59 protein-coding genes (1 of these 59 only partly in view) are annotated in these 53,502 nt (G+C 64.0%); 30 read left to right on the top strand and 29 right to left on the bottom strand.

Translation table 11 applies throughout. The annotated features are described in order from the left end of the window. From VGO04_RS30890 to VGO04_RS30905, 4 genes are all read left to right on the top strand, one after another. On the top strand, nucleotides 1–1,321 hold a 1,321-nt coding region (locus VGO04_RS30890), incomplete at its 5' end, for a thiamine pyrophosphate-dependent enzyme (protein WP_327499803.1). Between the two features lie 23 nt (nucleotides 1,322–1,344). Then, a complete protein-coding gene (ilvN, locus tag VGO04_RS30895) occupies nucleotides 1,345–1,917 on the top strand; it encodes an acetolactate synthase small subunit (RefSeq protein ID WP_327499804.1) in 573 nt (190 codons plus the stop codon). Between the two features lie 417 nt (nucleotides 1,918–2,334). Further along, nucleotides 2,335–3,366: an NADP-dependent oxidoreductase gene (locus VGO04_RS30900; protein ID WP_327499806.1), complete on the top strand. Its 1,032-nt coding sequence runs from the start codon at nucleotides 2,335–2,337 to the stop codon at nucleotides 3,364–3,366. A gap of 219 nt (nucleotides 3,367–3,585) precedes the next feature. Continuing rightward, the gene (locus VGO04_RS30905) at nucleotides 3,586–4,644 is read left to right on the top strand and encodes an SAM-dependent methyltransferase (protein ID WP_327499807.1); all 1,059 of its coding nucleotides are present in this window, start codon (nucleotides 3,586–3,588) and stop codon (nucleotides 4,642–4,644) included. 98 nt (nucleotides 4,645–4,742) lie between these two features. Here the strand turns inward: VGO04_RS30905 and VGO04_RS30910 are convergent, their stop codons facing one another. Further along, the gene (locus VGO04_RS30910; RefSeq protein WP_327499808.1) at nucleotides 4,743–5,081 is read right to left on the bottom strand and encodes a metalloregulator ArsR/SmtB family transcription factor; all 339 of its coding nucleotides are present in this window, start codon (nucleotides 5,079–5,081) and stop codon (nucleotides 4,743–4,745) included. A 183-nt stretch (nucleotides 5,082–5,264) separates the two neighbouring features. Between VGO04_RS30910 and VGO04_RS30915 the strand changes: the two genes are divergently transcribed. Beyond that, complete coding sequence (locus VGO04_RS30915) at nucleotides 5,265–6,227, top strand: acyl-CoA desaturase (protein ID WP_327499809.1); 963 nt, start codon at nucleotides 5,265–5,267, stop codon at nucleotides 6,225–6,227. Nucleotides 6,228–6,266: 39 nt separating this feature from the next. Here the strand turns inward: VGO04_RS30915 and VGO04_RS30920 are convergent, their stop codons facing one another. Next, nucleotides 6,267–7,163, bottom strand: coding sequence for a LysR family transcriptional regulator (locus tag VGO04_RS30920; RefSeq protein ID WP_327499810.1), 897 nt, complete (start codon nucleotides 7,161–7,163; stop codon nucleotides 6,267–6,269). Nucleotides 7,164–7,257: 94 nt separating this feature from the next. Here VGO04_RS30920 and VGO04_RS30925 point away from each other — a divergent pair, with 94 nt between their 5' ends. Continuing rightward, a complete protein-coding gene (locus tag VGO04_RS30925; RefSeq protein ID WP_327499811.1) occupies nucleotides 7,258–8,007 on the top strand; it encodes a glucose 1-dehydrogenase in 750 nt (249 codons plus the stop codon). Nucleotides 8,008–8,133: 126 nt separating this feature from the next. Here VGO04_RS30925 and VGO04_RS30930 read toward each other — a convergent pair whose 3' ends face one another. Next, entirely contained in the window at nucleotides 8,134–8,979 is an 846-nt protein-coding gene (locus VGO04_RS30930) for an aldo/keto reductase (RefSeq protein WP_327499812.1), read from the bottom strand. 176 nt (nucleotides 8,980–9,155) lie between these two features. Further along, complete coding sequence (locus VGO04_RS30935) at nucleotides 9,156–10,070, bottom strand: LysR family transcriptional regulator (protein ID WP_327499813.1); 915 nt, start codon at nucleotides 10,068–10,070, stop codon at nucleotides 9,156–9,158. A 115-nt stretch (nucleotides 10,071–10,185) separates the two neighbouring features. Here VGO04_RS30935 and VGO04_RS30940 point away from each other — a divergent pair, with 115 nt between their 5' ends. Further along, nucleotides 10,186–11,097, top strand: coding sequence for an MBL fold metallo-hydrolase (locus tag VGO04_RS30940; protein WP_327499814.1), 912 nt, complete (start codon nucleotides 10,186–10,188; stop codon nucleotides 11,095–11,097). 173 nt (nucleotides 11,098–11,270) lie between these two features. Continuing rightward, on the top strand, nucleotides 11,271–11,864 hold the full coding sequence (locus VGO04_RS30945) for a LysE family translocator (protein ID WP_327499815.1): 594 nt from the start codon (nucleotides 11,271–11,273) through the stop codon (nucleotides 11,862–11,864). Here VGO04_RS30945 and VGO04_RS30950 read toward each other — a convergent pair. Continuing rightward, complete coding sequence (locus VGO04_RS30950) at nucleotides 11,856–12,335, bottom strand: DUF2269 domain-containing protein (RefSeq protein ID WP_327499816.1); 480 nt, start codon at nucleotides 12,333–12,335, stop codon at nucleotides 11,856–11,858. The genes VGO04_RS30945 and VGO04_RS30950 overlap by 9 nt on opposite strands. Beyond that, on the bottom strand, nucleotides 12,335–13,615 hold the full coding sequence (locus tag VGO04_RS30955; RefSeq protein WP_327499817.1) for an SDR family oxidoreductase: 1,281 nt from the start codon (nucleotides 13,613–13,615) through the stop codon (nucleotides 12,335–12,337). Before VGO04_RS30955 ends, VGO04_RS30950 begins: the two co-directional genes overlap by 1 nt. A gap of 262 nt (nucleotides 13,616–13,877) precedes the next feature. Between VGO04_RS30955 and nthA the strand changes: the two genes are divergently transcribed. Genes nthA through VGO04_RS30970 form a run of 3 tightly spaced genes read left to right on the top strand, consistent with a single transcriptional unit; the run spans nucleotide 13,878 to nucleotide 15,545 of the window. After that, complete coding sequence (gene nthA / locus VGO04_RS30960) at nucleotides 13,878–14,531, top strand: nitrile hydratase subunit alpha (RefSeq protein WP_327499818.1); 654 nt, start codon at nucleotides 13,878–13,880, stop codon at nucleotides 14,529–14,531. Continuing rightward, complete coding sequence (gene nthB / locus VGO04_RS30965) at nucleotides 14,528–15,187, top strand: nitrile hydratase subunit beta (protein ID WP_327499819.1); 660 nt, start codon at nucleotides 14,528–14,530, stop codon at nucleotides 15,185–15,187. Before nthA ends, nthB begins: the two co-directional genes overlap by 4 nt. Next, a complete protein-coding gene (locus tag VGO04_RS30970) occupies nucleotides 15,156–15,545 on the top strand; it encodes a nitrile hydratase accessory protein (RefSeq protein ID WP_327499820.1) in 390 nt (129 codons plus the stop codon). The genes nthB and VGO04_RS30970 overlap by 32 nt, the downstream gene beginning before the upstream one ends. A 413-nt stretch (nucleotides 15,546–15,958) precedes the next feature. Here VGO04_RS30970 and VGO04_RS30975 read toward each other — a convergent pair whose 3' ends face one another. Next, a complete protein-coding gene (locus VGO04_RS30975) occupies nucleotides 15,959–16,849 on the bottom strand; it encodes an SDR family oxidoreductase (RefSeq protein ID WP_327499821.1) in 891 nt (296 codons plus the stop codon). Nucleotides 16,850–16,919: 70 nt separating this feature from the next. Then, nucleotides 16,920–17,573, bottom strand: a complete 654-nt coding sequence (locus VGO04_RS30980) for an O-methyltransferase (protein WP_327499822.1) — start codon at nucleotides 17,571–17,573, stop codon at nucleotides 16,920–16,922. 106 nt (nucleotides 17,574–17,679) lie between these two features. On the opposite strand from VGO04_RS30980, the gene VGO04_RS30985 reads away from it, so the two are divergent. Next, nucleotides 17,680–18,339, top strand: coding sequence for a TetR family transcriptional regulator (locus VGO04_RS30985; RefSeq protein WP_327499823.1), 660 nt, complete (start codon nucleotides 17,680–17,682; stop codon nucleotides 18,337–18,339). Nucleotides 18,340–18,422: 83 nt separating this feature from the next. Here the strand turns inward: VGO04_RS30985 and VGO04_RS30990 are convergent, their stop codons facing one another. From VGO04_RS30990 to VGO04_RS31010, 5 genes are all read right to left on the bottom strand, one after another. Beyond that, nucleotides 18,423–19,259 (bottom strand): anti-sigma factor, encoded by an 837-nt coding sequence (locus VGO04_RS30990; protein ID WP_327499824.1) that lies wholly within the window; start codon nucleotides 19,257–19,259, stop codon nucleotides 18,423–18,425. Then, on the bottom strand, nucleotides 19,256–19,810 hold the full coding sequence (locus VGO04_RS30995; RefSeq protein ID WP_327499825.1) for an RNA polymerase sigma factor: 555 nt from the start codon (nucleotides 19,808–19,810) through the stop codon (nucleotides 19,256–19,258). The genes VGO04_RS30990 and VGO04_RS30995 overlap by 4 nt, the downstream gene beginning before the upstream one ends. Then, the gene (locus tag VGO04_RS31000) at nucleotides 19,794–20,171 is read right to left on the bottom strand and encodes a hypothetical protein (protein ID WP_327499826.1); all 378 of its coding nucleotides are present in this window, start codon (nucleotides 20,169–20,171) and stop codon (nucleotides 19,794–19,796) included. The genes VGO04_RS30995 and VGO04_RS31000 overlap by 17 nt, the downstream gene beginning before the upstream one ends. 251 nt (nucleotides 20,172–20,422) lie before the next feature. Further along, on the bottom strand, nucleotides 20,423–20,695 hold the full coding sequence (locus VGO04_RS31005; protein WP_327499827.1) for a hypothetical protein: 273 nt from the start codon (nucleotides 20,693–20,695) through the stop codon (nucleotides 20,423–20,425). A 218-nt stretch (nucleotides 20,696–20,913) separates the two neighbouring features. After that, nucleotides 20,914–22,008 (bottom strand): AbrB family transcriptional regulator, encoded by a 1,095-nt coding sequence (locus VGO04_RS31010; RefSeq protein WP_327499828.1) that lies wholly within the window; start codon nucleotides 22,006–22,008, stop codon nucleotides 20,914–20,916. A gap of 450 nt (nucleotides 22,009–22,458) precedes the next feature. Between VGO04_RS31010 and VGO04_RS31015 the strand changes: the two genes are divergently transcribed. Together VGO04_RS31015 and VGO04_RS31020 are read left to right on the top strand one after the other, a co-directional pair. Continuing rightward, nucleotides 22,459–23,586, top strand: a complete 1,128-nt coding sequence (locus VGO04_RS31015) for an ATP-dependent RecD-like DNA helicase (RefSeq protein WP_327499829.1) — start codon at nucleotides 22,459–22,461, stop codon at nucleotides 23,584–23,586. Nucleotides 23,587–23,621: 35 nt separating this feature from the next. Beyond that, nucleotides 23,622–23,981, top strand: coding sequence for a VOC family protein (locus VGO04_RS31020; protein ID WP_327499830.1), 360 nt, complete (start codon nucleotides 23,622–23,624; stop codon nucleotides 23,979–23,981). A gap of 45 nt (nucleotides 23,982–24,026) precedes the next feature. Here the strand turns inward: VGO04_RS31020 and VGO04_RS31025 are convergent, their stop codons facing one another. The 3 genes from VGO04_RS31025 to VGO04_RS31035 all read right to left on the bottom strand — a co-directional run bounded on the left by VGO04_RS31025 (nucleotide 24,027) and on the right by VGO04_RS31035 (nucleotide 27,216). After that, nucleotides 24,027–24,701: a hypothetical protein gene (locus VGO04_RS31025; RefSeq protein ID WP_327499831.1), complete on the bottom strand. Its 675-nt coding sequence runs from the start codon at nucleotides 24,699–24,701 to the stop codon at nucleotides 24,027–24,029. Nucleotides 24,702–24,913: 212 nt separating this feature from the next. Then, entirely contained in the window at nucleotides 24,914–25,591 is a 678-nt protein-coding gene (locus VGO04_RS31030; protein ID WP_327499832.1) for a MerR family transcriptional regulator, read from the bottom strand. 512 nt (nucleotides 25,592–26,103) lie between these two features. Beyond that, nucleotides 26,104–27,216, bottom strand: a complete 1,113-nt coding sequence (locus tag VGO04_RS31035) for a hypothetical protein (RefSeq protein WP_327499833.1) — start codon at nucleotides 27,214–27,216, stop codon at nucleotides 26,104–26,106. Nucleotides 27,217–27,691: 475 nt separating this feature from the next. Between VGO04_RS31035 and VGO04_RS31040 the strand changes: the two genes are divergently transcribed. From VGO04_RS31040 to VGO04_RS31050, 3 genes are all read left to right on the top strand, one after another. Then, a complete protein-coding gene (locus tag VGO04_RS31040; RefSeq protein ID WP_327499834.1) occupies nucleotides 27,692–28,444 on the top strand; it encodes a pyridoxine 5'-phosphate synthase in 753 nt (250 codons plus the stop codon). A 13-nt stretch (nucleotides 28,445–28,457) separates the two neighbouring features. Beyond that, nucleotides 28,458–29,081: a histidine phosphatase family protein gene (locus tag VGO04_RS31045; RefSeq protein WP_327499835.1), complete on the top strand. Its 624-nt coding sequence runs from the start codon at nucleotides 28,458–28,460 to the stop codon at nucleotides 29,079–29,081. Between the two features lie 148 nt (nucleotides 29,082–29,229). Beyond that, the gene (locus VGO04_RS31050; RefSeq protein ID WP_327499836.1) at nucleotides 29,230–30,444 is read left to right on the top strand and encodes a multidrug effflux MFS transporter; all 1,215 of its coding nucleotides are present in this window, start codon (nucleotides 29,230–29,232) and stop codon (nucleotides 30,442–30,444) included. A 194-nt stretch (nucleotides 30,445–30,638) separates the two neighbouring features. On the opposite strand, the gene VGO04_RS31055 is transcribed toward VGO04_RS31050, so the two are convergent. Beyond that, nucleotides 30,639–31,022 (bottom strand): VOC family protein, encoded by a 384-nt coding sequence (locus VGO04_RS31055; RefSeq protein WP_327499837.1) that lies wholly within the window; start codon nucleotides 31,020–31,022, stop codon nucleotides 30,639–30,641. A gap of 244 nt (nucleotides 31,023–31,266) precedes the next feature. Continuing rightward, nucleotides 31,267–32,151 (bottom strand): SDR family oxidoreductase, encoded by an 885-nt coding sequence (locus VGO04_RS31060; protein ID WP_327499838.1) that lies wholly within the window; start codon nucleotides 32,149–32,151, stop codon nucleotides 31,267–31,269. A gap of 201 nt (nucleotides 32,152–32,352) precedes the next feature. Here VGO04_RS31060 and VGO04_RS31065 point away from each other — a divergent pair, with 201 nt between their 5' ends. Further along, nucleotides 32,353–32,757 carry a helix-turn-helix domain-containing protein gene (locus tag VGO04_RS31065; protein ID WP_327499839.1) on the top strand — a complete coding sequence of 135 codons (405 nt, stop codon included), beginning with the start codon at nucleotides 32,353–32,355 and terminating at the stop codon, nucleotides 32,755–32,757. A 389-nt stretch (nucleotides 32,758–33,146) separates the two neighbouring features. Then, entirely contained in the window at nucleotides 33,147–34,436 is a 1,290-nt protein-coding gene (locus VGO04_RS31070) for an NAD(P)/FAD-dependent oxidoreductase (RefSeq protein ID WP_327499840.1), read from the top strand. A gap of 31 nt (nucleotides 34,437–34,467) precedes the next feature. Here VGO04_RS31070 and VGO04_RS31075 read toward each other — a convergent pair whose 3' ends face one another. After that, a complete protein-coding gene (locus VGO04_RS31075; protein WP_327499841.1) occupies nucleotides 34,468–34,932 on the bottom strand; it encodes a hypothetical protein in 465 nt (154 codons plus the stop codon). A 206-nt stretch (nucleotides 34,933–35,138) separates the two neighbouring features. On the opposite strand from VGO04_RS31075, the gene VGO04_RS31080 reads away from it, so the two are divergent. The 3 genes from VGO04_RS31080 to VGO04_RS31090 are packed head-to-tail and all read left to right on the top strand — an operon-like array spanning nucleotide 35,139 to nucleotide 36,431. Further along, nucleotides 35,139–35,522 carry a VOC family protein gene (locus VGO04_RS31080; protein WP_327499842.1) on the top strand — a complete coding sequence of 128 codons (384 nt, stop codon included), beginning with the start codon at nucleotides 35,139–35,141 and terminating at the stop codon, nucleotides 35,520–35,522. Next, nucleotides 35,523–36,056 carry a GrpB family protein gene (locus tag VGO04_RS31085; protein WP_327499843.1) on the top strand — a complete coding sequence of 178 codons (534 nt, stop codon included), beginning with the start codon at nucleotides 35,523–35,525 and terminating at the stop codon, nucleotides 36,054–36,056. 6 nt (nucleotides 36,057–36,062) lie between these two features. After that, nucleotides 36,063–36,431, top strand: coding sequence for an NIPSNAP family protein (locus tag VGO04_RS31090; protein ID WP_327499844.1), 369 nt, complete (start codon nucleotides 36,063–36,065; stop codon nucleotides 36,429–36,431). A gap of 122 nt (nucleotides 36,432–36,553) precedes the next feature. On the opposite strand, the gene VGO04_RS31095 is transcribed toward VGO04_RS31090, so the two are convergent. After that, nucleotides 36,554–37,927 (bottom strand): HD-GYP domain-containing protein, encoded by a 1,374-nt coding sequence (locus VGO04_RS31095; protein ID WP_327499845.1) that lies wholly within the window; start codon nucleotides 37,925–37,927, stop codon nucleotides 36,554–36,556. A 174-nt stretch (nucleotides 37,928–38,101) separates the two neighbouring features. Beyond that, a complete protein-coding gene (locus VGO04_RS31100; protein ID WP_327499846.1) occupies nucleotides 38,102–38,821 on the bottom strand; it encodes an aspartate/glutamate racemase family protein in 720 nt (239 codons plus the stop codon). A 188-nt stretch (nucleotides 38,822–39,009) separates the two neighbouring features. Between VGO04_RS31100 and VGO04_RS31105 the strand changes: the two genes are divergently transcribed. Then, complete coding sequence (locus VGO04_RS31105; RefSeq protein WP_327499847.1) at nucleotides 39,010–39,474, top strand: Lrp/AsnC family transcriptional regulator; 465 nt, start codon at nucleotides 39,010–39,012, stop codon at nucleotides 39,472–39,474. 28 nt (nucleotides 39,475–39,502) lie between these two features. Here VGO04_RS31105 and VGO04_RS31110 read toward each other — a convergent pair whose 3' ends face one another. Beyond that, nucleotides 39,503–40,510: a GlxA family transcriptional regulator gene (locus tag VGO04_RS31110; protein ID WP_327499848.1), complete on the bottom strand. Its 1,008-nt coding sequence runs from the start codon at nucleotides 40,508–40,510 to the stop codon at nucleotides 39,503–39,505. Between the two features lie 71 nt (nucleotides 40,511–40,581). On the opposite strand from VGO04_RS31110, the gene VGO04_RS31115 reads away from it, so the two are divergent. From VGO04_RS31115 to VGO04_RS31125, 3 genes are all read left to right on the top strand, one after another. Beyond that, the gene (locus VGO04_RS31115) at nucleotides 40,582–40,896 is read left to right on the top strand and encodes a DUF1272 domain-containing protein (protein ID WP_327499849.1); all 315 of its coding nucleotides are present in this window, start codon (nucleotides 40,582–40,584) and stop codon (nucleotides 40,894–40,896) included. A 165-nt stretch (nucleotides 40,897–41,061) separates the two neighbouring features. Then, a complete protein-coding gene (locus VGO04_RS31120; RefSeq protein ID WP_327499850.1) occupies nucleotides 41,062–42,330 on the top strand; it encodes an NAD(P)/FAD-dependent oxidoreductase in 1,269 nt (422 codons plus the stop codon). Nucleotides 42,331–42,408: 78 nt separating this feature from the next. Continuing rightward, nucleotides 42,409–42,861, top strand: coding sequence for a hypothetical protein (locus VGO04_RS31125; protein WP_327499851.1), 453 nt, complete (start codon nucleotides 42,409–42,411; stop codon nucleotides 42,859–42,861). 17 nt (nucleotides 42,862–42,878) lie between these two features. On the opposite strand, the gene VGO04_RS31130 is transcribed toward VGO04_RS31125, so the two are convergent. Further along, nucleotides 42,879–43,613: a class I SAM-dependent methyltransferase gene (locus tag VGO04_RS31130; RefSeq protein WP_327499852.1), complete on the bottom strand. Its 735-nt coding sequence runs from the start codon at nucleotides 43,611–43,613 to the stop codon at nucleotides 42,879–42,881. Nucleotides 43,614–43,881: 268 nt separating this feature from the next. Between VGO04_RS31130 and VGO04_RS31135 the strand changes: the two genes are divergently transcribed. Both VGO04_RS31135 and VGO04_RS31140 read left to right on the top strand, forming a co-directional pair. After that, nucleotides 43,882–44,343, top strand: coding sequence for a hypothetical protein (locus VGO04_RS31135; RefSeq protein ID WP_327499853.1), 462 nt, complete (start codon nucleotides 43,882–43,884; stop codon nucleotides 44,341–44,343). A 3-nt stretch (nucleotides 44,344–44,346) separates the two neighbouring features. Continuing rightward, nucleotides 44,347–45,579 (top strand): HlyD family secretion protein, encoded by a 1,233-nt coding sequence (locus tag VGO04_RS31140; protein ID WP_327499854.1) that lies wholly within the window; start codon nucleotides 44,347–44,349, stop codon nucleotides 45,577–45,579. Nucleotides 45,580–46,343: 764 nt separating this feature from the next. Here VGO04_RS31140 and VGO04_RS31145 read toward each other — a convergent pair. Both VGO04_RS31145 and VGO04_RS31150 read right to left on the bottom strand, forming a co-directional pair. Continuing rightward, nucleotides 46,344–46,841, bottom strand: a complete 498-nt coding sequence (locus tag VGO04_RS31145) for a GNAT family N-acetyltransferase (RefSeq protein ID WP_327499855.1) — start codon at nucleotides 46,839–46,841, stop codon at nucleotides 46,344–46,346. A 188-nt stretch (nucleotides 46,842–47,029) separates the two neighbouring features. After that, nucleotides 47,030–47,461 carry a rhodanese-like domain-containing protein gene (locus VGO04_RS31150; protein ID WP_327499856.1) on the bottom strand — a complete coding sequence of 144 codons (432 nt, stop codon included), beginning with the start codon at nucleotides 47,459–47,461 and terminating at the stop codon, nucleotides 47,030–47,032. A gap of 89 nt (nucleotides 47,462–47,550) precedes the next feature. Here VGO04_RS31150 and ftrA point away from each other — a divergent pair, with 89 nt between their 5' ends. Continuing rightward, nucleotides 47,551–48,582, top strand: a complete 1,032-nt coding sequence (gene ftrA, locus VGO04_RS31155) for a transcriptional regulator FtrA (RefSeq protein WP_414650637.1) — start codon at nucleotides 47,551–47,553, stop codon at nucleotides 48,580–48,582. Nucleotides 48,583–48,749: 167 nt separating this feature from the next. Here the strand turns inward: ftrA and VGO04_RS31160 are convergent, their stop codons facing one another. Beyond that, complete coding sequence (locus VGO04_RS31160; RefSeq protein WP_327499857.1) at nucleotides 48,750–49,733, bottom strand: nucleoside recognition domain-containing protein; 984 nt, start codon at nucleotides 49,731–49,733, stop codon at nucleotides 48,750–48,752. A 114-nt stretch (nucleotides 49,734–49,847) separates the two neighbouring features. Here VGO04_RS31160 and VGO04_RS31165 point away from each other — a divergent pair, with 114 nt between their 5' ends. Next, entirely contained in the window at nucleotides 49,848–50,300 is a 453-nt protein-coding gene (locus VGO04_RS31165) for an Lrp/AsnC family transcriptional regulator (protein ID WP_327499858.1), read from the top strand. Between the two features lie 178 nt (nucleotides 50,301–50,478). Here VGO04_RS31165 and VGO04_RS31170 read toward each other — a convergent pair whose 3' ends face one another. From VGO04_RS31170 to VGO04_RS31180, 3 genes are all read right to left on the bottom strand, one after another. Next, nucleotides 50,479–50,898, bottom strand: a complete 420-nt coding sequence (locus VGO04_RS31170) for an NUDIX hydrolase (protein WP_327499859.1) — start codon at nucleotides 50,896–50,898, stop codon at nucleotides 50,479–50,481. 174 nt (nucleotides 50,899–51,072) lie between these two features. Next, complete coding sequence (locus VGO04_RS31175; protein WP_327499860.1) at nucleotides 51,073–51,822, bottom strand: SDR family oxidoreductase; 750 nt, start codon at nucleotides 51,820–51,822, stop codon at nucleotides 51,073–51,075. Between the two features lie 796 nt (nucleotides 51,823–52,618). Next, a protein-coding gene (locus tag VGO04_RS31180; protein ID WP_327499861.1) for a LysR family transcriptional regulator crosses the window boundary here: on the bottom strand, nucleotides 52,619–53,502 show its 3' portion. It continues 10 nt past the right edge of the window; the window shows 884 of its 894 coding nt (coding positions 11–894); the start codon falls outside the window, past its right edge; it ends in the stop codon at nucleotides 52,619–52,621.

Genomic DNA, 53,502 nt, shown 5'->3' on the forward strand with positions numbered 1-53,502 from the left:
GACCACGGGCCGTCCCGGTCCGGTCGTCGTCGACGTGCCGAAGGACGTGCAGTTCGCCACTGGCACCTATCACCCGCCGCGCAAGTCCGACGTGCACGTGTCGTATTCGCCGCGCGTGAAGGGCGACGCAACGCAAATCCGCAAAGCGGTGGCGCTGCTGGCCGGCGCCAAGCGCCCGGTGATCTATTCCGGCGGCGGCGTGATCAATTCCGGACCCGAAGCCTCCAAGCTGTTGCGCGAGCTGGTGTCGGTGACGGGCTTCCCGATCACCTCCACGCTGATGGGGCTCGGCGCGTATCCCGCATCCGGCACCAACTGGCTCGGCATGCTCGGCATGCACGGCACTTACGAAGCCAACATGGCGATGCACGATTGCGACGTGATGCTGTGCGTCGGCGCGCGCTTCGACGACCGCATCACCGGGCGCACCGATGCGTTTTCGCCGGGCTCGAAGAAGATCCACATCGACATCGATCCGTCGTCGATCAACAAGAACGTACGCGTCGACGTGCCGATCCTCCGCGATGTCGGCACGGTTCTGGAAGACATGGTCCGCCTGTGGCGCGCCGCCTCCAAGTCGGTCGACAAGGCACGCCTGTCGAACTGGTGGGAGACGATCGCCAAATGGCGCGCCCGCAATTCGCTCGCCTATGCGCCGAACGACGACGTCATCATGCCGCAATACGCGATCCAGCGCCTCTATGAGCTCAGCAAGGACCGCGACACCTACATCACCACCGAAGTCGGCCAGCACCAGATGTGGGCTGCCCAGTTCTTCGGCTTCGAGCAGCCGAACCGCTGGATGACCTCGGGCGGCCTCGGCACCATGGGTTACGGCTTCCCGGCGGCGATCGGCGTCCAGGTCGCGCATCCGAACAGCCTCGTCGTCGATATCGCCGGCGACGCCTCGATCCAGATGTGCATCCAGGAAATGTCCTGCGCCGTCCAGTACGGCCTGCCGGTCAAGATCTTCATCCTCAACAACCAGTACATGGGCATGGTGCGCCAATGGCAGCAGCTGCTGCACGGCAACCGCCTGTCGCATTCCTACACGGAAGCCATGCCTGACTTCGTCAAGCTAGCGGAAGCCTATGGCGGCGTCGGCATCCGCTGCGACAAGCCTGGTGAACTCGACGCTGCGATCCGCCAGATGATCGACACGCCGGCGCCTGTCATCTTCGACTGCCGCGTCGCCAACCTTGCCAACTGCTTCCCGATGATCCCCTCGGGCAAGGCCCATAACGAGATGCTGTTGCCCGACGAAGCCACGGACGAAGCGGTCGCCAACGCGATCGACGCCAAGGGCCGTCAGCTGGTCTGAGACAGGTAGAGGAATCAATCGAAATGAACGCACACCTTCAACCGACCGGCTCCGCCTACTTCATCGCCAAGGAGACCGAAGTCGCCGAAACCCACACGCTTTCGGTTCTCGTCGACAACGAGCCGGGCGTCCTTGCCCGCGTCATCGGCCTGTTCTCGGGCCGCGGCTACAACATCGAGAGCCTCACGGTTTCGGAAACCGAACACGAGGCGCACCTGTCGCGCATCACCATTGTGACGCGCGGCACGCCGCACGTGCTCGACCAGATCAAGAACCAGCTCGAACGGCTGGTTCCGGTTCATCGCGTCGTCGACCTCACGGTGCGCGCCGGCTCGCTCGGCCATGATCGTCCGGTCGAGCGCGAACTGGCGCTCGTCAAGGTACACGGCTCGGGCGACCACCGGGTCGAGGCGCTCCGCCTTGCCGATGCCTTCCGAGCCTCGGTCATCGACGCCAACATCGACCACTTCGTCTTCGAGATCACCGGCAAGCCGTCGAAGATCGAACAGTTCATCGCCATCATGAAGCCGCTCGGTCTCATCGAAGTCTGCCGCACCGGGATTGCGGCCATGAACCGCGGCCCGCAGGGCATGTGATTTTTGAGGGGCGGCTCATAAGGCCGCCCCTTTCGCTTCGTGCCTTCACCTCACGACGGGCTTGCGCTGGGTTTGCCCCTCTCCTCGGGTTTAACCCGAGGACTAACCCTCTCCCCGCAGGCGCGGAGAGGGGACTGCGCCGAGCTTGCTGCGCCTCCAGCGATCGCCAAAAGCCAAAACTGCTGGCAACGCCGGTGCTTTGTGTCAGGCAGCCGCCGCGCGTTTCCTTCTCCCCGCAAGCGGCGAGAAGGTGGCCGGCAGGCCGGATGAGGCACAGGCCTCACCGGGTGATGCGGGGCACATTACGCAGACGAGGGGCAGGCCTACGCAAGAGTTGCCGGGCGCCGAGCTGTTGACTTCGTCACCACTTCTCGCCGACTAATTCCGCAAGGAATTGTGCAAGATAGCAGGTGCCGGATGAGTTCGACGACGATGCAGGCATTTGTCCTCACGCGATACGGCGGAACCGACGCTGCCGAGCTGCGCGAGGTGCCGCGCCCGCGGCCTGCGCGAGGCGAGGTGCTGGTGCGCGTGCATGCCGCCGGCCTCAATCCGGTCGACTACAAGACGCGGGAGGGCATGCTCAAGGTCGTGCAGCGCTATCCGCTGCCGGCCGTCATGGGCAACGAGCTTGCAGGCGTCGTCGAGGCGCCAGGCGACGGCGTTGCCGCCTTCAAGTCGGGAGACCGGGTCTTTGCCCGCATGCCGAAGGGCGCCATGGGCGCTCTTGCCGAATATGCCGTCGTGCCTGAAAAATTCCTGGCAAGGATGCCCGCATCGACCGACTTCAACACCGCTGCCGGAGTGCCGCTTGCGGGTCTCACCGCATTGCAGGCGCTGCGCGACGAGCTTCGCGTGGGCCAGGGCAGCCGGATCTTCATACCCGGAGGTGCCGGCGGTGTCGGCACCTTTGCCATCCAGCTGGCGAAGTGGCTGGGCGCGGAGGTGACGACCACAGCATCGCCGCGCGGCCGTGCGCTGGTCGAGGACCTCGGCGCGGACGTGGTGATCGACTATACGACGCAAAAGTTCGAGGAGCAGTTGCGCGGCATGGACGGCGCGTTCGACCTGCTGGGCGGCGAAACGCTTCTGAAGTCGTTCAGCGTGGTCAAGCGCGGCGGAAAGGTGGTTTCCATTGCCGGCATGCCGGAACCGGAAACGGCGCGCAAGGACCTCGGCCGCGGCCTGTTCTTAAGCACGCTGTTCTGGTTTGCGTCCTACCGGATCCGCTCCGTCGCCCGCAAGCACGGTGTCGCCTACCGTTATCTCTTCATGCATCCGAGCGGACCCGAGCTTGCCGAACTCGCCGATCTGATCGACGCAGGAACGATCAGGCTTGTCATTGACCGGACGTTTCCTTTTCGGGATGTCGCCGCGGCCTTTGACTACCTGGAAACTGGCCGCGCCAAGGGCAAGGTGGTGGTGGAGATCGCGGGCGGTTCTGGCTGATCGGCGCCGCGACACCGGCATTCGCCGGGTTGAAGCGAGGCCGGGGTGAAGCGGGGTTGGGGTAAAGCGGTCGCGACGGAAGTCGGGCACGAAGAAGACGCGATTTTCTGGTGCAAGCGGGGCGTCCATCGGGGGGCGTGCCTCGCGCGACACCCGGGCGTTGCTCGCCAAAAAGCGCACGCTTTGATAAGCTTGCGCCATGCCGTGCGAGGCGATGCCATGCCAAGCGATCAAGAGCCAACCCATCTGGCAGCAATGAAGGGAGACGGCTTCTACAACCGTCATTCGGCGATGCAGACGACCGGCATTGCCGCGCTGCTTCCGTTGTGGGAAGCCGCCTGCCGGACCGTTGTGGTTGGCGAAGGTCCAATGACCATCGTCGATTATGGATGCTCGCAGGGCCGCAACTCGATGATCCCCATGCGCGTCGCAATCGAGGCGCTGCGGCTACGATCAGGCGTGCCGATCGAGGTGGTCCACACCGACCTTCCGTCGAACGATTTTTCGGCCCTGTTCGAGGTGCTCGCCTCAGATCTGAACAGCTACATGAACGACGCTTCCGAGGTTTTTCCGTCGGCGATCGGCAGGTCCTATTTCGAAGCGCTGTTTCCGCCCCAACGCGTCGGTCTGGCCTGGACGACCTGGGCACTGCAGTGGATGAGCGTCAGCACGATCGAGGCGCCTGACCATATTCTGGCCGGGATGAGCAGCGAGGCGTCGGTGGTTGCGGCGGTAAGGGAACAACAGGCGAAGGATTGGGAGCTGTTTCTGACGCTCCGGTCAAGGGAGATGCGTCCCGGCGCAAAACTCCTGGCAGGATTTACCGCCCGCACAGCAAACGCCACCGGCTGGGAATGGCTGCTCGGCGAGCTGTGGGCGGCTGTCTGCGACATGGCGACGGAGGGCTGGCTTTCCGAGCCCGAGCGCAAGCGCCTGACGATACCGATCGGCCTTCGAACCCTGGCAGAAATTGAGCGGCCATTTGCAGAGGCTGGAGTGTTTGCAGGCCTTGCGCTCGATCATCTCGAGCTCGTCAAGCTCGCTGATCCGTGCTGGGAGGATTTCGAGCGGAGTGGCGATGCGTCGGCCTTCGCCAAACGTTATGCGGATATGACGCAGGCCTGGTGTGCGCCGATGATTGCAAGCCTGGTTGCGCCGTTTCGCGAACCGACCGCATTTCTAGCGGAACTGTTTGCCCGCTTCGAGCAACGGCTGTCTGAGCGCCCCAGACGTCACGAGCCCTATATGGCGGCCGTTGTTTTGTCCAAACGCGCATAGCCGGAGAGCACCAAGGCAGGCAGTCGCGATGGTCGCAACGGGCGCCTTGCGCCGCCCGCGTTGCATGCTCGCCGCCCTGAGGAGAGATGCAATGGGCGCTAGCTGCCCTTCGCCTTGGCTTCGCTTTCCCGCTTGAGCGGGCGGCTGACGGGGCAGACCTCCTGGGCAAAACCGTTGAGCGTGTTGATCAGGTTGTTGGTCACGATCGTGTAGTGCACGAACTGGCCGCGCTTTTCCTTGGCGATCAGGCCGGCGTTTTCCAGCACCGTCAGGTGTTGCGACACCGATGGCTTGCTCATGTTGAATTTTTCGGCGATCTCGCCCGCCGTCAGGCTCGAGGCCGAGAGGTAGGCGAGAATCTTGCGCCGATGCAGCGAGGACAGCGCGTTGAAGATCCGCTGGGCCGATCCGCCTGTTTCGCCTGTCTCTTCGTTCACCAACCGTCTCCCTGGTCTTCGCGCCGTCGAAGCAGCAGATAGATAATTAGGATATTGCCTAAATACTTATCTGCAGGTAAATATGTAATTAGTTTATTTCCTAATTAACGTCTGCGCCGGTGATTTTCAACCGGGTCCTTCAGTGTTGCCTGAAATCTGACCGGTTTCAGAGGGGAGGGTGTCATGGATGTCGTTTCGACTGACAGGATGATTGCGGGGCCGGGCAGCGATCCGGTGCGTGGCAAGGTCGTCTGGATCCCGGGGAAATCGCTCTGGATCACTGGCATGACACTGGTGGCCATCATCGGCGCGCCATTGACCTTTTCACTCGACGCTTTCGTGGTCTTCATCATTCTGACGGCTTTGACCATCTGCCTTGGCCATTCGGTCGGGATGCACCGCCTGCTGATCCACCGCTCGTTCGCGGCGCCGCTCTGGCTTGAACGGACGCTCGTCTATCTCGGCGTGCTCGTCGGCATGGCCGGGCCGTTCGGCATGGTCCATGCCCATGACATTCGCGACTGGGCGCAGCGCCAGGAGGCGTGCCACGATCTCTATGCGCATCGCCGCCCGTTCCTCACCGATGCCTTCTGGCAGATGCATTGCGCCGTTCACCTCGATCACCCGCCGCGCTTCGTCATCGAGGATCGGGTTGCGCGCGACCGGTTCTATCGCTTTCTTGAAGCGACGTGGATGCTGCAGCAGGTGCCGTTGGCCTTGTTGCTCTTTGCTCTTGGAGGGATCGCCTATGTGGTCTGGGGCGTGGCGGTGCGCGTTGCCGTTTCGCTGACAGGTCACTGGCTGGTCGGTCACTTCGCCCACCGCGGCGGCGAGCAGGGATGGCGGGTCGATGGCGTCGCCGTGCAGGGCTACAACCTGCCGCGCTTCGGGCTCGTCACCTTCGGCGAGGCCTATCACGGCAATCACCACGCCTTTCCGGGCTCCGCCCGGCTTGGCATCGAGCCCGGGCAGGTGGACCTCGGATGGTGGTTCATTCGTCTGCTATCGCGCCTTGGCCTAGCCTCAGAGATCAAGCTGCCCGCCAATACGCAACGGCGCGCCGGTCTCAGGCGTGTCGCCGCAGTGGTAGCGCGCCCCGGTCCTCGGCGAAGGGCCTGTCCGGTCCTGCGCACGCTTCTGCGTTAGGGGCGCGGATGACCCGACTGGGTATTCCGCCCGATGCCCTCAAAGACCCGGAATGCTCCCGGTTTGCTGGGCAACGAAGTCGCAGAATCGTCGAACGCGAAGCGGCATCATCGGGCCGAAGGCGTGCACGATGTTGAGAGGCTGCGGCGGCAAATCCAGCTCGGTTGAAATGTCGATCAGTTGCCCGTTGTTCAATTCGTCCGCGACCACGCACCGCATCAGCAATGCCGCGCCCAGCCCGTGGAGCGCTGCGGCGCGCAGCGCTTGCCCGGTGTCGCAGTCCACGCGGCCTTGAGGCGTGAAGTGCTTGCCGCCTGCAAGGACGACGGGGCTTGGATGGCCATGGACGGTGTAGCGGGCGAAGGGAAGGGCCACAGCGTCGTCCGTCGTGCGCGGCCTGCCGTGTTTTTCGACGTAGGCCGGGGACGCAACGATCACCATCTTGACGTCCGCGAGCTTTCGCACCCGCAGTTCGCCTTGCCCGCCGGTGCCCACGCGAAAAGCCACGTCATAGTCCTCGCGGATCAAATCGACCTGCCGGTCCGTCAGTCCCACCTCCAGCTTGATGGCCGGGAAGGACGGTGCGAAATCTCGAAATATCGGGGTCATGAAGAAGCGGGCAAGTTCGCTTGGCATGCTGAACCGAATTCGTCCGGCGAGCGCTTCCTCATCGCCGGCGATCTCGTCCGACGTATCGAGCTGGCGCAGGAGTGGAGAAACCTTGTCGAACAAGGATTGCCCTTCGACGGTCAGAACCAGCGCGCGCGTCGATCTCAAGAACAGGCGGGCCCTGACCAGGACCTCCAATCGTCCGACGCTCTTCGACACGGCAGACGGCGATGTCCTCAGGACCTTGGCTGCAGCGCTGAACGAACCGGTCTCCACGGTCCTCACGAACGCGATCAAGCCGGGCGTCTCGTTCAGCAGATTGGGCATCTACACCTCGCAGGCACATGTCATGTGCTCGTGAACCCGCTAATGCGCCGTCCAAAGCACCCCTATCTCCATGACACCTAACATGGAGACGAAAATGAAAACACTTCAAGGAAAGGTTGCCGTCATCACCGGCGGCAACAGCGGCATCGGCAAGGCGACTGCCAAGCGCTTTGCCGAAGAGGGTGCCCAGGTCATCGTCACGGCCCGACGCCAGGACCTTCTCGATCAAGCCGTCGAGGAAATCGGTTTCGGCGCGATCGGCATCCAGGGCGACGTGGCGGATCTTGCGCATCACCGGGTAGTCGCGCGCACGGTGGCAGAACGCTTTGGCGCGGTCGATATCTACCTTGCCAATGCAGGCGTGATCGACCTGAAGCCGACCGACGCCATCACCGAAGAAGCCTATGACCGGCATTTTTCCATCAACACGAAGGGCGTGTTCTTCGGCGTTCAAGCCATTGCTCCCATCATGAACGAGGGCGGGAGCATCATCATCACCAGTTCGCTGGCGGCAACCAAGGTTCTGCCGAACCATGCCGCCTATGCCGGTTCCAAAGCTGCAGCTGCGGCATTCGCCAGAAACTGGGCGATCGAATTCAAGTCGCGTCGCATTCGCGTGAACGTTCTCAGTCCGGGACCGACGGACACGGAAATCCTCGGGAAGCTCGGAATCTCCGAGGCCGAACGCGGGCCATTTCTTGAGCACATGGCCGAGACGATCCCGGCGGGACGGCTGGGCACGTCTGACGAGCTTGCCAGTGCCGCACTGTTCCTCGCGTCAGATGCCGGTCGCTTCGTCAACGGTATCGAGCTCCACGTCGACGGCGGGATGTTGCTGGTCTAGCGGTGCGGCGATGCCATCGCTGCGAGGCGCTCGGGCGAATACCTTGCCGATACTGCACCGATTGCGCGTTTGGCGCGCAATCGGGCCGGGCGGCTGAGGCGCGGTCATGCTATCGGCAATCCGCTCTCAGATCATCTCCAGCGACCGCTTGCGCCTCGGCGGCGGGAAGGCGCGGTCGAGGTCGGCGAGATTTTCGGCCGTCAGGTGCAGGTCCATTGCGTCGCGGTTTTCGCGGGCGCGGTCGGCCGAGCCGGTTTTCGGGATGGAGATGACGCCGGGCTGCGTTTTCAGGAAGGCAAGCGCGATCTGCGATGGCGTTGCCTGGTGTGCCTTGGCGATGTGGATGAGGTCCGGATGGCGCAACAGCCGGCCCTCGTCGAGCGGCGAATAGGCCATGACGGCGATGCCCTGGCTCTGGCACCAGGGCAAGAGGTCGAACTCGATGCCGCGGCGCGAGAGATTGTAGAGCACCTGGTTGACCGCGACGTTTTTTCCGTCCGGCACCGAGAACAGCTCCTCCATGTCGTCGACATCGAAATTGGAAACGCCCCAGGCGCCGATCTTGCCGGCCTTCTTCAAGGCTTCAAAGGCTGCAACCGTTTCGGAAAGCGGATAACCGCCGCGCCAGTGCAGGAGGTAGAGATCGATATGGTCGACGCCGAGGTGGCGCAGGCTGCGTTCGCAGGCGGCCTCGGTGCCGACGCGACTGGCGTTCGACGGTAGCACCTTGCTGACGATGAAGGCCTCGTCGCGCCGGCCGCGCACGGCCTGGCCGACCACGCGCTCGGAGGCGCCGTTGCCGTACATCTCCGCCGTATCGATCAGCGTCATGCCGAGGTCGAGGCCGAGCTGCAGGCTTTTGACCTCGTCGGCGGCACGCGACGGTGCATCGCCCATGCGCCAGGTGCCTTGCCCAAGCACCGGGATTGCGCGGCCGTCGGGGAGCGTGGTCGTCGGGATCGGGTCGTGCATGCTGTTCTCCTTCGGACCGTGTCTGTCTGCGGCATGCGCAGCCTTCAAGATGTGCCAAGACGGCTATAACACCTTGGCGTGCCGCATGTTCCTATCCCTAAACCGGAAACGCTTTCAGGAAAGCCGCGGTACCGGTCCATCTAGCGCATCCGCTCAGGCTTTCGAGCCTTGGGCGATCAGCCGGCAAGCCGGCTGCGCTCCTTTTCCTTGCGCTGCAGGATTTCGACGAAAGCGCGGACCCGCGCCGGGCGGAAATGCGACGGTGGATAGACGACGTGGATGCCGCCCGAGGGCAGCGACCATTGGGAAAGCAGCCGCACCAGGCGACCCTCGGCAATGTCGGCGCGCACCTGATAGTCCGGCAGCACCGCCAGGCCGATGCCGGCGAGCGCGCAGCAATGGGCGGCATCGGTGCTGTCGGCCGTCACCAGGGCGGTGCCGGTGATCGTCCTGTCTTCGCCGGCCCTGTTGGTGAACCGCCATTCGAGCGGCGCTTTCAGCGCGCCGTTGGCAATCCAGTCTGCCTTCGCCAGATCATCGAGAGCGAGCGTGTCACCAAGCTTTGCGGCATAGGCTGGCGCTGCGACGAGCAGCTGTTCGAAGGTGCCGACGCGTTTTGCCCGCTCGCTGGAATCGACGAGCCAGCCGGCTCGAATGGCAAGGTCGAGCCGCTTTTCGATCATGTCGTAGACGGTGTCGTTGAAGCGCAGGTCGACCTCCATCCCCGGATAGGCGGCGAGATACGTGGCGACAGCGTCGGTCACCACCTTGGCGCCGTAGTCGAGCGGGGCGGTCAGCGTCAGGGTGCCACTCGGAATGTCGGTTTCGGCCGAGACGGCGCCGACCGCCTCTTCGGCGTCACGCAGGATCAGGGCTGCGCGCTCGTAGAAACGCTGGCCGGTGGCGGTCGGACTGAGGCGCCGCGTGGTGCGCGCGAGCAAGGTGGTGCCCAGTTCCTTCTCCAGCTGGGCGACCTGATGGCTGACGGCGGCCTTGGCGAGGCCGAGCCGGTCGGCGGCCGCGGTAAAGGATCCACTTTCGACCACGGCGACGAAGTATGAGAGGCGATTTAGGTTTACGGTCACGCGCATCTTCCGGTGATTGTCTGATAGTATCGAACAATTTGTTCGCGTCGCGACGCTTTTTCAAGGGGCCGCTGACCGTCATCCTTCCTGGCCTGTTCCATAGACAGCCCAAGGAGAGTTCATGCAGATCCAGTTGACCCGGCGCACCGCACTCAAGACGATGGCGGCAGCCGGCGCCGCCGCCCTTATCCAGCCGATGGGCAGCCTGCGTGTCATGGCTGCCTCAACGCTGCAATGGCGCTATTTCCAAGCCGACGAGGCAGGCTTTGACCGCACGCCAGTGCTGCTTTCCGGTGAGAGCGAGGCGATCCTGATCGATGGCGGCTTCACGCTGTCGGATGGTCGCGCCGTTGCCGAGGCGATCAAGGCGACGGGCAAGCGGCTGACGACCATCTATGTCAGCTGCAACGACCCGGACTTCTATTTCAGCCTCAAACCCGTCGTCGAAGCCTTCCCGGATGCCAAGGTCATCGCGGCTTCTGCGACCGTCGCGGCCATCAAGGCCAACGTCCAGGGCAAGCTTGAAACCTGGGGGCCGCAGCTGAAGGACAATGGCCCGCAGACGCTTGCCGACGTGGTGATGCCGGAGGCCGACGATCGGACCTCGCTGACGCTCGAAGGGACTGATATCGAGATCGTGACGATTGAGGGCATGCAGGACCGGCGCTATCTCTTCGTGCCGGATCTGAACGCGATCTTCGGCGGCGTGCTGGTCTATTCCGGTTCGCATGTCTGGGTCGCCGACGAGGCGACCGCCGAGGGACGTGAACGGTGGATCGCAGCGCTCGACGCCATGGCGGCGCGCAAGCCCCAAATCGTCGTGCCGGCGCACAAGACACCGAGCGGTCCCGAGGGCATCGAGGCCATCCGCTTTACCCGCGACTATCTGGTCGCCTTCAACGAGGCGGCAGCTTCTGCCAAGGACAGCGCCGAGCTGATCGCCGCGATGACCAAGCGCTACCCGGATCTGCCCGGCGTCTCGTCGCTGGAGCTTGGCGCCAAGGTTGCCAAGGGCGAGATGAAGTGGGGCTGAGGCCTTCAGCCATCGATTGACAAGTGGGGCGGCGCGGCCTTTGCTGCGCCGCCTTGTCGGTTTCGTGTGACTTGCGAGCGCGCGGGACGGTTGACAATTGTCACCATGACAAGTTCGTGGCTGGTCCCGGATATTAGGTCAGTTATGCTGACCTAATTGCGAGGGAGGAAGTCATGCAGGTCGATACGCTTCTGGCGTTGTTTTTGTTTGCATTCACGACATCGATCACGCCGGGACCCAACAACATGATGCTGTTCGCATCGGGTGTGAATTTTGGTTTCGTGCGGACCATTCCGCACATGCTCGGCATCGGCGTCGGCTTCTTCGTTCTTCTGATCGCCGTCGGCTTCGGGCTCGGCGCGCTGCTTCACTCCGTGCCGCTCATCTACACCGCGCTGAAATTTGCCGGCGGTGCCTATCTCATCTGGATCGCCTGGAAGATCGGCACCTCGCGCTCGCTCGGCGAGGGCAAGGCCGGCGCCAAGCCGATGAGCTTCGTGGCCGCTGCCGCCTTCCAGTGGGTCAATCCCAAGGCCTGGGTCATGGCGGTTTCGGCCATGGCCACCTATACCAGCAGCGAGAGCTACCTGATGAGCGTGCTCGTCGTCGGCCTCGTCTTTGCGCTCGTCAATGTGCCGAGCGTGTCCACCTGGGCCGGCTTCGGCTCGGCGCTTCGGCAATGGCTGTCGGAGCCGGTGCGCCTCAAATGGTTCAACATCACCATGGCGGTGCTGCTCGTCGTCAGCCTCTGGCCGATGCTAAAATAACGTGAACTGCGGCTTCACCAGCATCAGCCAGAAGATGCCGGTCACAGCAAAAAAGGCGGGGAAGCCGCAGGCAAACCAGATGGCGTAGAGCCGATCGAATTCCTGGGACAGCGGCTTGCCTTCGACCGTCGCGAGGCGGGCGAGGTTGCGCAGCCGCAACTGGATCCACACGACCGGCAGCCAGAACAGTCCCGTCACCACGTAGAGGATCAGCGACAGCGCGATCCAGCCTTCGCTCAGCGACCAGCCGATGCTTGTGGCCAGCAGATAGCCGGTGATCGGCTGGATCACCACCGCGGTGGCGGTAAAGACCGTATCGGCGACGACCACCGTGCCGGCGACATGGGCGATCAGCCGCGTGTCACGCGTACGCCTGGCCATCACCATGAAGAAGGCGATGCCGGCGCCGGTGCCGAAGAGCACGGCGGCGCCGATCACATGGGCAAGGCGCAGCAGGTCTTCGGGAAGCATCAGCGTTCATCCAGTATGGCTAACGTCGCAAGCGTGGCGAGCAGCGACGGCAACACCTTGACGAGTGGTCCGAGCGGATCGGCCCAGAGCTCGGGTTCAAAGACCGTGGCGGAGGCGAGATAGGCGACGGTCAGAGCGAGCATGCCGAGAAGCGCGCGCCGGGCAAGGGGGCGGACGAGCACGGCGATGCCAAGCACGACATCGGCAAGGCAGGCAAGCATCATCAAGACCGTCGCCGGGCCGGGTGTGAGGAAGCGCAGGAAATGCTGACGCGCCTCGTCGAAGGCAAAGAGCGGGATCAGCCCCGATAGCAGCCAGAAGACCGAAAGCCCGGCGATCAGCAGCGGCTTCAACAGGTAAAGGCGGGCAAACCAGAGATCCTGGACGCCGGATGGATGGGCAGAGAGGCTCTGGCGGGCAGAGAGGAACGGCCCCGGGGCCTGGGTGCCGCCGGCTGCGGAAACACCGCCGGCCATGACCGAAAGCGCCGTCGAGCGCAGTGGCGAGCGCCAGCCGAGCCTTCCGGCGACGTCGGCAAGAAGCCCAACGGGCGCGGCGAGCAAGGCCGGCAGAGAGACGATCCGGACTGGCGGCAGGCCGAGCCACTGGCGGTGCGCTGCTACGAGTTCGGCAAGGGTCGACGGTTGCGGGTGGCCGAGCACGAGATCGCTACCCTCGGGCATCAGGCCGGCAACGGCTGCGCTGACGGCCTCGGCGACATCGCTCATGGCGACCGTCTCGACGCGCGCGTCGGCATGCACGAGCGGGACGACGAAGGGCAGGGCCGCGAGCGCGCGCAGGAGCGCCGAGCCGCCATGGGCATTGCGGCCGAGCACCAGCGCCGGCCTCAGGATGACATGCGCCACGCCGCTTGCCGAAAGCGCCGCATCGGCGCGGAACTTGGTGGCGAGAAAGGTGCTGTCGCTGCCGGCGCCACCCTTTGGCGCGGAGATCTGGACAATGCGGATTTTGGACGTCTTCGCCGCCGCGTAGAGCGCCAGCATCGCTGCCTCCTGCGTCGCGGCCACGTCGTCGGCAAGCCCATCCTGCAGCGCGCCGGCGCAGTTGACGATGACGTCATGGCAATCGACCAGCTCCCGCCAGTCGCCGGGACTGCGCATGTCGGCGAGGTCGGCAGCAAGCCATGCGACGTCCGGCCGCTTCAGCCTGGCGCGCGCGACATGGCGGCCAAGGCCAGTGACGCTATGTCCGTCGCCTGCCAGCCGGTCGAGGAGGGCCGAGCCGATGAAGCCGGTGGCGCCGAGAATCAGTATCTTCATACGGACAGAATAGAGACGGTTGTGTGCGCCAGCAGCATGTATCGCCAGAGTTTTGGCACGTGCGCGCAATTGTCGTCCCGGCGGCGGGACACGGGGCGGGCGTTCTGCTGCGATCCGGACTTGTCATGGTGACAATTCTCGCCGCTATCTGCCGATGAAATCGATTTCGAATCCGGGTGTCATGAGCTACCACTATCGCCCGAGTGAGGAGGCAGCGCCAATCGTGCGCCCGAGGGGTGCGGCGCTGCGAGGAGCCCAGGCAATGTCCGACCACGAGCACGGCCATGATCACCACGATCACGACCATCACCACCATCACCACGACAACCATTTCACCGACATCGAAGCGCGGGTGAAAGCTCTGGAGACGGTGCTGACCGAGAAGGGGCTGATCGATCCGGCGGCAATCGACGCCATCGTCGAGACCTATGAGACGAAGATCGGCCCGCGCAACGGCGCGCGCGTGGTGGCCAAGGCCTGGGTCGATCCTGATTTTGCCGACTGGCTGAAGCGCGACGCGACCGAGGCGATCGCGAGCCTCAGCTATACCGGGCGCCAGGGCGAGCACATGCGCGCCGTGTTCAACACGCCAGACACGCATAACCTCGTCGTCTGCACGCTTTGCTCCTGTTATCCCTGGTCGGTGCTCGGCCTGCCGCCTGTCTGGTACAAGGCGCCGCCCTACCGCTCGCGCGCCGTCATCGATCCGCGCGGGGTGCTCCAGGAATTCGGCCTGACGCTGCCGGAGACGACGCGCATCCGCGTCTGGGATTCGACCGCCGAGCTACGCTACCTGGTGATCCCCGAGCGCCCGCATGGGACCGACGATTTCAGCGAGGAGGAACTGGCGGCGCTGGTGACGCGCGATGCCATGATCGGCACCGGGATCGCCCTTTCCAGGGAGACGCTTCGATGAACGGTCCGCACGATCTCGGCGGCGCCCATGGCTTAGGCCCGGTGGCGCCGGAAAAGGACGAGCCCTATTTCCACGGCGAATGGGAAAAGCGGGCGCTCGGCGTGACGCTGTCGTGCGGCGCGTTTGGCGCCTGGACGATCGACGAAAGCCGACACGCGCGCGAAAGCCTGCCGCCGGCGACCTATCTGTCGGCAAGCTATTACGAGATCTGGACGCGGGCGCTGGAAAAGCTCTTGAAGCGCCACGGTTTCGTGACGCAGACCGAACTCGACGGCGGGCGCATGCTGGAACAGGGCGCGAGCCCGAAGCGGGTGCTGAAGGCCGACATGGTGGCGGGCGTGCTCGCCAAGGGCGGCCCCTGCGACCGCCCGGTCGAGACCGCCCCGCGCTTTGCCGTCGGCGACCCGGTGAAGACCAAGAACTTCAATCCGGAAACCCACACGCGTCTGCCGCGCTACGCCCGTGCCAAGCGCGGGCGAGTGGAGGCTGTGCAGGGCTCCTTCGTCTTTCCTGACGATAACGCCCATGGTCGCGGCGAGAACCCGCAATGGGTCTATACCGTCGTCTTCGACGGGCCCGAGATCTGGGGCGAGGGCGCCGATCCGACGCTGACGGTCTCGATCGATGCCTGGGAGAGCTACCTTGAACACGTGTAAGGTGACGTCGCCGCTCATCGCCTCGGCCGAGCTGCCGAAATCGCCGGAGGGCGATCCGGTCTTTGCCGAGCCCTGGCAGGCCAACGCCTTCGCCATGACCGTGCGCCTGCACGAAAGGGGCGTGTTCTCCTGGCCGGAATGGGCCGAAGCGCTGTCGGCCGAACTCTACAAGCCCGGCCGCAAGGCCGATGCCAGCGACTACTATGACTGCTGGGTGGCAGCCCTTTCGCGCCTCGTCACCGAGCTTTCGCTCGCCTCCGGCCGCGAGCTCGAAGACCTGACGGCGAGCTGGCAGCGCGCGGCGGAAGCCACCCCCCATGGCAAGCCGATCGTGATCGAGAACGATCCGCGGCGGTAGCGGTGCGGCGAGCGCATTTGCCCCTCATCCTAGCCTTCTCCCCGCAGGCGGGGAGAAGGGACGTGCCCTGCGGCACCTCATCCCTTGGCGTCGCTGTCGGAAGCGAGCCTAGCTGGATGGCGGGCGTGCGCCACATGTTTTCATCTCCCCGCGAGCTGGCAACGCGCGACAGAGGTGGCGCCGCATGTCTGACGAAAAGCGAGCCTGCCCGGAAAGGTCTGTTGGTAGCACGTGCGTTTGCCACCCGTGTCCTTCTCCCCGCGAGCGGGGAGAAGGTGGCCGGCAGGCCGGATGAGGGGCGTGCCGTCACCGTGTGAACGAGGGCGCGAAGGCGGGGCGCATGCCTTTGCGGGTGGGCAGTCCCCCAAGCAGCTTCACCTTGCGTGAGGCAACCGTTCGAGCAGCCCCCGTTTTCACGCGTAATAGGCCGGTTGGTCGAGGTCGGAGAGCAGATCGGGACCGACAGGGTTCCAGCCGAGCAAAGCGCGGGTGCGGGCGCTGGAAACGGCCATGTTGCCGCCCGCCATGTTGGCGAACCAGCCGAAGTGCTCGCGCGGGCGGGGCTCGACGGGCAGGCCGAGATGGCGGCCGATGATGTCCGCGATCTGCCGGAACGGCACCGCTTCGTCCGCCACGGCGTGATAGACGCTCTCGGTCGCCCCACTTTCGAGCGCAAGGCGGTAGACCCGCGCGGCATCCTGGCGGTAGACGCCCGACCAGCAGTTTTCGCCGTCGTCGAGATAGGCCGAGACACCCGTCTGGCGCGCGAGCCGCACGAGCACGGGTATGAAGCCGCGGTCGCCGAGACCATGAACCGACGGCGCGAGCCGGACGGTTGCCGCCCGAACGCCGCATTCGGCAAGGGCACGGGCGGCGGCTTCTGATTTGCGCGGGACGACGGCGCCTGGAAGATCGGCCTCGGTCGCGCCACGCGGCAGGCCTGCGAGACCGGAGGTGACGAGCAACGGCCGATCGGAACCGGCCAGCACCGCACCGAGACGTTCGATGACGCGTTGATCCAGAGCTGCACTCGCCATGAAGCTCGAAAAGTCCTGGTCGAGGGCCGCGTGGACGAAGTCGTGGTTGAAGGCCGTGTGGATGACGGCGTCCGCATCGCGTGCAGCCTTTTCCAGGATCGCCGCGTCCTCGAGGCCGCCTTCGACGATGCTGGCGCCGGTTGCCGCCAGATCGCGCGCCTTGTCCTTGGAACGGACAAGTCCGGAAACCTCATGTCCCGCTTCGATCAGGTCTTTGACCACTGCGGACCCGACCCAGCCGGTCGCGCCGGTTACAAATACATGCATGGATGTTCTCCTTGGTGTGGCCCGCGGTGAGCGGACCATAGGTCGTCGGCCAAGCGAAACGATGGCCTCATCAGGCAAGACGCATCGTCACTTCGACGTCGTTCGTGAACGGTGTGGAAAGGTAGGTGTCCTCTGCCGCGCGGATGTAGTCGAGATATTCCGGGCACTTGTCGGCGTTGTCGGCAACAATCAGGGCGCCGGGCTTGAGCCGCGGCTCGAGCAGCCTGAAGACGTCGAGGTAGATCGATTTCGCACCATCGAGCAGCACCAGATCGATCCCGTCCGGAAGGTCGGCGAAGGTTTTCAGCGCGTCGCCTTCGCGGATCTCGACGAGGTCGCGCAGGCCGCCGTCGGCGAGGTTCTGGCCCGCCCGGATCACCTTGGACGGCTCGAATTCGCTGGTGATCAGTTGGCCGCCGCCGTTGTCGCGGAGCGCCGCCGACAGGTACAGCGTCGAAATGCCGAAGGATGTTCCGAACTCGACGATCGTGCGGGCGCCGCTGGAGCGGGCCAGCATGTAAAGAAGGTTCCCGGTCTCGCGTGACACCGGAAGCCACAGATCCTTCATCAGCCCATAGAGGCGGCGATACTCCGTCTTGCTCTGCAGCAAGGTTCGGCGCTCGTCTGCGGAGAGGTTTCCGATTTCGGGACCGGTTGCGGCATCGGCCTCTTCGAACAGGCGATCGAGAAGGCCTGAGAGAGGCTGGCTGGTGAGCGTCGTCATCGAAATTTCCTTCATGTTTGGCCTTGAAAGTCAGGCAAGGCTTGCCTTCGAGAAGGAAAATACGAATAATTCGTCGCATTCGCTAATCGCATTACAGGCGAGCCGCATGACCGACAGATCAAGTGCCCGTATTTCTTCAAGAAAAGCGCCGAAACAGGCCCGGTCGAACGAGCTGGTGAAGGCCATTCTCCAGGCGGCTGTTCAGGTTTTGGAAGAGGAGGGCGCGCAGCGTTTTACGACGGCCCGCGTGGCGGAGCGGGCGGGTGTCAGCGTCGGCTCGCTCTACCAGTATTTCCCCAACAAGGCGGCAATCCTGTTCCGCCTTCAAAGCGATGAGTGGCGGGAGACGTCGGGCCTGCTTGCCGAAATCCTCAGCGACCGGTCCCGGCCGCCGCTTGATCGGCTTCGCTCCCTGGTCCACGCCTTCCTCAGGTCCGAGTGCGAGGAAGCGTCCGTTCGAAGCGCCCTGAGCGACGCGGCCCCCCTTTATCGCGATACACCGGAGGCCCATGAAGCGAAGGGGGCCAATGATCCGCTCGTCGATCAGTTCATGCAGGAACTTCTTCCAGAAATGTCTGCCAGCGGCCGCGACCTTGCCGGTGACCTGGTGATGACGACGTTGACCACGGTGGGCAAGGATTTTTCGTCAACGCCGCGTACCGACGACGAGATCGCGGCCTATGCCGATGCGATGGCCGACATGTTCTCGGCCTATCTGCGCGCCTTTGGCGCCGGCACGCGGGAGGCTCGCGATCACTTAAGGTGAGGTTGGTGCGAAGACGGCCATAACGCCTTGATATGTCATGGGCTGCCGGCGGAGCCCGAACCGCAAATGCCTTGCCGGCGCCGTCAGCTTTTGGTCTCGCCCGACTTTTCGAACTGGCGGTAGCACTCGTCGGCCACCTGTTGCAAAAGCGCGCGCGGCACCTCGCCGGTGACGGCGTAGCCGAGTGGGCCGTCGATCCAGTAGAAGGTCTCTACTCCGTCGCTTTCGTCGATGCGGAAGGAGGTTTCGCGGTTGTCGTCGTTGCGGCCGAGAAGCACGGTCAGCCGCCGCCCGGTGCCGTCCTCGTACATGAACATCGCACCTGCTTTACCGTTGACCGGCAGCAGCCTGCCGCCGACCAGCGAGAAGCCGAGTGTCGAGAGATCGGGGATCGTCAGCGGATGGTCGAGGCGTTTTCCGAGCCAGTTGGCAAGGTGGGTCTGCTCATCGGCGCCGACCTCGACGGCGTGGCGCACTTCGCTGGCATAGACCAGGAAGGCCGATTGGGCTTGCCGGGGCAGACTGTCGGCTGTTGCAATCGGCCGGATGTCGCGATCCTGAGACAGCAGGGAGGGGGCATAGAGCCCGGTGAGCCCGCCGGCGACGAAGAGCGCGAGCCCGGCGGCGATGGCGCGCGCGATGGCGGCCGTTGAGCGTGTGTTCTTCCCAGAGCCTTCGTGCGGCCCATCGTTGCTGCGGCTTGCCGAAAGCAGCGCGCGGTCGCCGGCGTCGCTGTGGGCATAGCTCGAGAAAAGCGTGCGAAGCTCGACCGCCTGCGCCCGCCATGCTTTCACCTCTTCGGCGCGCGCGGGGTTCTGTTCCAGCCAGAGCTCGATCCGCACCCGTTCGCGCGGGGTCAGGAACCCGTCGACATAGGCGTGCAGGTCGTCTTCGGAGACGGTGTTGTGGTCGTCCGTCATTTCGGTCTCCGCATGCTGATCACATTGTCGTCCTTCATGGCTTCGGCAAGCTGGCGTCGCGCGCGCGAAAGCCGCGACATGACCGTGCCGATCGGAATGGCCATCATCTCGGCCACGTCCTGATAGCGGTATCCCTCGATCACCACGAGCATCAGCACCGAGCGGTTTTCCACCGAAAGCCCGTTCAGCGCCCTCTCCAGCCGCGAGCGCTCCAGGGGATCGCTCTCGCGGGTCTCGGCCTCAAGCCCGAGGTCCTCGTCCAGCGCCACCTGCGGGTGCATCGCGACGTACCGGTGCCGGTTGCGGCCAAGATTGGTCATGATCGTGAAGGCCCAGGCACGCAGGTTGACGCCGCGCCACTGCGCGCGGTGCGAAAGCACCTTCTCCACGCAGTCCTGCAGCAGGTCTTCGCCGTCCGGGTCCGAACGCACGAGACTGCGCGCATAGCGCCTCAGCGCCGGCACCAGCGCCAGCACATCCTCTTCGAACCGGTCGGATGCGGGGTTTTCTGCCCCCGCATCCTCTTGTCCGCCATTACGGCTTGGCGACATTCCATTCGCCCTTCTTCAAACCGTCGCCGGTGATGTCACCCATCTTCTTGTCCTTGACGAAGAAATAGAGCGGCATGCCGTCCTTGGCCCATTGCTTCGTGCCGTCCTTGCGCTCGACGATCGTATAGGCGCCATCGGCCTTTGCGCTGGCTTCCGCCATGAACGGCGGCCAGTTCTTGGCGCAGTCGTCGTAGCACATGGACATGCCGACATGATCGTCCTTGTAGGTGTAGAGCGTCATACCGTTTTCGCCCGCCAGCACCTTGCCCTTGGTCGATTCGACTTCCTTGACCGGCGGCGCGGCAAATGCCGTGGCGCTGGCCGCAAGCAGCATGGCGATCGTCAATGGAAACGTTCTCATGGCAATTGTCCTTCCTCAAGTTGGTTTGGCCTCAAGATGGCCTGGCCTCAAGTTGGTTTGACGGCAGAAGCGGACGAATGCCTCCTCGTCCCGTTCCGCGAGAGCCGCAAATTGCAGATCCAACCGTGAGACACGGCAAAGGCAGGATTTATTCCCGGAAAACTGGTGGTGTTGGAGGCCAAGGGCTATGGCCGAGAATCTGGCGAGGTCAAACTCGCTTCGAGGTGTGGTCGTTCGGGAACCGCGAAGGTTTACTCCGGGGTGCTATCCTCGTCGCCCACAGCCGGCGTCCAGGCATGGTCAGAGCGGCGGACGTCATCGAAGGCCGCTTCGATCCGTTCAATGACCGTCTCATCGTCTGTCGCGACCTCGTAGAACGTGCTGTCAATCGCGCGAATGCGGATCCAGAGCCGCTCCGGGGCGGCGGCCAAGGAGCCGGCAAACTCTCCCCAAATCACCTGCAGCGTGTCCTGCGCCGCTCCGGCCAGGTCCCAGCCGCTGACCGGTTCACCGGATGTGGCCATTTTCTCCAGGATGTCGCCACCAGGACCGGTGGCGTCGAACCATGAATATCCCGCTGCGACCGACGAAACGCGCCACGAGGCGGTGAAGTGGAGCGAGAAGTTGCAGGACGTCGCGCAGATCGAACGGCAGCGCTGCGCCGGGGGAACCGTACACACTGAGTATCGTCATGAGGCAAACTCCCAGAACGTCGGGCCGGCAATCCCGGCAGGCGCCGGCTTCACGCCCGATCCGCCACGAAGCGGGCGAGCGCCGGGCCGATCATGGTGATGATCAGGAGGCGCGCCGTCTGCAGCGCCATGACGAAGGAGAGATCGACATTGCTCGAGGCGGCGATGACGGCGATCGAGTCGAGACCGCCGGGGCTGGTGGCGAGATAGGCGGTCAGCGGATCGATGCCGACGACCTTGATCAGCAGCAGCGCAAGCAGGCCGGAAAACGAAATCAAGACGACGATCGAGATGATCGTCGGCACCAGCGCGCGGCGGGCGTGGATGAGGATCTGGCGGGTGAAGCCAAGGCCGATGTTCCAGCCGAGCAGTGCAAAACAGAGCGCCAGCAGCCATTGCGGCAGCACGGTGGTCATGACGCCGGAGACGTTGAGCGCAGCACCGACCAGAAAAGGCAGCAGGAAGGCGCCGGCGGGCACGCGCAGGAAGCGACCGGCAAAGGCTGCAGCAAGCCCGACGGCGATCGTCTCCAGGAAGGCGATGCCGTCGATCGGGGCAAGCCAGTGGGTGGTCTGCTCGGCCTCGGCGCCCGTGACCCACATATGGGCGACGACGGTTGCCGTGCTCGCGACGAAGATCACGCGCAGATACTGCATGAAGGCGACGAGCCGGGCATCGGCGCCGTAGGCATCGGCCATCATCAGCATCGTCGAGGCGGCCCCCGCCGACGAGCCCCAAATCGCCGTGGTACCGGGCAGGATGCGCATGCGGGTAATGACCCAGCCGCAGAGCGTGCTGACGGCGATGACCGAGAGAATGACGCCGAGGAACAGGGGCCAGTTGCCGGAGAAGGTCGCCAGCATGCCGGGCGTCATCGCGCCGGCGATCATCATCGCCAGAGTGAACTGCACGCAGAAGAACAACTGGCGGGGAAGGCGGATGGTGCCGCCATTCATGCCGACGAGGATGGCGGCCAGCATCGGCCCCATCAAAAGGCCGGCCGGCAGGCCGATGAATTCGAAGATCGAGGCGAGCACGATCGAGATCGCCGAGAGCATGCACCATTGCAGCCAGGGCGCCAGCCGTCCGATGCCGACTTTGTCCGGCGAGGGCAGCGCTTCGGGCTTGTCGGTCTTCACGGGCATTCTCCGGCATGAACCCGTAAGGGGAGGCGGCGCATGTCGCGCCTCTCGACGGGCTTTAAGCGATGGTCTTCGCCATGAGGATCGTGGCGCCATCGCCTACCGCTCGTTAGCAACAATGCGGCGTTGCATTCAAGGGGCAGGGCGGAGACAGGGCAAGAAAGTGCCACAGAAAGGGTGCCCTCAAAATCCGACGGGGGTGCCGTGCTTTGAAGGCAGGAGGAGCGACGAGGCCTCTCCCGCCGTGTCGCCCGCAGCACAGATGAGAAAAAAACGTGAACAAACGATCCGGCCGGCTGATGCGCGGATGTGCGTGGGGACTGGCAACAGGGTTGATTTTACGGGGTAATTTTCGGCGTTCCGAAGCGAGGTAAGTTCAACGGCCGCGATGCAGCCATCACCGCCCGCAAATCCGGGCTTGCGTGTGCCGCCCGAATCCTGACACTCAGCCCCATGCAATTCGCACCGCAACAGGACGAGGCCCTGAAGGCCGTTTCGCAATGGCTGAAAGAGGGCCGCTCGCCGCTCTTCCGGCTGTTCGGTTACGCCGGCACCGGCAAGACCACGCTTGCCCGGCACTTTGCCGAGCATGTCGATGGCGACGTGCTGTTTGCCGCCTTCACCGGCAAGGCCGCGCAGGTGCTGCGCTCCAAGGGCGCGAGCAACGCCAAGACCATCCATTCGCTGATCTACCGGCCGCGCGGCGAAGAGGAGGTTTCCGACGAGGAAACCGGCAAGACCTCGATCGCGCCGATGTTCTCGATCAACCGCCAGAGCCCGGTCGCCAAGGCGGCGCTGATCATCGTCGACGAATGCTCGATGGTGGACGAGGCGCTCGGCAAGGACCTGATGAGCTTCGGCACGCCGATCCTGGTGCTCGGCGATCCCGGGCAGCTGCCGCCGGTGACGGGTGGTGGCTACTTCACCAACCAGGAGCCGGATTATCTGCTGACCGATATCCATCGCCAGGCGCGCGACAACCCGATCATCCAGCTCGCCATGCAGGTGCGCGAAGGCAAGGAGATCATGCATGGCGACTACGGCACCACGCATGTGATCGGTCGCAACCAGGTGAACCAGGAGCTGGTGCTTGAAGCCGACCAGGTGCTGGTCGGCACCAACAAGACCCGGCGCCGCTACAACCAGCGGCTTCGCGAGCTGAAAGGCTTTACCAGCGAATACCCGCAATCGGGCGACAAGCTGGTCTGCCTCAGGAACGATCCGGCCAAGGGCCTGCTCAACGGCTCGCTCTGGCAGGTGATGAGTTCGTCGAAGGAAACGGTGAAGCCGGGCATCAACTTGATGATCCGTCCGGAAGACGACGACATGGATCGGGGGGCCGCCAAGATCAAGCTCTTGAAGGCCGCCTTCGAGGATGTCGAGGGCGAAATCCCGTGGACCACGCGCAAGCGCTACGACGAGTTCGACTATGGCTATGCGCTGACCGTGCACAAGGCGCAGGGCTCGCAGTGGAACAACGTCGTGCTCTTCGACGAGAGTTGGGCCTTCCGCGATACGCGGGAACGCTGGCTTTACACCGCCATCACTCGCGCGGCGGAGCGGCTGACCATCGTTCGCTGATCGCTGGCAAGAGTGCCCGACGGGGAGGGGTGACGGTGCCGATCAACAGGATCATCCTCTACGCCCATGACGTCGAGGCGACCGTTCGCTTCTACGAAAAGCACTTCGGCTTCCAGGCATGCCGCGAGGCGGGCGATCGCATTGTCGAGCTGACCCCGCCCGACGGCGGCGCCAGCCTGATGGTCCACCCGGCGGCGAAGGGGCAGCGGCGCGGCCAGTCGCTGGTGAAACTGGTGTTCGACGTCAGCGATGTTGAAGCCTTTTGTGAACGCAGCGCTGCCGAAGGGCTGGTGTTCGGAGCCATCCACCAGGCCGACGGCTATCAATTCGCCAACGCCAAGGATCCGTCGGACAACCCGATCTCGATCTCCAGCCGCGCCTTTCGCAGGGGCTGATTTTTGGGGTTCACGGTCCTCATCCGGGGCCGAGAACTGACGGCGTTACCTTTTGGTCGCCATCCACAGCATGTGACGGGCGCCGCCGCGCTTGCCGTTGGCGCGCACGCTGACCTCGTCGGCAGTAAAGCCGACCTCGCGCAGGCGACGGGTAAAGGCGCTGTCGGGTGCAGACGACCAGACGGCGAGCACGCCTTTCGGGCGCAACGCAGCCATGGCGGTGCGAAGGCCGGTGTGGTTGTAGAGACTGTCATTGGAGGGGCGTGTCAGCCCGTCGGGGCCGTTGTCGACATCGAGCAGGATGGCGTCGTAGGCGGCGGTCTTCGAGCGGATCAGCGCGCCGACGTCGCCGACGTGGATGTCGACACGCGGATCGTCGAGCGTGCCCTTGTGCAGGTCGGCCATCGGGCCGCGCGCCCAGTCGACGACGGCCGGCACGAGCTCGGCGACGACCACCCGGGCGTCATCCGGCACGACGCCGAGTGCCGCGCGCAAGGTGAACCCCATGCCGAGGCCGCCGATCAGCATGCTCATGTTCTTCCGGCCGGCGATGCGCTCGTAGGCAAGCGTCGCCAGTGCCTCTTCCGAGCCGCTCAGCCGGCTGTTCATCAGCTCGTTCGAGCCGAGCATGATGGAAAATTCCTGGCCGCGCTGCTTCAGGCGCAATTCATCGCGGTCGCCGGGAATGGTTGCGCGGTCTAGCTCTATCCAGGGAAGCATCGGGGTCTCTCACTTATGTCGTTTCAGCGCCTCGTAACATGCGCGCGCCGAAGACACCACATAGCGACGGAGAGGGGCGCCGGTCCGCCAGCGCGCCGCGCATCGCTTTGCGCCGCGATCCGCGTTCGTGCGGACTTGGTGGGGAACGAGAAGCCGCGCGGCTGCGGGACCTTGGGCCTGGCCCGCGGTCATGTCTGCTTCGTGGCGCGAGCCTATTCCGCCGAAATCATGCCCGCGAGCACCGCCTTGGCAATCGCCTGGAAGCGGTTGTTGGCGCCGAACTTGCGGATGATGCCGGCTTCAAGCGTCAGGGCTGCGGAGACGTCCATGTCCATCAGCCCGGCGATGCGCGGGGCCGGATAGCCGTCGGCCATGAAGGTCAGGCATTCGCTTTCGATCGGCGAGAGGTGAACATGACCATCCTCCTCTGCGCCCGCCTCACCAACATCATCACTCTCGAGCAACTCGGTGATGCGCTGCATCTGGCGGCGCAGGTTCGCCTGCTGGGCAGCAAGCTCCCGGCGTCGGGCGAGCAGCGCCTCGCGGAACAGGCGGTCGGCGTCCATCTGGTCTTCGGTGCCGGCAAAGGCGGTCAACAGCTCCAGGATCGCGGCGATCGGCATGTCGATCTCGCGACAGGCGTTGATGACGGCCATGCGGCGGATGTGTTCCTCGCCGTAGACGCGCATCGGCCCCATGCGGGCAGCGGTCAGAAGGCCTTTCTCCTCGTAAAAGTGCAGGGTGCGATGGGTGACGCCAAAGGCGTCGGCCATATCGGCGATCGCGAGCGGCGTCGTGGGATCGTGGTGGGGAAGCGGCAGGTTGGGCAGAAAGCCGACGCGATCGGGCGCTGCCAGCACGCCCTCGTATTTCCAGTGGTCTCGCGGCATATCGAAGGTCCCCGGTCTACAGCCTGCGCGTCCATCCGGCACGCTGTGTCTGCAAAGTTTGCTGAATCGAGATCGATTCAGGGCGCGTGCATTCCACGTCCGGAAAGGATGGCGATCGACGGGTCTCTCAAAGGTGCGGACAGGTCCGCGCGGTGAGGCACTCGTTGATCGTCAACGACAATACCTGCTGCTCGGTTGGGGCATCCCCGCGTCGCCAGCGCGGTTGACTGAAGGAACAACGATGCTTGCCTGACGAGCAACCAGGCATCCATTCCCAACGCATGCGTGTAACGTATACGCGAATCGCTAATATGACCAGTGTTTAATATGGCATGGGAATATGGCGGGCTTGGGGGTCGCAGCGCATGTTGGACGGACCGGCGATTGCCGGCTCCGCCAAGGCATCCGCCCTCAAGTGGGATCACCTGCGGGCGGAAAATTGCTTTAGAATCAGTGTGCTAGAGCGTCCGTTGCGCGGGTCCCGTGCGCGCCAGGTGCCCCGGGGCGCGGCATCAGTGCCCGATGACCTTCAGCGGGCTATTGGAGCTCAGGATGAACAGCGGCTCGTCGCCGCGCAGCGGCGAGAGTTTCTGCTGGCAGGACCAGGCTTCCTCGAAGGCGTCGCGGGTGAGGTGCTTGCGATAGCGCTGGGTCGAGGCCATGCAGCCCATCAGCGGACTTTCGATCTGCTCCTCGCGGGCGTGCTCGTAGATTTCGCCGTCGAGCGAGAACAGCTCGGAGGCAAGCGACATGCTCTCGAACAACAGGTCCGGCTCGGTCTCCAGCTTCTTCCAGCTGATGAAATCCTGGCGAAGCGGCACGTTCTCGCCATCGTGGGAGAGGGTGACGCGGATACCCTGCGCCGGCGCGTCGTTCCAGGTGACCTGCACCGTGAAGGAGAGGGCGGAATTGCGCGAGACCGGCCGGCCCGTGTCGCCGTCCGTGGCGCGCGCGAGCGTCTTGTGGCGCTGGGCGGCAAGGCGGAGCGCCGTGGCGAAGGATTTCGCATCGCCGTTTTCCGGGCCGCTCAGCTTCACGTTCACCGAAGGCAAGACCCTTTCGGTGGCATGGCGCACGTTGAAGAGCTTTGCCTGGGCGTCGAGGTCCAGCGTCATTTCCTGCGAGGGCATCGGCGCAAAGAGCAAAAGCGGCAGCACGGTCAGGACCGACAGCGGCGAAGAGAGCGGTGCCGGCGGCCAGGCGGGACGATGGCCGCTGAAGCGGCGCTTGGCCGGCTTGGCCTGGCGCGCGACGGGGGCGGCCGTGTGTTCCACCTCTGCCCGCACGGGCACATATTCAGGAACGTAGGTTCCCTTGGGAATGGTGATGCGCCATTCCTCGTCGGCGCCGTCGCCTTCATAGAAGGCCTTCAGCAGCTTGCGCAATTTGCCGGCGTGCACCCGCACGAGCGGATCGCTGTCGGCATTGAAGGCCTGGGGCCGGTCGAAGACGTCGATGGCGATCGAATAGCCCTTGAGCTGGTGGCCTTCGCCAATCATTTCCTTCTCGACGACATAGGCGAGGAACGCCCGCAGCCGCTCGGAGCGCGCGAAAGACTTGCTTTCGAGGATGCGGCGGAGCGTCCGTCGTATCGTCTCATCGCAGGGTCTTTCGACCGTCGTCATCAAGGCTTGCTCCAGGGTCATGGGATCTAAAAATCTATGAAAAGCGATCGCGGCGCGGGCCAGGGCCATTCGATCTGATTCGGAAACTTAAGCCCAAAAAAAGTAGTTGTCAGGGGTATTAGACGCCAAATTTGAGTTTTTTCTGATGTAATCGTAAAAATTGCGTCCATTCCCCGATGGCAGGTCGAGACTGTGGCCTTTTGGCCGGCGGTGGGCGTGTGAAGGGCGCGAGAGTTGCGCCCTTAGTGATTGAGCTTTCTTGCATATTAGAAACGTCGATTGTCAAGATTCGATCAAGGCAAGGCGGGCAAACGACCCGCGTTCTATCGTCGCGGTTCTTGTGTCCGTACTCTTTGGAATTGCTGCATAATCGGACTTCAAACCGTTTCTGGTTTCCGCCATTATGCAGTAGAACATTGCGTCCACATTGCCTGCATCCGGGTCGATTTCGGCCCCGCCTCTGGAAAGTTCAGACATGCCTGCAAAACTGTCCGTCAATCTGAATGCCGTCGCCATGCTGCGCAACCGGCGCGATCTCCCCTGGCCATCCGTTACGGCCCTTGGACGCATTGCGCTTGAAGCCGGTGCTGCCGGTCTCACCGTGCATCCGCGTCCCGACCAGCGCCACATCCGCTTTTCCGACCTGCAGCCGATCCGCGACCTGATCGACGACGCCTTTCCGCAGACGGAATTCAACATGGAAGGCTATCCGAACGAGGAGTTCCTGGTGCTGGTGGAAACGCACCGGCCGGAACAGGTGACGCTGGTGCCGGACGATCCGGCGCAGGCGACCTCCGACCACGGCTGGGATTTCCGCAAGAACCACAATCTGCTCGGCAACGTCGTCGGGCGGCTGAAGAGACAAGGTTTTCGCGTCTCGCTGTTTGCCGATGGCGACGAAGATGCAGAAGCGCTGCGTATCGCCAAGGAGACGGGTGCCGATCGCATCGAGCTTTATACCGGCCCCTATGGCGGCTGCTTCGACGATCCGGACAAGGCCGAGAAGATCGCCGGCGAACTCGGACGCACCGCGCAGATTGCCGCGAGCCTCGGCCTCGACGTCAATGCCGGCCACGACCTGACGGTCGCCAACCTGCCATTGCTTGCAAGCCACATTCCCAACCTTGCCGAAGTGTCGATCGGCCACGGGCTGACGGCCGATGCGCTGGAATACGGCATGGCCGAGACTGTGCGCCGCTTCCGCCGCGCCTGCGGACAGGAGGTCTGAGGCCGTCCCAGCCATGAAGGACCTCTTCGTCGTCACCCATACGGAGTCTGTCCATCACCTGGAGGGCAGGGTGGGCGGCTGGTACGATACCGGGCTTTCGGCGCGGGGCCTCGCAGACGCCGAGGCGACCGCGGAACGGCTGCTTGCCCTTGCCGGCGGCCGCGACGTCGAGATCTACAGTTCCGACCTTCGCCGCGCGTCAGAAACCGCGGCGGCGATTGCCCGGCGCTTCGCGCAGCCGGTAACGGAAACCGCCGCCCTGCGCGAGATCAGCTATGGCGAGGCGGGAGGCCAACCCCAGGCATGGCTTGACGCGCGCTATCGGCCGGCGCCCGATCACGACCGGCTCGATCATCCCTGTGGCATCGACGGCGCGGAAACCCGCCGCGATGTCGCCAGCCGTGTGTTTCCTTTCGTCGACGCTGTCGTGGCGAGGCCCTGCGTGACGCAGATCATCGTTACCCACGGTTTTACGCTGACGCTGGTGATGGCCGCCTGGATGAAGGTGCCGATCGGGGCCACCGGGTTCTTGAGCTTCCCGGCAAAGTCCGGAAGCATCACGCATCTTCGCCAGGACGATTTTTTCCGGAACCGGGCGGTTGTCAGTCTGGCGGATGTTTCGCACTTGAAGTCCTGACCGCAGGCTTGCCTGCGCTGCAGGCGAGGCGTCCAGCTCGCCGCGACAGGATCCGCGAAGAAATTTGCGGACGCCCTTGCCCGTGGCGCGCGCAATTCTGCGGAAGGGCTGCTATAGGTCGAGCCCAACCTTACCTTGTGTGCAGCCAATGACATTTCCAAGCAGTTTCCGCGAGCGCATCGTCCTCTATGCGCTTCTGACCTCGCTCACCTCCATCAGCATCGATGCGCTTTTGCCGGGATTGCGCGAGATCGGCGCCGACGTCGGCGTTCAGCCTCCGCTTTCGACGCAGCACATCATATCGCTGTTCATTTTCGGCATGGCCTTCGGCGAGCTCTTGCTTGGGCCGCTCTCCGACGCGCTGGGGCGCAAGAGGGCGCTGGTTCTCGGCCTTGGTGTCTATGGTCTCGGAACGGTCATTGCCATGCTGGCGGGATCGCTCGAAATGGTGATTCTTGGCCGCTTCCTTCAGGGCGTCGGCGTTTCCGGGCCGAAGATCGCCACGCGCGCGATGATCCGCGACCAGTTCGAGGGCGACCAGATGGCGCGCGTCATGTCGTTCATGTTCACGCTGTTCATCCTTGTGCCAATGCTTGCGCCAGGCCTTGCACAGGGCATCATCGCGATCGGAGGCTGGCGCAGCGTCTTTGCCGTCTATCTGGTGGTGGCGGCGCTTCTCGGGCTCTGGCTGGTGATGCGGCAGCCGGAAACGCTGCCGGTCGAGAGGCGCATTCCGTTTCGTCCGCGGCTTCTTTTGGCGAACGGGCGGCGCATCCTGTCCAACCGGCGCGTGGCGCTGCTGATTGCGGCGACCGGGCTCGTCTTCGGCGCCCAGCTGCTCTATCTCAGCACCGCGGCCGATCTTTTCCTCGACGCCTACGGCATCGGGCAAACATTCCCCTTGTATTTTGCCATGCTGGCGACGGGCATTGGCCTTGCCTCCTACCTCAATGCCCGGCTGGTGCAGCGCTTCGGAGCCGAGACAATGGCGCGTCACGGCTTCATCGGCCTTTCGGCGGCGGGTCTCGCGATGCTGGTGGCATCGGGTTTTTGGAGCGGGCGGCCGCCGCTTGCCGTGCTGATGGTGCTCGGCTTTGCCGCCTTCTTCGCGGTTGGGGTGCTGTTCGGCAATCTCAACGCCATGGCGATGCGCTCGCTTGGGCAGGTTGCGGGTCTCGGCGCGTCGTTGATCGCCTCCGGATCGAGCCTGATCGCGACGCTCTTTGCCGTGGCGGTGGGCGCCTTTTACGACGGCACGACGCTCAATCTGTCGGCCGGCTTCTTTCTTGCGGGCGGCAGCGCGCTTGTTCTTTCACAGCTCGCCCTGCGGGCCGATGCGACGCCGGTCGAGGCAATACGCTAGGTCATTTCATTGTTTCATCGAAACGGCGAGATGACCTCACTCTTTGATATCAAGCCATTCCGAACGGAAAACCGCCCCATGGTTTTCCTGGAGAGTCGCTTGGCGGCCTGAAAGCGATGCAGGCCGGTGACAGGCATCGGCCTTTCACGCGGCCTGCCCAGCAGGCGTCGGATCCGAGGTCGGGACCTCTAACGCTAGCCGTTGTAAACGACGGAAATCTTGTTTCCTGAGGGATCGCGCATATAGGCGGCGTACCAGTCAGGCCCATAATGCGGCCGTGGGTTCGGCGCGCCTTCATCCGACCCGCCATTGGCCATGGCGGCCTGGTAGAACGCATCGACGTCGCTGCGGGATTTGACCATGAAGCCGACCATGGAACCGTTGCCGTTGCTTGCCGCTTCACCGTCGAAGGGTTTGCAGACCCACAGGACGAAGCCTTTACCGGTCCCGCCTTCGGAGTAGGCGCGCCAGTCTGGAAACTCCAGGTGTTTGCTCCATCCGATCGTCGCCAGTGCCGCATCGTAGAAGGCGTTCGACTTGGCGGAATCCAATGCACCCACGGTCACATAAACGCTCATGATCTCTCCCCTTTCTCCGGTTGCGGAGCCGAGAGAGTTGGTATCATGGTGACGTGAACATAACAAGAACAAATGCGCCGCGCGTGACCGGGCGAACATGGGAGCCAGTTCGTGCAGTCGGACGCACGGAGGAGGCAGTCGTGTCGCCCGTCCTGTTGTTGGTCCGAGAGCCCGGGGTCCGAGAGTAAGGGGTCCGAGAGCCCGGCGCAGATGGCCGGGCTCCGGTTTCGTGTCGCTTGCCGCGTCAGCCGACGAGCGCGCTCTTGCTGGCTTCAAGGAACGCGTCGAGCTTCGCCGGCTGAGCGCCGGTCAGCTTGGTCAGGTCATCCGTCGCCATGTCGATATGGCCCTTTCGGGTATTGGCGTCGAAGGAGACGACGATCGGGATCAGGAAGTCGGGCAGGCCCGCGCCCTTCAGCCCGCCGGCGAGCGCCTCGTCGGAGATGTGCACCACCTGGAGCGGCTTGCCGGTTGCCTTTACGACCAGCGCTGCGATCTCGTCGGTCGTGCGCAGTTCGCCTCCGGTCAGTGTATAGGTGTGGCTCTCGCCGATGGAAGCGGCGAGGGCGGCGGCAGCCGCCTTGGCGGCGTCGGCGCGGGCGATGTGGGCGATGCGGCCCTCGCCGGAAGACGAATACCATTGCCCGGTCTCAAGCGCATGCGGCAGCGCCATGAACAGGTTCTCCATGTACCAGCCGTTGCGCAGGATCGTGTAGGCGATGCCGGTCGCTTTGATGGCGTTTTCGGTGCCGAGGTGATCGGGTGCAAAGGGGATGACCGAGGTCTCGGGGTTCGGCATCGAGGTGTAGACGATGTGCTTTGCGCCGACCTTCTTTGCAGCTGCGACGGCTGCAAGATGCTGCCGAAGGCGCTTGCCTGGCTGGTCGAGCGCGTCGGTCGAGATGATCAGGATCCGGTCGGCGCCGGCAAAGGCCTTGTCGAGCGAGGCCGGGTCGTCGAAATCGGCGATGCGGGTCTGGACGCCCTTGGCCGTGTACTCGGCAAGCTTCGCCGTATCGCGGCTGGTGGCGATGATGTGGGCCGGCGCCACGCCGGATGCCAGGAGCTGGTCGAGCACGAGCTTGCCGAGTTTTCCGGTCGCGCCGGTGACGAGCAATGTATCGGACATGGTCTTTCCTCTTTCCTCTGTAAACCGAGACGGGAATGCGCGGGGAGCCCCCGGCACATTCCTCTCCCGCCTTGTTGGCCGGCCACCTGGGAGAAGCGCCGGTATATGGTCTCTTTTTGAGACTTGCTCTTATCTCGTAATCTGGGTAGAGCTGTAAAGGAGGCAGTTTTTTCTGCTGTGGTTACAAAAAGGGTACCGCCGATGAACAAGCTGACGGGCGAGATGGAAGGCAAACGCGTGGCAATCGTCTGCGGCGTGCCGATGGATGTCGAGAAATGCCCGGTGCGCGATGTCATGGACAACATCGGCGGCAAGTGGAACTCGCTGATGATCCTGTCGCTGGCGGACGGTCCCTTGCGCTTCTCGCAGCTGCGCCGCCTGATCCCCGACATTTCCCAGCGCATGCTGACCCAGACGCTGCGGGACCTGCAGCGCGACGGCTACATCCATCGCACCGTCTACCCGACGCAGCCGCCGAGTGTCGAATATGCGCTGACCGATCTCGGCCGCTCGCTGCTCGGCCTGCTCAAGCATTTCGTCGACTGGTCGGTGGCAAACCACGGGGCCATCCGCGCAGCCCGCGAGGTCTATGACGCAGGGGCGTGAGCAGCGTTCAAATCTCTGTTGGAAGAGGGGCGGTGTAGCTCTTCGCCGATTCCGTTCTTTCTGACACGCTCAACTGACGACATGGCAGTTCCTCCCTTCTAGGGCGCCCCTTTAGGTTGCGGCAAACAGCGGTTGCGCAAGGGGGTGCCCGGAACCTCGGCTACGGATGTGAGCGGGTGCCACGAGGTCCCTTCGCGCCGCTACCGGGGAGAAGCGGCAGGCGGATGAGGGGCAAGTTCCGCTGCGTTCGCTTGATCACGTGACGTCATGCGCCGTTCGCGCGACGCCATGCGTCGGGCGGGTTGCCTTGCCGTAGCGCCTTGATTTTCCCTATAGTTTGCCAATGAGGCGAATCCGTTTCGCCTGATTGCGCGCCGAACCGAGGGACCATGAAGACTTTGCATATCGGCATTGCCGGCGCGGGGCCGGCGGGGCTTGCGGCAGCGCTCATGCTGTCGCGGCGTGGCCATCGGGTGGAGTTGCTCGAGCGTTTCGACGAAGCCTCGCCCGTCGGTTCCGGGCTGATGTTGCAGCCGACGGGGCTGACGGTGCTCGACGCCCTCGGCCTGTTGCAGCCGATGCTTGCCCTCGGCAGCCGGATCGACCGCCTTTACGGAGCCGACGCGAGGTCCGGTCGCACCGTGCTCGACGTGCGCTACGATGCGCTCGCCGGCGGGCGCTTTGGGCTGGCGGTGCAGCGGGCCGCGCTGTTCAACACGCTCCATGACGCCGTCGTCGCGGCGGGCCTTGCCATCCGTACCGGCCTGACACTGACCGATGTGCGGGTGGCGGGTGACAAGGCGGTTCTTCTCGACGCGCAAGGCCGGCAGGCGGGCGCCTATGACCTGGTGATCGATGCCAGCGGCGCACGCTCGGGGCTTGCCGCCGGCCAGGCCGCAGCGCCCAGGCTGCGCGAACTCGCCTATGGCGCCTTCTGGGCAACGCTCGACAGCGATGGGCTCGCCCATGACGCCCACGCGCTGGTGCAGCGCTACGACCGAGCGAAGGTGATGATCGGCGTGCTGCCGGCCGGCAAGGCAAGGGCAGGCGAAAAGGAGCGGGTCGCCTTCTTCTGGAGCCTTCGGGTGGCGGATGCCGACGCCGTGCGCCGGGCGGGGCTCGACCGCTGGAAGAAGGTGATCCTCGACTACTGGCCGGAGTGCGCGCCGCTTATGGCTGAGATCGGCGACTGGGACCAGCTGACGCTCGCCCGCTATGCCCATCGCACGCTGCGCCCGCCGATATCGAAACGGATCGCCTTTGTCGGCGACAGCGCCCATTCGACCAGCCCGCAGCTCGGGCAGGGGGCGAACATGGCGCTTCTCGACGTTGCGGCGCTGGCGCATGCGCTGGATACGTCGCAGGATCTCGAAACGGCGCTCGCCGCCTATGCAACAGCGCGGCGCAGCCACGTCCAGCTGTTCCAGCTGCTGTCGCTTGCCTTCACGCCCTTCTACCAGTCGGATTCGGCGCTGCTTGCCTGGCTGCGCGACCGGCTGGTGGCAACGGTCGCGCGCACGCCGCCGATGCAGGCGCTGCTTGCCTCGATCGTGTCTGGCACGCTGGTCGATCCTTTCAGATCAGCGGGGCTTGCCGAATGCGATTGGCATGCCGTGCGTGCCAGCGCCCTGACACGGGTCGGTGCACCGCCACGGGTGGGCGTCAACGAAGGCGCCTGAGGGTGCCGCTCTGGTCTGACCTTGGTAGGGTTTAGGGACCGAACAGGGTAATCTTGGTTTCGGGCCGGGTGACGCAGCTCTTGTGCCCTTGTCCCTGCGCGCCGATCCCGCTTTTGAAGTGAATGAAGTGCGCCCTTTTGGCCCTGTCGATATAGGCAACCATCATCTCGAACTCCTCGACTTCGTAGAGCCTGAAACCGCTGTCCTTCGCGTCCTGCATGCGTTGACGATCGGCTTCGGCGATGGTCGCGCCGAGCTTCTCCATTTCTTCGATCGGGTGCACATAGCCGCCGAAGATGCAGGCAGTTTGCCAATCGCCGCCGTTGAGGCGCTCCATGTCTGCCACCTGATCCGCTTTTCGCGTGGCATCGAAGAGGCCGGCGAAATAGGCATAGTCCGGATCATCGGTGTCATAGGCCGGGCCGCAGGCGCTGAGCAACAGCGCGCAAAGGCTAAGGGAAGCGACGGTGGCAGAGATGCGGTGCTGCGTGGTCAAACTGTCGGATCCTTGATGGCCGGCGACTGTGGCGGGACGATTGCGTGCAATGCACGCATGAGGGGTTATTGAGCGAAATTCAAGGCAGGCGCGAGCCTTGTGGTTGTTTCAATCGTGAGATGACTGACGAATCCTGTAATGAGATCTGATGGCGAGGCGCGATCGAGATGGGCGAATACGGAGCGCGGTATGACGGGGAGCAAGCGATGACCAACGGTGTGGCGGCCATTCTGGTGCACGTCTCCGATCCCGAGGCGGGGCTTGCCTGGTATCAGCGTGCCTTTCCGCATGCCGAGCGCCAATGGCTCGAGGCGTTCGACTTTGCCTATCTCAAGGTCGGCACGGTCGATCTCGAACTCGTGCAGGCCGACGAGAAGCTGGCAAGCGGTGCGGCCGGCTCGGTGGTCTATTGGTCCGTCGAGGATCTCGACCGTTCCCTTGCCCATTTCGAGGCACTCGGTGCCGTGCTCTATCGCGGACCGATGGCGATACAAGAGGGCCTGTGGATGTGCCAGGTGCGTGATCCCTTCGGCAATTGCATCGGCCTTCGTGGGCCGAGGCCGGCGCAAAGCTCCGTCATGGTGCCCTGAATGGCGACGCTGGTGGAAATCGTTCCCTATGATCCGACGTGGCCGGGACGGCACCTGGAAATCGAAGGGACGCTGCGACAATTGCTCGGCGCGCGCGTGGTCGCGGTCGACCACATCGGAAGCACGTCCATTCCCGGCATGCCGGCAAAGCCAATCATCGACATCGACGTCACGGTAAGGGGGATGCCCGACATTGCTGCTGCCAGTGCATCGCTGATCGACGCCGGATACCAGCCGCGCGGCAACCGGTACCACGACGACGTCTGGGCGTTCATGCTGCATGGTGTCGAGCCGAAGCAGCGGGTGTATCTCTGCCTCCCGGAAAACGAGACGCACCGGCAGCGTCTGGTTTTTCGCGACTATCTGCGCAGCCACGAAGAAAGCGCCAAGGCCTATGCGGCACTCAAGGCGCGGCTCGCCGAAGCGTTTCGATATGACGGTGATCGATACACTGCTGAAAAGAGCAATTTCATCAACGAGATCGTTAGCCGCGCGACGCAACTCGGCGCCGCGGGTAAACAAACGGGGACGTGAAGCCTGATGTCGAACGCGCCGGTCACCTGCGAAATCCGCTATCGGATCGATGAAAGCCGGATGGCGGAATTCGACGTCTATGCACAGACCTGGATCACGCTCATCGAGCGTCATGGCGGCACGCATCACGGCTATTTTCTGCCGCGTCAAAGGCCGGAAGGCGTCGGCGCGAGTTTTCCGGGTGTGGCGCAGGAGGGCGCCGGCGACATCGCCATCGCTCTCTTCACCTTTCCCGACGAGGCGGCGTATCGTCGGTACCGCACCAACGTGGCCGCCGATCCCGACGGCATTGCGGCGAACACGCGCTTCGGCGAGGATCCGCCGTTCGTGAGCTATGAGCGCATTTTCCTGCAGCCGCTGGTACGAGCACAGTAGCGGCGGGGCGCGCCTTAAGTTTCGTCGCCTTTGGTCGATCAAGGCGGGGTCGCGCCGGCGGCTCTGAAGAAGAGTCCGGAAACTCCTGTAGCTCTCTGTTTTTTTGAGATGTTCCCGTAAGCTCAGGCTGCCTTCGCTTCCAGCCCCTGAAGCGCGCGCGTCAGTGCGTCGAAGCAAGCGGCGTCAAGCCCCTTTCCGACATCGGCGGCCATGATCGCCAGTGCCTTTGCTGCCGGCATGGCGGCGCGGTAGGGCCGGTCGGCGGTCAGCGCGTCAAAAATGTCGGCAATGGTGACGATGCGGGTTTCGAGATCGAGTTCGCTGCCCGAAAGGCCGCCGGGGTAGCCGCTGCCGTCGAGTTTTTCATGATGGTTGCGGGCGATTTCCGCGAGCCGGCGAAAGGCGTCGATCCGTTCAAGGATGGCTGCACCGAGATCGGGATGGTTCTTCATCGCCGACCATTCCTCGGGGTCGAGCTTGGCGGGCTTGTCGAGAACCTCGTTCGATACGCCAAGCTTGCCGATGTCGTGCAGCAGCGCGCCGCGCACCAGCCAGCGCTTGCGCGCGCGGCTGAGGCCAAGTTCGGTGGCGATCAGGTCGGTAAAGAGCGCCACGCGCTTGCTGTGGCCGCTGGTAAAGGGGCTCTTGGCGTCGATCACCTGGGCAAAGCCATCGGCGATATCGTCAAGCAGGTCGTCGTCTACGTCGCGGGAGAACCCGGCCGGCTCGAGCGCGAAGACCCGCTCGTCAAGCTTGGGGTCTTCAAGTGCGGACCAGAGACCGGGATCGGCGGCGATCTCTTCGAAGGCGGCGGCGAGCGCAGGGTCGAACCACTTTCCGGACCGGCGGCGGATCTCGCGGCAGGCGGCCTTGCGCCCTGAGGTTATGTTGAAGACGTCGACGACCTGGGCCAGAAGTGCGATGCGCGCGAGCAGCGAAATCTCCGTGCCCTTGCGCCCAAGCGGCTGGCCGCGGCCGTCCCAATGTTCGTCCAGATCGAGGATCGCTTCGGCGACCGGCTCGGAAAAACGCATGCGGCGGGCGATCTCGGCGCCGCGTTCGCAACGGGTTTCGATCAGCTCGCGATCGATCTTGCAGCCGCTCATCGCGAGATTGAGAACGGTGCGCAGCTTGACGGCAAGGCCCGAGCGCACCGCCGTATTGGCCGCAATGAACCCCAGCACCTCAGTGAAGCTGTTGTCTATCAGCTTGGCGTTTCGCTTGAAATCATGGTCGCTGGTGGCAAACAGCTTGCAGATGCGGGCAGCGTTGCTGCTGCAGCCCAGATCCTTCAGGAGGAGGGTATAGTAGAGATCGTGCCTTTCGGCGTCGGAGAGCTTCAGCCTCTCGCCGAGATGCATGCCGATCCAGCAGCAGCGCACGCTGTGGCCCGCCGGCTGGCCGTCCGTCAGGTCGAGCGCATAACTGAGCGCGCTGACGATCTCCGCGAGCCGCAACTTCTGCGGCTGACGCTCTGCCCCCGATATCGCTGCCATTTTCGCGCGATCCTCCATCCCTGCAGCTTTTCCTTAGCTGCCAAGGGGTTAAGGGCGGCTTAGTGCGTGGCCAATCTGGCAGCGGGAACGGAAAATGGCCCGCGGACAAGGTCGCGGGCCATGCATCTTTGGGGATCGTTGCCGTCGCTGCTGTCGGCCGCCTTCAGTCTTGCCTCAAGCGGCGCGGCAGAAATCCTGCCGGCCAAGCGCGAACTCGACGGCCGCCTCGGCGTGGATCGCCGTGGAATCGAAGCCCCGCAGCGGCAGGGCGCGCGGGTCGAGCGTCAGGCAGATCTCGGTGCAGCCGAGGATGACGCTGTCTGCACCTTCGGCTTCGGCCTTGTCGATGAGGTCGACCAGTGCCCGACGGGACGAGCGCAGGATCTGGCCGGCGCAGAGTTCGTCGAAGATGACGTTGTGGACGAGGGAGCGGCCTTCCGCGTCCGGCACCATGATGTCGATGCCGTGGCTCCGCATGCGCTCGGCATAAAAGCCGTGCTCCATGGTGTAGCGGGTGGCAAGCAGCAGCGGCTTGCGGCTGCCGGCGGCCTTCAGGCGCAGCGCCGTCTCGTCGATGATGTTGATGACGGGAATATCGACGGCGGCCTGCACCGCGTCTGCGATCAGGTGCATGGTGTTGGTGCAGATCAGCACGCAGTCGGCGCCGGCCGACTCAAGGCCACGGGCGACATCGGCGAGACGCTTGGCGGCGTCGTCCCAGCGGCCAGCCTTCTGCAGGTCGACGATCGACTGGAAGTCGACGGAGTGCAGCAGGACCTCGGCCGAATGCAGCGCACCCATCCGCTCGCGAACGGCCTCGTTGACCATGCGGTAGTAAACCGCCGAGCTTTCGAAGCTCATGCCGCCGATAAGACCGATCTTGCGCATAACCATTCCTCTCTGCCCGATGTTGCCGCGTCTGCCGCGGCCGTTGTTCGATGGCAGGAACTATGCGGCATGATGGGCCGGAACGGTTCGCTTTGATGGGAGAGAAATCGCTCCATCGCGCGATACATTTGTGCATTGTTGAGAAAGTGTGCAAATATGCAGCGAGTGTTCTGAATACGATGGGAGGGATCGGCGTGCTTGACGAGAGAGACAGGAAGCTGCTTTCGCTGCTGCAGCAGGATGCCAGCGTTGCGGTTGGCGAACTGGCGGAGCGGGTGAACCTCTCATTGTCCGCCTGCTCGCGCCGCATCCAGCGGCTGGAGGAGGCGGGCTACATTGCCAGGCGCATCGTCGTGCTCGACCGTGAGCGCATGGGTGTTCCGACGACGGTGTTTGCGATGATCAAGACGGCGCATCACTCGGACGAGTGGATCGAGACGTTCCGCAAGGCGATCAGCGATATCCCCGAGATCGTCGAGGCGCATCGCTTGACCGGCAACTACGACTATATCGTCAAGGTGGTGCTGCCGCGCGTCGAGCATTACGACGTGGTCTACAAGCAGATCGTGCGCAAGGTCGAACTCTTCGACGTCTCGGCCTCGATCTCGATGGAGATCCTGAAGAGCGGCACGGCGGTGCCGGTCGATTACGCGGTGTGAGGGCGCGGCCGACCCGGGGCCGGCGACGTCACGTCGCCTCCGGGCGGCGCGGGCCGAAGCGGGCCTCGTAGTCCGAGGGCGAGATGCCCTTGCGGCGCTGAAAGGCACGGCGCAAACGTTCGGGATTGCCGAAACCGAACAGGAACGGCGCCTGCGCCACCGAGACGTCGCCGCGCTGAAGGGCGTCGCAGGCCGCATCGACGCGCAGTTCCTCGATGAACTGGGCCGGGCTTGCGCCCATCGTCTCGGTGAAAAGGCGTGAGAAATTGCGTTCGCTCATGCGTGCCATGTCGGCGAGGCGCGGGACGGAAAGGTCGGCGGCGAGGTTGGCGCGGATCTCGGTGACGAGCGCGTCGAACCGGTCGCTGCTGCTCCTGATCTGTTGGTCGAGAGCAGCGCTGAACTGACGCTGGCCGCCGGTTCGCTTGACATAAAGCACCAGCGAGCGGGCAAGCCTCAGGGCCTCGTTGCGGCCGAGATCCTCTTCGACCATGGCAAGCGCCATGTCGATGCCGGCGGTGACGCCGGCGGATGTCCAGACGCCGCGGTCTTGCTCATAGATCGAATCTTCGCGCACATCGATCGCCGGGAAAGCGTCGCGAAACTGTGCGCAGTCCTCCCAATGGGTGGTTGCGCGCCGACCATCCAGATGTCCGCCGCGGGCGAGGATAAAGGCGCCGAGGCAGATGGAGCCCAGGCGTCGGCATGTTCCGGCCATGTCGGCAAGAAACGCGAGCAGCGCTTGCGAGCTTGCCGCCTGCAAGGCGCTTTGCCCGCCGGAGACGAGCAGGGTGTCGGGCGGAGCCGATACTGCGTGCGAAAAGGGCAAGGTATCAAGGGCGACGCCGGTGTCGGTAACGACGAGGCCGCCGGTCTCGGAGAGGAGCTGGATGGCATAGGCGGGCTGCCCGCAAGGCATGCGAGCGTCGTTGAACACCTGCAAGGGGCCGGTCACGTCGATCAGCTTGGTACGGTCGAAGAGCACGATCGCGACGGTTCGCGTCTTCTCTTCCGGTTTGGCGTAAAACGAGGGCATGTTGTCATTTATGCCATCAGCCTTTCGTGCGAGCAAGGACGGGATCTTTTCCGCCGCGACAGGAGCCGACCATGCTTGAACTCAGACCAAACTGCGAACTGTGCGATTGCGACCTGCCACCGGGCTCGGCCGACGCGCGCATCTGTTCCTATGAGTGCACCTATTGCGCCAACTGCGTGGAAACGGTGCTCGACAATGTCTGCCCCACCTGCGGCGGCGGGTTTGCTGCGCGGCCCATCCGGCCGCAAAAATCGTGGAGGCCGGAGAAGCGGCTCGGCCTCGGCTTCGATCCGGCCAGCGACGTGCGCCGCCACACGCGCTTTACCGCCGAGGAGATCCGGGTTCACGTGGCGCGGATCCGGCACCTTGCGCCCGGCGAACGTTGACGGACGCATGGTCCTGAAAGCAATGGTCGTTGCCACCACAGGTGGCAGTTCTTGATTTTTTGCAAGGGAGACATGAGGCGTCAGCGCTTGTCCTGAGAGCCGCCAGCCCCAATGTTGTGGCATGTCCAACAGGAAGGCCAGTTGCGGAGCCGACTGGAAAAAAACATGCAGGACAGGCATCACGTGGTCGTCGTCGGCGGTGGGTTCGGCGGCCTGCAGCTCGTCAAGGAGCTGGCTGGTGCGCCGGTGCGCATCACTCTCATCGACCGGCGCAACCATCACCTCTTCCAGCCCTTGCTTTACCAGGTCGCAACGACGCTGATCGCGACGTCTGAAATTGCCTGGCCGATCCGCAGCCTCTGGCGCGACCGGCCCGAGGTGACGACGCTGCTTGGCGAAGTTGCGGATGTGGACGAGGGTGACAAAACCGTCGTGCTCAAGGACGGAAGCCGCATCACCTACGACACGCTGGTGCTGGCGACCGGCGCGACGCATGCCTATTTCGGGCACGACGAATGGGAGCCGTTTGCGCCGGGCCTGAAGACGCTGGAGGATGCGACGACGATCCGCCGCCGCGTCCTGCTCGCCTTTGAGCGCGCCGAGCTGGAAGAAGATCCGGCCGCCCGTGATGCGCTTCTGACCTTTACCGTCATCGGCGCCGGGCCGACGGGTGTCGAGCTCGCCGGCATCATCGCCGAGATGGCGCACCAGACGCTTCCGGAAGAATTCCGCCGCATCGACACGCGGCAGGCGCGGGTGATCCTGGTAGAGGCGGGGCCGCGCATTCTCGCGGCCTTCAGCGAAGACCTCTCGGCCTATGCGGTCAAGGAGCTGCAGCGCCTCGGCGTCGAGGTCAGGACCGGCACGCCGGTGACGTCCTGCACGGAAGAGGGCGTGGTGATCGGTGACGAATTCGTCGCCAGCCGAACCCTCGTCTGGGCGGCCGGCGTCCAGGCGTCGCCCGCCGCGCGCTGGCTCGGCATTGCCGCCGACCGTGCCGGCCGGGCGATCGTCGGCCCGGATCTGACGGCACCCGGCCATGCCGACGTCTTCGTCATCGGCGACACGGCGTCCGTCACCTATGACGGCGGCAAGCCGGTGCCGGGCATTGCGCCCGCCGCCAAACAGCAGGGCGCCTATGTCGCCAAGGTCCTCCGTGCGCGGCTTGCCGGCAACCCGCCGCCGGACGCGTTTCGCTATCGCCACCAGGGCAGCCTTGCCACCATCGGCCGGCGCGCCGCGATCATAGATTTTGGGCGCTTCAAGCTGAAAGGGGCGCTTGCCTGGTGGATCTGGGGCATCGCCCACATTTACTTCCTGATCGGCACCCGCAGCCGCTTCGCTGTCGCCTGGAGCTGGTTCTGGACCTATCTGAGCGGCCAGCACAGCGCCCGGCTGATCACCCAGAAGGAGACGCTGAAGGAGAAGGGGTGAGGATTGTGAAATACACTTTTTAGTTGGCTCCGGCATGATTAAGTTCCCGGCTTCATTCACAGAGAGTCGGGAATCCACGTGACGAAATCCAAGGCCCCGGGCCGCGCCCTTGCCATTGCCTTCCTGCTTGCCGCCTGCGGCGCACCGGCCGCTGAGGCCGCCCAATCCTGTCCGCAGGTCAGCTATTCGGCGGAGCGGGCGCGGCTGCAAAAGCTGCTTGGGGTAAATGCGTTTTCGCGCGCGGAAAGCACGTTCGTTCTGGAGGGCGTGGACCAGCGGCTGAGGGAACTGCCAAAAGCTCGCCTAAACGCAAAGGGGGCCGAGTGCGGCATTCAAGCCGTGCGCGCGTTCGTCCTCGGCTGCGTGAATGAAACACTGCCCGACGTCCTCAAGTCCGTGCGCATGCCGAGCGCGAAATCCGGAGAGGCCTATTGGGGCAAGGCGAATGTCAGCCGTCGCGAGGCCGGCGCGATCGGCATGGTTCATGCCTGCCGTGCGGCCGCGATGGAGACGTTTCTCTCAGGCTCCTGACAATCCGGTGCAGGCTGCTAGGCTGCCTGCTTCTCCACCTTGACGATCAGGATCATCGGGCGGTCGACTTCCTCGGCAAGTGCCGGAATCTCGGCGATCTGCTCTTCCGTCGGCCGCCATTCCTCGACGTGACGGATGGCAAAGCCCGTGGCGATCAGCGTGTTGAGCGTCGTGCCGATGGTGCGGTGGTGCTTGATCACGCCCTTGGCGAGCCAGTCGGTCGTGCGCGGACCCTCGACCGAGTAGTGGTCGACCGGCCAGGTGCGTTCGCCGTCCACGATGCGCCAGCCGGGATTGTGCGAGGCCATGTAGATCGGGTGCTCGATGGTGAAGACGAAATGGGCACCGGGGATAAGCGCGCGGTGGATGGTGGCGGTGAGCCGGGCGAAATCCTCGACATAGTGGAAGGCGAGCGAGCTATAGGCGAAGTCGAAGCTGTCGCCGGGCAATTCGAGCTGGTCGAGATCGGCAATGCCGTATTCGATCGCCGGGTCCGACGTGTCGGCCTTGGCGCGGGCGATCATCTTTTCAGAGAGATCAAGCCCGAGCACCTCTGCCGCACCCGCCTCGCGGGCATAACGCGAAAACCAGCCGAAGCCGCAGCCGAGATCGACGACGCGTTGCCCGGAAAGGTCGGGCAATAACGCACGAATCGCTGGCCATTCGGCAGCACCGGCAAGGCCGTGGAGCGAGCGTCCGAGCTGGCTGTAGCCTTCGAAAAACTCCTGACGATCGTAGATGTTCTGGGCCATGGCGGTGTCTCCTTGGGCAAGCTGTGGGGGCACGAATGCCTGCGCGCGCGATAGGGCTGGCGGGGCCGGGTTGCCGTTCCCGAAGGAACAGCCTGCGCCCTTTTATCCTGCTCGAAACCGGCGGCGTTTCAAGGCGCCAGTGCGCCGTTGGATAGGACGTGCGGCCCTGCAAGGTCAAGTTGAGGCGGGGGCGCAAGCAATTGTTTTCGTTTTGTGGGGGTGTGCTAATGTTCGATTCTCTTGGTCCAGTTCGATTTGCGGAGGCGTAATGTCCGAAGCCATCCATCCTGCAGCCATTCATCACTTACCGGGCTTCATAACCGCACCCGGCCAGTCCGACTGGCTGCTCACTGCCGTTGCCATCTTCCTGATCGTCGCGATCTTTGCGCTCGGCACGCTCTATCTGCGGCTCCACTCCTTGCCGGAGGTGATGGCGCACAAGACCAACAAGATCCAGCTCGAGCTGGTGGCGGTTCTGGCGCTCTTGTCGCTGCTCACGCACAACAATCTTCTGTGGGGCGCGGCGCTCCTTCTGGCGCTGATCGACCTGCCGGATTTCTCCTCGCCGCTGTCGTCGATTGCCGGATCACTGGAGAAAATCGCCGGCAAGGTGACTGGCGAGCCGCCCGTCGCTGAGAAAGCGGTGACCGAGGCCGAGGCGGCGGCGGCAGAGCCGCAGTTCCAGCCACGCGCGCTGCCCATAGAGCCGTCGACGGAAGGGAAGGCATAAGCCATGTTCGAGTTTATCCTTTGCTCCATGTTGACCATCCTGCCCGATTACCTCTTCCGCCGTTACGGCCAGGGAAAGCGCATCGGGCGCGAAATCACCATCTATTCGGTCTGGTTCGAACTGCGCTGGGGCATTACCGCCTGCGTCGTGCTGACGATCTCGCTGATCACCCTGATCTTCTACTTCCACCCGTCGACGAAGAACGTGACGGCGGCGTTCCGCACGGTCGCGGTGCTGCCGGAGACCAACGGGCGTGTGGTTGAGATTTACGCCACGCGCTTCGAGAAGGTGAAGGCCGGTCAGCCGCTGTTCAAGCTCGACAGTTCTGAGGAAGAGGCGAAGGCCGAGGTCGCACGACGCCAGATCGCCGAGGTCGACGCCGAGACGACCGTCGCCCGCACCGAGCTTGTCGCTGCCGATGGTGTGATCGTCCAGGCACAGGCCGCCCTGCAGCAGGCGCAGGACGAGTACGACACGCAGGTCGAGCTGAACAGGCTCAACCCCAATGTCGTTGCCCGGCGCGAGATCGAACGCCGTCAGGTGGCGCTCGAAGGGCGCAAGGGCGCCGTGACGGCTGCTCTTTCGGGCAAGCAGACGCTGGAGACGAAGCTCTCCTCGCTGCTGCCCTCGCAGAAGGCGAGCGCCGAAGCGGCGCTGAAACAGGCGGAGGTCGACATCACCAAGACCACCGTGCGTGCCGGCGTGTCCGGTACGCTGCAGCAGTTCACTCTTCGGGTCGGCGAAATCGTCAACCCGCTGCTGCGCCCCGCAGGCGTCCTGGTGCCTGAAGATGCCGGACGGGCGCGACTGGTCGCCGGCTTCGGCCAGATCGAGGCGCAGGTGATGAAGGTGGGCATGATCGGGGAGGCGACCTGCGTCGGCAAGCCCTTCACCATCATCCCGCTCGTCGTGACAGAAGTTCAGGACGTGATCGCCGCCGGCCAGGTGCGGGCCAGCGACCAGCTGATCGACGTGGCGCAGATCTCGCAGCCGGGCACGCTGACCGTGGTGATGGAGCCGCTTTACCCGGGCGTGCTGGATGACGTGCCGCCCGGCAGCAGCTGTATCGCCAATGCCTACACCAGCAACCACGACGAGCTGGACAGACCCGGCATCAGCACGCTCGAATGGGCCTATCTGCACGGGGTCGATGCCGTGGGGCTCGTCCACGCCGCAATCCTGCGCATCCAGGCACTGATGCTGCCGGTGCAGACGCTGGTGCTTGGCGGCCACTGATATTCCGCTTGGAGAAACCGGCCGGGATCCATCCCGGCCGGTTTTTGTTTGCAGCAGGCCTTGGTCCGGGCGACCGCTTGCTCGAGCGTGGCGGCGAACGTTAGGCGACCCATGCGCGCGAACGTGATGCGGGCGATTTCGATCCGTTCGGACCAGTCCTGAAGCGTGGTCGCGATCGTCTGCGATTGTGCCATCCCTGCGTATGAAAACACGTCGTGAGGCGCCGCTGCGTCCCGCTCCAGGGTGAAGAGGGTGAAGGCGACGATCTGCTGCCCAGATGGGTCTTCCGAGGTGTCTTTGCGATCGGTCGCCACTGCCGCGTAAGGCCGCGACGTATTCAAGATTGAGCCGGTTGCACCCGGTTGCGAGAGCATCATCCGCGGCGCCATCGCATGTTGCAGGTGCGTCGCAAGGCCGTTGGTGACGAGCGCGTATTAATGCACCGGCGATGCGCCCTGCGAAATCAGTTAGATACGGAACCAGGGGTGCCCCAAAAATGATTGAGCCCCCGTGGGGACGGAGGCTCAAGCGCGCAATCAAATAAATAAAGCAACTGCACCGCAATATAGCCACAAGCATGCCATACTCTTCCGGGGATTGCATACTTGCGGTGCGCAATCGCAAGTACAGTGTGGCAAAAGCGTGACCTGAAAGCAATGGATTTTAAGGGGATTTTAATAGTCAATTTGGGTTACGGGAAAATCCCCAACTTATTCACCCAATCGGGTCAGGTTTTTCCTGACCGGTAGCTCCCAAGGGTTCCGTCAAACCTCCAGCGCATCCTCACGGTCGTCGGCGATGTCGATCGGCATCGCCCAGGGCTCCCAGATCGCGTCCGCGACCGCGCCCTGGCGCCGGTAAAAGCGCTTCGCATTTTCATTGCTTGCAAGCACCGACCATTCGATCCGCGGCGCACCGATCGCGACGGCATGACGTTTCAGCGCGTCGATCAGCGCGGCGCCGGCGCCGGAGGAACGTGCTGTTTCATCGACGAAAAGTTCCTTCAGAACGAGCGTCGGCTTCAGGTCGTAGGTCCAGGGAATAACGTAATGCACGGCGATGCCGATGACCCGGTCACCGACAACGGCGACCAGCACGCCGAAGCGCGGGTTGTCGCCAAGTCCATGCTCGATCAGGTCCGCCGCGGTCACGCGGAACCTGTCGATATAGCCCTCGAACACCGCCAGGCCGCGCATCAGCCGCAGCACGTCGGCCACGTCAGGACGTTCGAAAGCTCTGATGGTGAGGGGTGATGCGTGCATCTCGGTGTCTCGTGCAAACGGGTTAGCGGTCGGTCGCGGGTTACGGAGGGCGGGTGACAGGCCGTCCGCGCCGCGTCATTTGCCGCGATCGCGATCGATTTCAGGGTGAAATCAGCCGCGATCCAAAAATGCTGCAGCGCAGCGCGTTCGGCAAGGCGCGCTGCGCTGAAATGGGGTCGATTTTCCCGTTACGCGGCCAGTAGCGCTTGTGCCTCACCTGGCGCAGCCCCGGTGGCAAAAGCGAAGCCTTCGTCTTCCCAGCCGGTGATGCCGCCGATCATGATCTTCACCCGGCGGCCGAGGCGGGCGAGCTTGAGGGCTGCCTGGTCGGCGCCGTTGCAATGGGGCCCCGCGCAGTAGGCGACGAAGAGGGTGTCTTCAGGCCATTCGGCCATGCGCTCGGCGGTGATCTGGCGGTGTGGCAGGTGGATGGCGCCCGGGACGTGACGGCCGGCGTAGGTTGCGTCGGAGCCGACCACGTGCAGAAGCACGAAATCCTGTTCGCCGCTCTTCAAGGCGTGGGCAACATCGGCGCAATCGGTCTCGACGCTGAGCCGCCCGGCGAAATGGGCAATGGCGACTTCAGGGGACGCGGCGGGGGTTTCGGTAACGTAGCTCATCGGGGCTCTCCTCGGGTCGATTTGGCGTGTTGACGAGGAGATATGTAGCAGCGCGCGATCAGGGCTGGCAGTTGGCGACATTGCCATATATGCTCAAGATCATGCCAAAGTCATCCAATGCTGCCAATCCGCTCAAAAACCCGCTCGTCGTGGCGCTCGCCTATGACGGGCTCTGCACTTTCGAATTCGGCGTCGCCGTCGAGATGTTCGGCCTGCCGCGGCCGGAAATGGGCGAGGGCTGGTATCGTTTTGCCGTCGCCTCTGTGGATCCCGGCGAGCTGAGGGCCACCGGCGGCGTGCGGTTTGTCGCCGATGGCGGCATCGAGCTTCTGGGTGAAGCCGGCACGATCATCGTGCCCGGCTGGCGCGGGGCCGACCAGCCGGTGCCGGAGGCGGTGTGCCAGGCATTGCGGGATGCTCATGCGCGAGGCGCGCGCGTGCTTTCGATCTGCTCAGGCGTTTTCGTGCTCGCCGCGGCGGGCTTGCTTTCGGGCCTGCGGGCAACGACCCACTGGCGTTACACCGACAAGCTTGGGGCGCTTTACCCCGACATCGAGGTGGTGCCGGACGTGCTCTATGTCGATGGCGGGCACGTGCTGACTTCGGCCGGCAGTGCCGCCGGCATCGATCTCTGCCTGCACCTGATCCGTCGCGACTTCGGCAGCGAGGCGGCCAACCGTGTCGCGCGCCGCCTCGTCGTGCCGCCGCATCGGGATGGCGGCCAGGCGCAGTTCATCGAGCGGGCGGTGCCGGACGTGCACGAGAGCGCCCGGCTCGGGCCGCTGCTTGACCGGATGCGCGAGCGGCTGGGGGAGGATTTCTCGATCGCCTCATTGGCAAAGGCCGCCGGGATGAGCGAGCGCACCTTCCTGCGTCGCTTCGAGGCGGCGACAGGGACGACGCCGGCGCGCTGGCTCTTGTCCGAGCGGCTGTCGCGCGCCCGGCAATTGCTGGAGGAAACCGCACTTGGCATGGAGCAGGTGGCGGAAGCGTCGGGTTTCGGCTCGACCCAGACGCTGCGCCACCATTTCCGCCAGCAGCTTTCAACCACACCCGCCGCCTATCGCGCCGCCTTCGGGCGGATGGGGCTGGGTGTGCCCGCCGAGGTTGCCGCGCAGTAGAGCGGGCGGGGCTTCTGGAAACATCAACAGTGGGCCACGGTCGTAAACGGCGGCGCACTTTTGTGTGACGTGCTTAAAGCGCGTCGCGGTTCGCTCCTTGCGCTTTAAGGCTTTGATTTTGCGCATTTCGTTATCGCAAAACCGCTGCGCACTTTTGTGTGACGTGCTCAGGCCTCCGACAGGGCAGGCTCCGTACCGTCCTTGCGGAAGAAGGACCGGAAGAACACGGCGTCCGGCGCCGAGACGATCACCCGGGCGATGATCGCGGTGGCGATGATGGCAAAGGCCAGCCGTCCGAAGAAGACGCTGGTGAAATCGGCGCCGAGCGCCACCACAACCAGCGTGTCCTCGATGAGGCTATGGCCGAAACCCATGAAGACGCAGGCGAGGAAGACCTGGCGTGGCTCTACATTCGCCTCGCGCGCTTCACGGATCAGGAGCGCACCGCCATAGGAGACGCCCAGGAGCACGCCGACGGCGGTGAAGGGCACTGTTTGCGACTGGATGCCCGCGAGGCGGAAAAGCGGTGCGAGCCCCCTGTTCAACAGCCCAAGAATGCCCACCATCTTGAGGATCTCGATCAGCCAGCTCAAGGCCAGCAGCACGACGAGCATGGTGGCAAGTGTCTTGAGCATGCTCAAGGCGAAGCCGTTCCAGCCGGGCGCTTCGCTGACCGGCATCCATGTGGGCTGGAGCGGGGTCGAGAGCCAGCCGGTGAGGGCGAAGACCTGGTGCAGGACGGCTGCGAAGATGAGGCCGCCACCGATGCGAATGGCTGCGGTGACGAGGAAGCCCGGGCCGGCTCGTTGGATGATGCGCTGCTCTATCGGGATGGCATGCGCCACCAGCAGCAGCGCCGAAAGGACGGTCATGTCGGCGGTCGTCAGTGACGATACCGGCACCAGCGTGAAGACCACCACCACGGCACCCCAGATGCCGACCAGAAGCCCGGTGAGCCAGGCAAAGGCAAACTCGGGCGGGAGGCCGACGATCGTCATCAGCGGCTCGAAAGCCGGCGCAACGGCGCGGATGACGCCAAGTTCCTGCAGCAGATGGGTAACGATCGTGATCGGCACGATGATGCGCACCAGGTCCCAGTAGACTTCGAGGGTGGCGAGTGTCTTGCGGTAGAGGATGATCAGAACGGTCATGGCGGTCTCTCCTTGGGGTGTTGTCCAAGGACTAACGCGGGGTCGTTCGCAGGTGTGGTCAAAATATGCGCTTTCATGCAATAAAATTGCACGGGACCGCAACGGGGGGTGGGCGTGGACAAGATCGACAGGAAACTACTGAAGCTGATGCAGCTGGATGCCTCGCGCACCAATGCGCAGCTTGCGGCCGAAGTCGGCCTTTCGCCATCGAGTTGCCTGCGCCGCATCAGGCGGCTTCACGAGGCCGGCGTCATCGACCGGATCGTCGCGGTGCTCAATCCCGCAAAGGCCGGCCGGACGATGAAGGCGATCATCACCGTCGAACTCGAGCGCCACGGCGAGCAATATATCCGCCGCTTCCTCGACATGGCGGTCAAGGAGCCGGCAGTGGTGCAGGCCTATAGCGTCAGCGGCGAGACCGACGCCATGTTGATGCTGCGGCTCAAGGACATGGACGAGCTCGACGCGCTGACGGAGCGGCTTTTCAAGGAGGAGAGCAATGTCGCGCGCTACTACACCGCGTTCGTGATCCGCACCGGCAAGGAGACGACGGAGATACCGGTCTAGATCATTTCATTGTTTCATCGAAACAGCGAAATGATCTAACTCTCTGATATTACAAAATTCCGGACGGAAAACCGTTCTACACTTTTCCTGGATTTGCTCTTGGAGGCGGTGGCCGAACCACGACGACGACCCGAAGCGAGCGGAGCTGGCGTGCCTGCGGCCGGCGCCGGGATCCGGCTCATTTGTCTTCCGCGAGATAGTCGCGCAATCTGCTCTTCAAGCTTTCGACAACGTCCGGGTGGTCCAGGAAGTCAGCGATTGACATCGTTGCCCACTGCTGGCCTTCGTCGCCAAACCTTATGGGCCCGAAGCCATCTTCGAGCTTTGCGACGAGGAAGTAACTTCCAGGGGCGGTTGCAATCAGCGCCGGATAATATCGCGTCCACACGATCCACTCCGGATCAATTGCGATATCGAACTCCTCGCGGGTCTCCCTGATCGCGCACTCAACCGGGCTCTCATCGTCTTCCCGTCCACCACCAGGCAGATCCCACATGCCGGGAAAGGGAATGTCCGGCTTGTGATCGCGCTGATAGGCGAGCAATTGCTCCTGAAAGAGCAATGCGATTTTTGCGCCCTTGAAAGGGATGAAGGCCATTTGCAAAACCCTGCCTTTGCCGCAACTCTCGTTGGCGATGAAACCTGACGTTTGCAAGGCTGAAGATCAGGCAATTCGACAATGCTCGCAATGATTGTTTCGGGCGCGGCAGGACCCTTTCGTTGGTTGACCGGGGGCCGCAATTGGACACTGCCCCCGGCGTTCGCGCTGCCCTCACTTCACCGCAGCATTTCCCCCATCGGCAAAGAGGGCAGCACCCGACACGAAGCTTGCCATGGGGCTTGCGAGGAAGAGGGCGGCTTGAGCGATCTCTTCCGGCTGGGCGATGCGCTTCATCGCGTGCAGGCCTGCGGCCCATTCCTTGTTTTCCTTGCTGCCGGCGGCCGGCGTGTCGACGCCGCCTGGAAGGAGCGCGTTGGCGCGGATCCCCATGGCGCCGTAGTCCGCGGTGATGCCCTTGACGAGGCCCATCAGCCCGGCCTTGGGGGCGCCATAGGCGGCCATGCCGGGAATGCCGACGCTGGTGCCGACGAAGGTGGAGGTGAAGACCAGCGACCCGCCGCCGCGGGCAAGCATGGCCGGGATCTGGTGGCGGGCGCCGAGGAAGGCGGAGGTGAGGTTGGTGGCAAGCGATTGCTGCCATTCGGCCGCGGTGATCTCGGCGATCGGCTTCATGGCGTGGACGGCGCCGGCATTGTTGACGGCGATATCGAGGCCGCCGAAGCGGCGGACGGCCGTTTCCACCAGCCGGATGTGGGTTTCTTCCTCGGTGACGTCGCCACTGACGGCGATCGCTTCGCCGCCTTCCTCGCGGATCGCCTCGACAACGGCTGCAAGCGGCGCTTCCGCGCGGGCGTTGAGAACGACCTTGGCGCCTTCGGCGGCAAAAAGCTCGGCGACGGCGCGGCCGATACCCGACGAAGCGCCGGTGACGATAACGATCTTGTCTTCAAGCATGGACATGCACTTGGCTCCTCTTTGGTTGAGGCGCCCTGACTACTGCCGGGGAACAACCGCGCCCACCCGATTTCCGCCCGTTCAGTTTTCGAAGCCGGTTGAGGGACGGCGACTTTCAATCGTCAAAGGCGGCACTGTCCGGCCGGTCACGGAAGCGGCGAAAGGGACACGGAGGTCCTGCAAGGGAGCTGTCACGGTGACGCGGTTCCCCTTGAGGCCCGGGTGCATGCTGCTAAATTCATCCGCAAGTCTTCGCCGCGCTTGATGGACTTTGTTGGAGCATCCATTTAATGGCTCACCATGGTCTAAGTAGCGGGTGAACCTTGAAGATCGCTTTCAGAGTTGCGGTTGCCGTCGCATCGGTCTTTCTCTTCGTGTCGTCCAGTGGCGCGAGCTTCTCACAAACAACCAAGGCCGGGGCCTCTCCGACTCAAGTTTCGACAACAAAAGCCAAGGCGAACCCCAAGGCCAAGACCAGTCGCAAGCAAAAGGCGGCGGATGAGGCCAAGGCCAAGGCTCTCGCAGACGCTCGTCGTCCGCGGATCTGTGAAACCCGCGTTGGTCAATGCAGTTATGGCGTGGGCGCCGTCGGTGAGCCCTGTTCGTGCTGGTCGAAATCCGGCGCGCCTGATGCCGGCTTGACTGTCAGACCCTGACGGTCAGGCTTCGGCCTTTCCGATTGTCTGGCCGTGCTGAAGGACAATGCAGAGTGGCCCGACTGGGCAAGCCCGATCACCCAATGATCTCGTCTCCGTCGTGCTTCGGTAAGGATCGTCGGTCTCTGTCGCGCGCTGAAGGCTGCCTAACTTTCCTCTAGCGCCGCTGTCGTCTTCAGCGTGGAGAGCGTTTCGCGCAGCGCCCGGTCGAGGCGTTTGTCGCTTCGAAGCACGAGGGCGAAGCGGCGGAACAGTTTTGGTGCGACCGGACGCACGACCAGCCGCTCACGATCGGTGGGGCGGAGCGCGATTTCGGGAACGAGTGCGGCACCAAGGCCGACGGCGACCATTTCCTTGATGGCGTCGACGCTCCCGAGCGCCATCACCGGTTTGACATGGGTGCCGGAGGTCGCCAGCCAGTCATCGGTGATCCGGCGCGTGTTGGCGCCGGGCTCGTAGAGGATGAGCGGCCGGTGCGCCAGGTCGTCGGCCGTGACGATGTCGGGCAGGGCGGTGCCTGAAGGCGCGATCGCCACAAAACGCTCGTCGAAAAGCGGAGTGATCTCGAAAATTCGGCCTGAAACAGGCAGGCTGACGAGGCCGATATCGAGGAGGTTGTCGTCGACCGCCCGCACGATATCGGCACTGTTGCCCGTGGTCACGGTGATGTCGAGGTCGGGAAAGCGGCGCTTGAGATCGGCCAGCAGCGGCGGCAAAAGGAAGGCGCAAGGGGTGGCGCCGGTGCCGATGCGCACGCGGCCGAGCACGCCTTTGGCATGCCGCGCGACCGCCTCGACGGCGAGGTTTGTCGCTGCCTCGATGCGGCCTGCATGCGCGAGCAGTTCTACTCCCGCCGCACTCGGCCTGGCGGTGCGTCCAACGCGCTCGACGAGCCGCACGCCGAGCTGTTTTTCCAGCGCCCGCACCTGCAGGCTGATCGCCGGCTGGGTCAGCCCAAGGCGTTCGGCTGCGGCTGAAAAACTGCCGAGCTCGGCGACCAGCGCGAAGGTCTTCAGATAGTCGAGATCAA

The organism is Ensifer sp. (genome assembly GCF_035999185.1).
Lineage (GTDB): Bacteria > Pseudomonadota > Alphaproteobacteria > Rhizobiales > Rhizobiaceae > Ensifer.

What these genes read in the sequence shown, in the direction of transcription:
- ilvN (WP_327499804.1), top strand. Translation starts at nt 1,345, where the DNA reads ATGAACGCACACCTTCAACCGACCGGCTCCGCCTACTTCATCGCCAAG.
- VGO04_RS30900 (WP_327499806.1), top strand. Translation starts at nt 2,335, where the DNA reads ATGAGTTCGACGACGATGCAGGCATTTGTCCTCACGCGATACGGCGGA.
- VGO04_RS30905 (WP_327499807.1), top strand. Translation starts at nt 3,586, where the DNA reads ATGCCAAGCGATCAAGAGCCAACCCATCTGGCAGCAATGAAGGGAGAC.
- VGO04_RS30915 (WP_327499809.1), top strand. Translation starts at nt 5,265, where the DNA reads ATGGATGTCGTTTCGACTGACAGGATGATTGCGGGGCCGGGCAGCGAT.
- VGO04_RS30920 (WP_327499810.1), bottom strand. Translation starts at nt 7,163, where the DNA reads ATGCCCAATCTGCTGAACGAGACGCCCGGCTTGATCGCGTTCGTGAGG.
- VGO04_RS30925 (WP_327499811.1), top strand. Translation starts at nt 7,258, where the DNA reads ATGAAAACACTTCAAGGAAAGGTTGCCGTCATCACCGGCGGCAACAGC.
- VGO04_RS30930 (WP_327499812.1), bottom strand. Translation starts at nt 8,979, where the DNA reads ATGCACGACCCGATCCCGACGACCACGCTCCCCGACGGCCGCGCAATC.
- VGO04_RS30935 (WP_327499813.1), bottom strand. Translation starts at nt 10,070, where the DNA reads ATGCGCGTGACCGTAAACCTAAATCGCCTCTCATACTTCGTCGCCGTG.
- VGO04_RS30940 (WP_327499814.1), top strand. Translation starts at nt 10,186, where the DNA reads ATGCAGATCCAGTTGACCCGGCGCACCGCACTCAAGACGATGGCGGCA.
- VGO04_RS30945 (WP_327499815.1), top strand. Translation starts at nt 11,271, where the DNA reads ATGCAGGTCGATACGCTTCTGGCGTTGTTTTTGTTTGCATTCACGACA.
- VGO04_RS30950 (WP_327499816.1), bottom strand. Translation starts at nt 12,335, where the DNA reads ATGCTTCCCGAAGACCTGCTGCGCCTTGCCCATGTGATCGGCGCCGCC.
- VGO04_RS30955 (WP_327499817.1), bottom strand. Translation starts at nt 13,615, where the DNA reads ATGAAGATACTGATTCTCGGCGCCACCGGCTTCATCGGCTCGGCCCTC.
- nthA (WP_327499818.1), top strand. Translation starts at nt 13,878, where the DNA reads ATGTCCGACCACGAGCACGGCCATGATCACCACGATCACGACCATCAC.
- nthB (WP_327499819.1), top strand. Translation starts at nt 14,528, where the DNA reads ATGAACGGTCCGCACGATCTCGGCGGCGCCCATGGCTTAGGCCCGGTG.
- VGO04_RS30970 (WP_327499820.1), top strand. Translation starts at nt 15,156, where the DNA reads ATGCCTGGGAGAGCTACCTTGAACACGTGTAAGGTGACGTCGCCGCTC.
- VGO04_RS30975 (WP_327499821.1), bottom strand. Translation starts at nt 16,849, where the DNA reads ATGCATGTATTTGTAACCGGCGCGACCGGCTGGGTCGGGTCCGCAGTG.
- VGO04_RS30980 (WP_327499822.1), bottom strand. Translation starts at nt 17,573, where the DNA reads ATGACGACGCTCACCAGCCAGCCTCTCTCAGGCCTTCTCGATCGCCTG.
- VGO04_RS30985 (WP_327499823.1), top strand. Translation starts at nt 17,680, where the DNA reads ATGACCGACAGATCAAGTGCCCGTATTTCTTCAAGAAAAGCGCCGAAA.
- VGO04_RS30990 (WP_327499824.1), bottom strand. Translation starts at nt 19,259, where the DNA reads ATGACGGACGACCACAACACCGTCTCCGAAGACGACCTGCACGCCTAT.
- VGO04_RS30995 (WP_327499825.1), bottom strand. Translation starts at nt 19,810, where the DNA reads ATGTCGCCAAGCCGTAATGGCGGACAAGAGGATGCGGGGGCAGAAAAC.
- VGO04_RS31000 (WP_327499826.1), bottom strand. Translation starts at nt 20,171, where the DNA reads ATGAGAACGTTTCCATTGACGATCGCCATGCTGCTTGCGGCCAGCGCC.
- VGO04_RS31005 (WP_327499827.1), bottom strand. Translation starts at nt 20,695, where the DNA reads ATGGCCACATCCGGTGAACCGGTCAGCGGCTGGGACCTGGCCGGAGCG.
- VGO04_RS31010 (WP_327499828.1), bottom strand. Translation starts at nt 22,008, where the DNA reads ATGCCCGTGAAGACCGACAAGCCCGAAGCGCTGCCCTCGCCGGACAAA.
- VGO04_RS31015 (WP_327499829.1), top strand. Translation starts at nt 22,459, where the DNA reads ATGCAATTCGCACCGCAACAGGACGAGGCCCTGAAGGCCGTTTCGCAA.
- VGO04_RS31025 (WP_327499831.1), bottom strand. Translation starts at nt 24,701, where the DNA reads ATGCTTCCCTGGATAGAGCTAGACCGCGCAACCATTCCCGGCGACCGC.
- VGO04_RS31030 (WP_327499832.1), bottom strand. Translation starts at nt 25,591, where the DNA reads ATGCCGCGAGACCACTGGAAATACGAGGGCGTGCTGGCAGCGCCCGAT.
- VGO04_RS31035 (WP_327499833.1), bottom strand. Translation starts at nt 27,216, where the DNA reads ATGACGACGGTCGAAAGACCCTGCGATGAGACGATACGACGGACGCTC.
- VGO04_RS31040 (WP_327499834.1), top strand. Translation starts at nt 27,692, where the DNA reads ATGCCTGCAAAACTGTCCGTCAATCTGAATGCCGTCGCCATGCTGCGC.
- VGO04_RS31045 (WP_327499835.1), top strand. Translation starts at nt 28,458, where the DNA reads ATGAAGGACCTCTTCGTCGTCACCCATACGGAGTCTGTCCATCACCTG.
- VGO04_RS31050 (WP_327499836.1), top strand. Translation starts at nt 29,230, where the DNA reads ATGACATTTCCAAGCAGTTTCCGCGAGCGCATCGTCCTCTATGCGCTT.
- VGO04_RS31055 (WP_327499837.1), bottom strand. Translation starts at nt 31,022, where the DNA reads ATGAGCGTTTATGTGACCGTGGGTGCATTGGATTCCGCCAAGTCGAAC.
- VGO04_RS31060 (WP_327499838.1), bottom strand. Translation starts at nt 32,151, where the DNA reads ATGTCCGATACATTGCTCGTCACCGGCGCGACCGGAAAACTCGGCAAG.
- VGO04_RS31065 (WP_327499839.1), top strand. Translation starts at nt 32,353, where the DNA reads ATGAACAAGCTGACGGGCGAGATGGAAGGCAAACGCGTGGCAATCGTC.
- VGO04_RS31070 (WP_327499840.1), top strand. Translation starts at nt 33,147, where the DNA reads ATGAAGACTTTGCATATCGGCATTGCCGGCGCGGGGCCGGCGGGGCTT.
- VGO04_RS31080 (WP_327499842.1), top strand. Translation starts at nt 35,139, where the DNA reads ATGACCAACGGTGTGGCGGCCATTCTGGTGCACGTCTCCGATCCCGAG.
- VGO04_RS31085 (WP_327499843.1), top strand. Translation starts at nt 35,523, where the DNA reads ATGGCGACGCTGGTGGAAATCGTTCCCTATGATCCGACGTGGCCGGGA.
- VGO04_RS31090 (WP_327499844.1), top strand. Translation starts at nt 36,063, where the DNA reads ATGTCGAACGCGCCGGTCACCTGCGAAATCCGCTATCGGATCGATGAA.
- VGO04_RS31095 (WP_327499845.1), bottom strand. Translation starts at nt 37,927, where the DNA reads ATGGCAGCGATATCGGGGGCAGAGCGTCAGCCGCAGAAGTTGCGGCTC.
- VGO04_RS31100 (WP_327499846.1), bottom strand. Translation starts at nt 38,821, where the DNA reads ATGGTTATGCGCAAGATCGGTCTTATCGGCGGCATGAGCTTCGAAAGC.
- VGO04_RS31110 (WP_327499848.1), bottom strand. Translation starts at nt 40,510, where the DNA reads ATGCCCTCGTTTTACGCCAAACCGGAAGAGAAGACGCGAACCGTCGCG.
- VGO04_RS31115 (WP_327499849.1), top strand. Translation starts at nt 40,582, where the DNA reads ATGCTTGAACTCAGACCAAACTGCGAACTGTGCGATTGCGACCTGCCA.
- VGO04_RS31120 (WP_327499850.1), top strand. Translation starts at nt 41,062, where the DNA reads ATGCAGGACAGGCATCACGTGGTCGTCGTCGGCGGTGGGTTCGGCGGC.
- VGO04_RS31130 (WP_327499852.1), bottom strand. Translation starts at nt 43,613, where the DNA reads ATGGCCCAGAACATCTACGATCGTCAGGAGTTTTTCGAAGGCTACAGC.
- VGO04_RS31135 (WP_327499853.1), top strand. Translation starts at nt 43,882, where the DNA reads ATGTCCGAAGCCATCCATCCTGCAGCCATTCATCACTTACCGGGCTTC.
- VGO04_RS31140 (WP_327499854.1), top strand. Translation starts at nt 44,347, where the DNA reads ATGTTCGAGTTTATCCTTTGCTCCATGTTGACCATCCTGCCCGATTAC.
- VGO04_RS31145 (WP_327499855.1), bottom strand. Translation starts at nt 46,841, where the DNA reads ATGCACGCATCACCCCTCACCATCAGAGCTTTCGAACGTCCTGACGTG.
- VGO04_RS31150 (WP_327499856.1), bottom strand. Translation starts at nt 47,461, where the DNA reads ATGAGCTACGTTACCGAAACCCCCGCCGCGTCCCCTGAAGTCGCCATT.
- ftrA (WP_414650637.1), top strand. Translation starts at nt 47,551, where the DNA reads ATGCTCAAGATCATGCCAAAGTCATCCAATGCTGCCAATCCGCTCAAA.
- VGO04_RS31160 (WP_327499857.1), bottom strand. Translation starts at nt 49,733, where the DNA reads ATGACCGTTCTGATCATCCTCTACCGCAAGACACTCGCCACCCTCGAA.
- VGO04_RS31170 (WP_327499859.1), bottom strand. Translation starts at nt 50,898, where the DNA reads ATGGCCTTCATCCCTTTCAAGGGCGCAAAAATCGCATTGCTCTTTCAG.
- VGO04_RS31175 (WP_327499860.1), bottom strand. Translation starts at nt 51,822, where the DNA reads ATGTCCATGCTTGAAGACAAGATCGTTATCGTCACCGGCGCTTCGTCG.